The following is a 57671-nucleotide window of genomic DNA, read 5'->3' as shown; positions in this document are numbered from 1 at the left end:
ACGTCCTGGTCGTCGCCACGGGAGCGGAACCGATCCGGCTGCCCGGCGCCGAGGGCGTACCCGGCGTCCATCTGCTGCGCACCCTCGACGACGCCGAGCGGCTGCGCCCCGTGCTCGCCCGGCAGCACGACATCGTGGTGGTGGGCGCGGGCTGGATCGGCGCGGAGTTCGCCACGGCGGCGCGTGAGGCGGGGTGCGCGGTGACCGTCGTCGAGGCCGCCGACCGGCCGCTCGTCGGCGTGCTGCCGGCCGAGGTGGCCGCTCCCATGGCCGCCTGGTACGAGGACAGCGGGGCGTCGCTGCGCACCCACGCGCGCGTGGAACGCGTCGAGCCCGGCGCGGTGGTGCTGGACGACGGGTCGCGGCTGCCCGCGGACGCCGTCGTCGTCGGAATCGGGGCGCGGCCCGCCACGGCCTGGCTGGCCGGCTCGGGGATCGAACTGGGCGCCCACCGGGAGGTCGTCGCGGACGACCACCTGCGCACCTCCGTCCCCGACGTGTACGCGGTCGGCGACTGCGCGTCGTTCCCGTCGGGCCGCTACGGCGAGCGCCTGCTGGTCCACCACTGGGACAACGCGCTCCAGGGCCCGCGCACCGTCGCGGCGAACATCGTCGGCGAGACGCCCGCCCCGTACGACCCGGTGCCCTACTTCTGGTCCGAGCAGTTCGGCCGCTTCGTCCAGTACGCGGGGCATCACGGATCCGCGGACACCCTGACCTGGCGCGGCGATCCGACCACCCCCTCCTGGTCGGTGTGCTGGCTCCGGGACAGCCGCCTGGTCGCGGTCCTGGCGGTGGGCAGGCCCCGGGACCTGGCGCAGGGGCGACGGCTGATCGAGTCGGGCACCCGAATGGACCCGGCCCTGCTGGCGGACCCGGCACGGCCGCTGAAGGGGGCCGTGGCCTGACCACACCGCCCCGGTCGACCGGCCGGGGCACCGGGTGTGAGTCCGGGCCCGGGTACCGGGTGTCAGTCCGAGATGGCAGGCTTGTGTCCGTGACCGAGATTGACGCAAAGATCGATGCTCTCGTCCCCGCCTGGCTCACCCTCCCCGACATCGCCGAACAGTTCGGCGTCGAGGTGACGCGCGTCCGGCAGCTGGTCAGGGAAGGCCAGCTCATCGCCGTACGCCGTGGTGAGAACCGCGCGCTGCACGTCCCCGCCGCCTTTGTCGACGCGGACGAACAGAAGGTCGTCAAGGGCCTGACCGGCACCTTGACGCTCCTGCGGGACGACGGCTTCTCCGACGAAGAGATGCTCGAGTGGCTCTTCACCCCCGACGAGAGCCTGCCCGGTACCCCCGCGCAGGCTCTGAGTGAGAATCGCGGCACGGAGGTGAAGCGCCGCGCCCAGGCGCTCGCCGTCTGACCTGACCACGCCGCACGGCGTACGGGCCGCGTGCCCCGCAGGCCCGCGGCCCGTACGCCACCGACACGCCACGGGGGGCCCACGCATGCCCGTATCCACCGCACGCGCCCAGCTCGCCGACGCCAGGGTCTACCTCTGTACGGACGCTCGCAGGCGCCAGGGCGACCTCGCCGGCTTCCTGGACGCCGTCCTCGCGGGCGGCGTGGACATAGTGCAGCTGCGGGACAAGGGCATGGAGGCGGCCGAGGAACTGGAACACCTCGCCGTCCTCGCGGAGGCCTGCCGCCGGCACGGCAAACTGCTCGCCGTGAACGACCGGGCCGACGTCGCCCACGCCGTCGGGGCCGACGTCCTGCACCTCGGTCAGGGAGACCTGCCCGTCCCCGCCGCCCGGGCGATCCTCGGCGACGAGGTCCTGATCGGCCGCTCCACCCACGCCGGGCCCGAGGCCTCGGCCGCCGCCGCCCAGGACGGCGTGGACTACTTCTGCACGGGGCCCTGCTGGCCGACCCCCACCAAGCCGGGGCGCCACGCGCCGGGCCTCGACCTGGTCCGCCACACGGCCGCGCTGGCCACGGACCGTCCCTGGTTCGCCATCGGCGGCATCGACCTCGGCAACCTCGACGAGGTGCTCGAAGCGGGCGCGCGTCGCGTCGTCGTCGTACGGTCCATCACCGAGGCCGGTGATCCGGGAGCGGCCGCGGCGGAGTTCGCGAAGCGCCTGAGGGCGGTGTGAGCCGGAGGCCGCGGACGGCCCGAGTCGGAGGTCCGGCAGCGCTCCGGCAGTAAGCTGTCAGGGGTTCGGCAGCGGTCCGACAGAGGTTCGGTCGAGGCATGGTTGTCCGAGGAGTGGACAACAAGTCGACAAATCGGGCAATTTCTCCGCATCCGGTTGGGGGACCGTCTCCCCCTGGCTAACCTGCGGGTATGGCCCTCGGATCTGCTTCCACCAGGACTGACCACGCCCGCACCGTGCGGGACATGCTCGCGACGGGAAAGACGACGTTTTCGTTCGAGTTCTGGGCGCCGAAGACCGAAAAGGGCGAGCGGAACCTGTGGAACGCGCTGCGCAGGGTCGAGGCGGTCGCGCCCAGTTTCGTCTCCGTGACGTACGGGGCGGGCGGCACCACCCGCGCCGGGACGGTCAAGGCGACGGAACAGATCGTGTCCGACACGACACTCACCCCGGTCGCCCACCTCACCGCGGTCAACCACTCCATCGCGGAACTGCGCAACATCATCGGCCAGTACGCGGACGCCGGGATCCGGAACATGCTCGCCGTGCGCGGCGACCCGCCCGGTGACCCGATGGCCGACTGGGTGGCGCACCCCCAGGGCCTCACCTACGCGGCCGAACTCGTCCGGCTCATCAAGGAGTCGGGCGACTTCTGCGTGGGAGTCGCGGCCTTCCCGGAGATGCATCCGCGGTCCGCGGACTGGGACGCGGACGTCGCGAACTTCGTCGACAAGTGCCGGGCCGGCGCCGACTACGCGATCACGCAGATGTTCTTCCAGCCGGACGCGTACCTGCGGCTGCGTGACCGGGTCGACGCGGCGGGTTGCACTACGCCGATCATCCCCGAGGTCATGCCGGTGACCAGCGTGAAGATGCTGGAGAGATTGCCGAAACTGAGCAATGCGTCGTTCCCGGATGCCCTGAAAGAGCGGATCCTCACAGCCAAAGACGATCCGGCGGCTGTACGCTCCATTGGCATCGAGTTCGCCACGGAGTTCTGCGCGGGGCTGCTGGCCGAGGGAGTCCCCGGACTGCATTTCATTACGTTGAACAACTCCACTGCGACGCTGGAAATCTACGAGAACCTTGGCCTGCATCACCCACAGCGGGTCTAGACCGGTCGCATCGTCGTACGACACACTGCGTAGCGGCCACCTGTGAGAGGGGCGTACATGGGCTGGACGGTCCTCTATATCGCGTTCGGCATCGTCGCGCTGTGGCTGCTGGGCGAGGTACTGCTGCAGTACAAGGCGCGGCTGCGCTGGCGGCTGCTGGCCTTCGGCGGCTTCCTCGGGGTGGTCTTCGGTGTCCTGATCCCGAACGTGCTGGTCATCGGTCTGGGTGCGGCTGCCTTCGCCGTCGGGCAGACGTACGTCACGCTGTCGTTCCGCAGCGGCTTCGCGTCCGGCTGGGCCGTCTCCGGACGCCCGGGCCTCACCAAGCGCCGCCGGGGCGAGCCCGAGCGCAAGGACCCGACGCTGGAGGTCACGGACCTCCAGGCCGCGGAGACCGGAACGTATCCTCAACCGGACTTCGGCCGGAACGAGAGCTTCGGCGGGGACGACGCCTTCGGGCGTGACGACTCGGTCTTCGGGCAGCGCCCCGGGACTGCCGCCGAGTCCGCTTCCGCTTCCGGCTCCGTCTACGAGCCGCAGCCGCTGCCCGACGACACCGGCCAGTACGGCGTCTACAGCGAGGCGGCCTACGCCGCGGCCACGGACCCCGCGTACGCCGCCTCGGCCCAGGGGCAGGCGCAGGGACAAGAGCAGGGGCAGGCGCAGGGCCAGGCCCAGGACCAGTTCGCCCAGAACTACGGATACGACGGCTACTCGAACTACGACCAGCAGCAGCAGTACGGCTACGACACCGGGCAACAGCAGCAGTACCCCGCCTACGCCGACCCGTACGCCGGCTCGCAGTCCTACGACGCCGCCTCGTACGGCCAGTCCTACGACGCCTCGCAGCAGCAGTACGGGCAGCAAGGACAGCAGGGGCAGCAGGATTACGGACAGGACCAGTACGCTGCGGGCGGTTACGGCGGCGAGACCCCGGCCGGCGGTGTCTGGGTGCCGCAGCAGCGGACCACCGAGGACCCGTACGGGGGCGAACTCCCGCAGGAGCAGCCGTATCCCTACGAGGGCAACGGCCAGCAGGAACAGCCGGGCCAGCAGGGCCAGCAGGGCGGGTACGACGAGCAGCAGTACCGGTACTGAACCCGGCGCGATCTCGGCGCGGCGCCCGCCGCAGGGGCGCCACCGGGTGTCACTGCGAGCCCCGGAAGTCCGGTCCCTCCACGATCAGTCCGGCGACCAGAGCCCCCGACATGCCCGCGTGCGGAAGCCCGCCGCCGGGGTGCGCCCAGCCGCCGACCGCGAACAGGCCCGGAACGCCGGTGGCGTTGGCCGGCCGCAGCAGTGCGCCGTCCCCGCCGGCCAGCGCGGGAGCGGGCACACCGCCCCCCTCCGCTCCGGTCTCCCGCTCCGTGTGCAGCGGAGTCCGTACCTCGCGCCACAGCACGCGCTCGCGCAGGTCCGGCACCGCCCGCTCCGCGGCGGCGACCATGCGGTCGGCGAAGCTGTCGGCGGCACCGGCAGCGGCCCAGTCGTAGTGCGCGAGGGACGGCACTGTCGCCGTGAGGACCACGGACTCGTGGGCGTCGTCCGGGCGCAGCAGCGGATCGCCGGGACGGTCCACCCACACCGTGGGCCGCGGCGGCACCGTACCGGTTTTGAAAGTGTGGCCCAACTCCTCGGCCCGGTCCGTGGTGTGCACGACCGTGCGGTGCGCGGTGCCCGTCTCGCGCGGGCCGCGCAGGGCGAGGCAGACCACAGCCCTGCCGCAGGACCGGGACACGGGGTGCGGTGCGGGTGACTCGCCCCCGTACAGATCACCGCGGCCTGTCAGGCTCTCCAGCAGCTCAGGCGGGCCGCCCACCACGAAGTCCGCCTCGGCGACGGTCCCGTCCTTCAGCTCCACGCCGGCCGCCCGGCCGTCCTTCTCCGTGACCGAGACGACCTCGGCCCCGAAACGGAACTCCACCCGGCGGGCCAGACAGCGCTCGTACACGGCCCGGGCCAGCTCCCGGATCCCGCCGCGCACGTACCACGCGCCGAAGGCGTGCTCCATGTACGGCAGGACGGCCGCGCTCGCCGGGACCGCGCCCGGGTCGAGGCCGTACGCCAGCGCGTAACTCTCCAGGAGGGCGGCGAGGCGCGGGTCGCCCAGTTCCCCGGAGCCGACCTCCGAGAGACGGCGCGCCGTACGCGTACGCAGCAGGCGCCGTTGCCGCAGTGCCGGATAGGGCTCGCGCTCGCCGAGGACCTGCCAGTCGGACCACAACGGCTCCTCCAGGAGTGGCCGCCGCGTCCGGTCCCAGGCCTCGCGCGCCCGGACCAGGAAGTCGCCCCAGCGCTCACCCGCGCCCGCGCCCAGAGCCTCGTCCAGGGCCGAGACGACGCCCGCGCGCGAGGCGTTGGGCAGCGGGACCTCCGTGCCGTCGGCGAAGACGTGCCGAGCCGCCGGGTCGACCTGGACCAGGTCGACACATGCCTCCAGGGGCTCCTTGCCCGTCTTGACGAACAGGTCGCGGTACACCGCGGGGACCGGGAGCAGGCCGGGGCCGGTGTCGAAGGCGAAGCCGTCGCGCTCGAAGCGGCCCACCGCGCCGCCGTACGTCGCCGTGCGCTCGTACACCGTCACCCGGTGGCCCGCGACGGTCAGCCGCGCGGCGGCCGCCATTGCGCCCATCCCGGCGCCGATCACCACAATGCGTGCCATGACAGGGACTTTATCGGCCGCCACCGACAGCCGGTCGCGCCGGGGAAACCCCCAGGCCCCCGGCCGGAGGGAGTCCGGAGGGAGTACGGACACGGACGCGATCGTGACCAGTCGGCGTCGGCGCGTCCTGAGCATGAATGCGTAGGCCTGAGTACGTACCTAGGGGGTGAGTTGAGTACGCGCACGGATGGGCGCCGACCTGCGGGAACGAGAGAGTGGAGGCACGGAAAAGGGCGCGGCTCCCGTACCGCCGACACGGGGCGGCGGAACGGCGCAGTGCCCTCTACCGCTCCTTCCGCCGAGGACTCGGCGGGAGCGAGGCACGGGGCCCGAGGGGGACCGAACGGGGAACCGTCGGGGGAGCACGGGGGACGCACGGGGGAGCACAAGAGGGGCGCCGGTACGGCGTGGCCCGCGGGGGACGCGGCCACTACGGACCGGCGCTCACTTGCGTCCGAGGCGCTCCCCGCCGACTCTCCCCTGGAGCAGCAGCGACAGCGCCGCGTGGACGTCGTCCAGGGACCGCTGCGGCTGGAACGCCAGCCAGTCCAGGGCCGCCACCAGCACCATGCCGACCAGCGCCGCCGCCGTCAGCGGGGTGTCGATCTCGTCGCTCAGCTCGCCGTTCGCGATCCCGTCGCGCAGCACGTCCTCGACGACCGCGACGGCCTCCTGTCTGACCACCATCAGGGTGGACTGCCAGGCCCGGTTGGTGCGCCACAGCTCCGCCACGTAGAGCTGCGTGAAGGCCGGGTAGCGGCCGATGAAGCCGAGGCCCGCCCGGATCATCGCGTCCAGCGCGTCGACCCTGCTGCCCCCGTCCCTGTCGGTCTTCTCGACCGCCTCCCGCAGGGAGGCGGTGAGCAGCCCCACACCGTGCCGGAGCAACTCCTCGAAGAGGACGGACTTGCTCGCGAAGTTGTAGTAGACCGTGCCCTTCGCCACTCCCGCACGCTCGGCGATCTCGTCCACGGTGGTGGCCGAGAAGCCCTGCTCGGCGATGAGGGTCACCGCCGCCTCGTAGAGCTTCTGCCGGGTCGCCTGTCTCCGGCCGTCGCCGCTGCCCACCGTCCTGCTGCTTTCCATGGCCCTGATTGTCACAGGCTCAGCTCCGGGTGCAGACGGTCGAGGGTCCACACCTGCCGTCGCCGCGCGGACACCGCGGTGAGCGCGAGCGCGCCCAGGGTGAAGGCGGTGAGCACGGCGCACGCCTGCCAGACCGGTCCCAGACCGCCGCCCGTGATGAGCCTGCGCAGGGCGTCGACGACGTAACTCATCGGCATGAAGGGGTGGATCGCGTTGAAGAAGCCCGGACTGGTCTGCACGGGATACGTGCCGCCGGCCGACGTCAGCTGCAGCATCAGGAGAGCGAGGACGAGGATCCGGCCGGCCGCTCCGAAGCGGGCGTTCAGCCACTGCACGATCGCGGAGAAGCAGGCCGTCACCAGGAACAGGAAGACCACCGTCCCGGCCGCCCGCACCGCCTCCAGGCCGATCGCCCAGTGCAGTACGGACATCAGCGCGACCGTCTGCAGCACCCCCAGGGCGGCCACCGGCAGCCAGCCCGCCAGCGCGATGCGCCAGGCGGGGGCGCCCGCGGCGAGTGCGCGCCGGTTGAGCGGCGGGATCAGCATGTAGGCGACCATCGCGCCCACCCACAGGGACAGCGGAATGAAGTACGGGGCGAAACCGGTGCCGTAGTTGGGCGCCTTGTGCAGGTCCTTCGAAGCGAGCTGTACGGGGTCGGCCATGACCTCGGTGCGCCGGTCGCGGTCCTTCTTGTCGTAGTCCGGGATCTGTCCTGCGCCGTCGTGCAGCTTGCCGGCTAGCTTCCCCGAGCCGTCGGCGAGTTTGTACATGCCGCCTTCGAGGTCGTCCGCGCCCGTCCCGAGCTTGCCGATCCCGCTGTCGAGGTCGGTGGCACCCTTCTTGGCCGTGCCGAGCCCCGTGTGCAGCGTCCTGGCCCCCTTGGCGACCTTCCCGGCCCCCTTGTCGAGCTTGTTGATTCCGGCGACGGTCGTGGCGAGGTCCTCGGACAGGTGCGGCGAGCGGTCGGCCAGCGCCCTTGCCTGCTTCTCCAGGGTGGCCAGGTGCTTGTCGAGCGTCTTCAGGTCACCGTCCTGGCCGGCCACCAGCGTGTCGACGTCGTCGGCGACCTTCGCCACGTCCGCCGCCGCGTCCTTGGCCTTCTTCAGTTCCGGGCAGGCGGCGTCGGGCAGCGGCAGGTCCTGGTCCTGGCAGCGCGCCTTGTAGACGCCGTTCAACGTGTCGGAGGCGGTGTGCGCCTCCTTGGCGGCGGTCGGAGCCGTCTTTGCCAGCGTGCCGAGGTTGTGGCGGATGGCGGCGGCGGAGTCCGCGACGAGCCGGGCGGTGTCGCCGATCTCCTTCTCGTTGCCCTTCAGGAAGGGCCCCACCTTGTCCGCGACGCCGTTGACCTTGTCAGCGAGGGTCTGCGTGCCCTCCGAGACCTGCCGCGAGCCGTCCTCCAGATCGCCCGCGCCCGTGTCGAGCTTCTTCAGGCCGGCGGCGAGCTTGCCGCTGCCCTTCTCGGCGTCCTCAAGGCCGTCCGAGAGGTCCTTCGAGCCCTTCTTAGCCTTCCCGATCCCACCCTTGAGGTCGTCGGCCCCCGCGGCGGCCTTCTCGGTCTTTCCGTGGATGTCGGAGAACGACACGAAGATCCGGTCGAGGAACGACCGGGACGCCTTGGTCGAGGCGGCCGTGCGCACCTCGCTGAAGACCGTCCGCGAGATCTGCCCGACGATGTAGTTGTTCGCGTCGTTCGTACGCACCTGGAGGGCGCCCGTCTCCGGCGAGTCCCCCGAGCTGGAGGCGATCCTCCCGCTGAAGTCGGACGGCATGGTCAGCGACAGGTAGTAGGTGCCGTTCTCGACGCCCTCGCGGGCCTCGGCGGCACTCACCTCGTGCCACTCGAACGTCTCGCTCCCGCGCAGCCCCTCGGTGATCTCGTCGCCCACCGCGATCTTCTTGCCGGCGGCGGTGGCTCCCCTGTCGTCGTTCACCAGCGCCACGGGGATGCGGTCGAGACGGCCGTACGGGTCCCAGAACGACCACAGGTAGAGGGCGCCGTACAGCAGGGGCAGCAGCAGGAGCGCGGCCAGCGCGGCGCGCGGGAGCCTGCCCCTGCCGAAGCGCCTGAGCTCAAGCGCGGCCAGTTTCGGCGAGCGCATCCACAGTCTCCTTGTCCTGGTCGTCCTGGTCGTCCCGGTCGTGCCGGTCGCCCTGATCGTTCTGCTGGTCGTCGTGGTCGTGGTCGAGGCCGGTGGACACCACGACCGCGTCCTCGGGGGCCTCGCTGCACACCGCGACGACGGTGGTCCCGGCCTCGGTCAGGGAGCGCAACAGCGCCCAGACCTCGGCCCGCTCGGCCGCAGAGAGCTTCAGGTCCGTGTCGTCGATTCCGAGCAGCCTGGGGCGCCCGATCAGAGTGAGTGCCACAGAGAGGCGCAGGGCCTCCAGGCGTTCCAGGTCGCGGACGGCGGTCCTGGAGCCCTTGGGCAGCGCCTCCCGGTCCAGGCCGGCGGCGGCCAGCGCGCTGTCGACCCGCAGCCGTGCCTCCGTCAACCGCTCCTGGCGCGGCCGCAACAGCCCGCGTACGGAGCCGCCGAACCTCCGCTGGAGCAGTGCCCGCTCCCGAAGGTGTTCGGCGACGGACAGGGCCGGCTCCAGGTCGGTGACCCCGGGCACATGGGCGAGTGCGCTGAGGCGGCGGACCGCCGCCGACTGCCTGGGCAGCTCGGACCGCCCCACCCTCGCGCGTCCCTCGGTGGGCTTCATCCGGCCGGTGAGCGCGAGCAGCAGGCAGGTACGGCCCGAACCCGAGGGCCCCTCGATCGCGATCAGCGAGCCGGGCTCCGCGTCGACGTCCACCCCGCGGAACGCCCAGCCGCGAGGGCCCTTGAGCCCGAAGTCCTCGGCCGTGACGCCGAGTCCGTGCGGACCGTCCACAACTTCCCCCATCCACCGGGTCCTTGAAGCACAAAGTTTTTGCACTGACTGGTCAGTGCAAAAACTACTCCGAACCTGTGATCGAGGCAAAAGCGCAGGTCAGAACGGATTGTCAGTGGCATACCGCACGATAGGCGCATACGGCACCCCCCGTCGGGGAGTGCCGTCACACAGACGACAGGAGGTTCGTCATGGCCAGCTCCTCCGCAGCCGCCGCCCATCGGCGCCGCGCCTCCGGCCCTGCCCCCTCACTGACCGGTCCGGCGAGCGACGTGCACCCCGTGCTCCGCCGGGCCACGGCCCCGCCCGCCGCCCTCGACCTGCTCGCCCAGGCCCACTCCGGACTCGACGAGGCGGCCCTGGTGGAAACACCGAACGAGCGGTACGCGACGGCGCATCTGGCCGCGCTGCGCACCGCCGCGGCCGTGCTCGCCGCCCGGGGCCGCCCCGAGACCACCGTGAGGCGCCGGGCGAAGATCCGGAGCGCCTGGGAGGTGCTGCCCGAGATAGCGCCCGAACTCGCCGAGTGGAGCGTGCTGTTCGCATCCGGAGCCCGCCGCCGCGCCCGCGCGGAGGCCGGCATCCAGGGCGCGGCCACCGTCCGCGACGCCGACGACCTGCTGCGTGACGTGGCGATGTTCCTCCGCCTCGTCGAGCGCATGCTGGTGCTCCAGCCGGTCCTGCCCCAGCCGCGGCAGGAGAGCGACCAGGAGGCGCGGCACGCGCCGGACGCCCTGGACGCCCCGGCCGCGCCGGACCTGCCGGACGCGGGGTGACGGCGCCCGGACCCCGCCTCCGCCGTCCGTCCGGCGCGCGAGACGGGGAGCCGGGCAGCGGGCGCGAGGCAATAAGGTTGGAGACGCACTGCATCTCCCCGGCGCCGGACAGGGCGGGGAGGTACCCCCATCGCTCCGCCCAGCACGAGGCGGTGCCGCGCCGAGGAGTCAACTGCCGTGTCGGACCCGATGCGCCCGCCCGTCTCCCCCCGCCGCCCTCGACCGGCGTCGCTGCGCTCCGAGCCCTCTCGCCCCCGCGCTTCTCTCCGTACCGCCGTGGTCTGGGACGTTCTCAAGGACGCCCTCGACCGCAGGGTCAAGGCCACGGGCCGGGAGTCGCTGGACGTGCTCGACACGGGAGGCGGCAGTGGCAACTTCGCGGTGCCCGTCGCCCGCCTCGGTCACCGCGTCACCGTCGTGGACCCCAGCCCGAACGCGCTGTTCGCGCTGGAGCGCCGGGCCGCCGAAGCCGGGGTCGCCGACCGCGTCCAGGGTGTCCAGGGCGACGCACACGGCCTCTTCGACGTCGTCGAGCGCGGCGGCTACGACGCGGTGCTGTGCCACGGCGTGCTCGAGTACGTCGACGACCCCGCCGAGGGCCTTCGCAACGCCGTCGGCGCGCTGCGCCCCGAGGGCATCCTCAGCCTGCTCGCCGCCGGCCTGGGCGGCGCCGTGCTCGCACGGGCCCTCGCCGGGCACTTCACGGAAGCCCGCCACGCCCTGAGCGACCCGGACGGCCGCTGGGGAGAGGGTGATCACGTTCCCCGGCGCTTCACGGCCGATCAGCTCACCGCACTGGTCGAGGGCGCGGGTCTGAGAGTCGGTGCCGTGCACGGCGTCAGGGTCTTCGCGGACCTGGTCCCCGGGGTCCTCGTGGACACCGAGCCGGGCGCTCTGGACGCCCTGCTCAAGCTGGAGGCCGCAGCCGCCGAACTCGCCGCGTTCCACTCCGTTGCCACGCAGCTTCATGTGCTCGGTGAGCCGCGGGAGGCCGCCGAGAGGTGAGCCGCCTCCTGTGGCGCAGCGCTGATCAGGGACGCGACAGCAGATGGAGTACGCCACAGGCCCCCCGATCGGGCGCTCGGAGCCGTATGATCGGGGGAGACCACCCGGCATGACGGGCCGGTCGCTGGGGAATCTACGCCTCAGTGGACCGGAGCGCCATGGCGGGTTCCGGTTGGCGAATTGGCGCAGAGGGGCGGGTTTCACGGGGGCGATTCCCTGCCTATCCTGAAGGGACCCCCGGTCGCCCCGGCGACTGCACGATGAGGAGGACGCCGTGCCGCTCTCGGAGCACGAGCAGCGAATGCTCGAGCAGATGGAGCGAGCGCTGTACGCCGAAGATCCCAAGTTCGCGACAGCGCTTGAGGGAAGCGGGCTGCGTACGTACACCCGGCGACGGGTCTACCAGGCGGTCGCGGGCTTCCTCGTAGGTATCGCGCTCCTCATGGCCGGAATGGTCGCACAGCAGATCTGGGTCAGTGTGGTGGGTTTTCTCGTCATGCTGGGCTGTGCGGTGCTCGCCGTCACCGGTTGGCGCAAAGCCCCCAAGCCGGGTGAACAACCCGCGGCGGGTGCGCCGGGCGCTCCGCAGGCCCCACGTCAGGGCCGGCAGCGGCGCTCCATGATGGACCGCATCGAACAGCGCTGGCAGCGGCGCCGTGATGACCAGGGCGGCCAGTAGCTCACCGGGTCTCGTCCGACAGACGCACGCAGACAGGGGCGACCACCTTTGAGGTGGCCGCCCCTTCAGCGCGCCCGGCCATGCCCTTCCCGCTCCGGCCGACAAGCCCCCACCGGCCCGCAGCCAGTGCTGTGACCGGAAAGGTTCACCGGGCTCGCGACGCCCGGCCGACGGGCAAAAGGCGGGGGTGCCCACCCGACCCGGGCAGGCACCCCCTCAGACCTCAGCGGCCGGACCGACCGCAGGGCCGGTCCGACCTCAGCCGCTGCTCTGCCCCGACGGCCGGCGTACGACTGCCGTCCAGCGGGCCGCGGCCCGGTACTTAAGCGCGATCCAGCCCTCGGAGACCGCCCACGCCACCCGTACAGCCGAGCGTGGGGCGAGCAGCGCGCGCAGGCGCGCACCGCGGCCGGCCGTGGCCCGAAGACCCGCGGCCATCCGGCGTACGTCATCGCCCAGGCCCGCGGTCGGCCGGGGGCGTGGCGCGTACAGGACCTGCTCCACCGCGTCGGCGACCCGGTGGACGGAGGCCGCGGCCTCCGGATCGAGCTGCCCGATGCGGACGATCCGTGCCGCCGCCTTGCGCGGCGTCTGCGACTCGTCCGGCGCGATACCGAAGTCCCACGCCGTATCGCTGACTTCCTGCCAGGCCGCCAGCGTGGTGGCCGCGGCGTCCGCCTCGGTCCGGCCGTGCGAACCGAGCCGCGTAGATCGGGCCCGCATCCGCCACAGCATCGGCAGCAGCGGTACCGCGAGCGTGGCGAGCCCGGCCAGGGTGAGCCCGAGGATCAGGAACCACGGCGGGCCGTCGTTCGTCGCCCCGAACGCCGCCTGCGGAGACTCGCTGCCACAGGGCTGCTCCAGTTTCTTCTGAGCCGCCGTGCAGCTCTCGCTGCTCGACGGTTCGGCGGAGGGCGCCGTGGACGAGGACCGCGACGGCACGTCAGGGTCGGGGACCGTCGTACCGGGCGTGTCCGTGCGGGTGTACTCCGGAACGGAGCCGCGGTTCGGTGTCGGCTCGAAGCGGGTCCAGCCCACGCCCTCGAAGTACAGCTCGGGCCAGGCGTGCGCGTCCCGCAGCCCCACCGAGGTCGTGCCGTCCGACTTGGGCGAACCAGGGGTGAAGCCCACCGCGACCCGGGCCGGTATGCCCAGCGTGCGAGCCATGGAGGCCATCGCGAACGAGAAGTGGACGCAGAAGCCCTCCTTGTCCCTCAGGAAGCGCGCTATCGCCTGGGACCCACTGCCGACCTGCACCTCGGTGTCGTAGGTGAAGCCGCCCTCCAGGGCGAACCAGTCCTGCAGCTTCACCGCGCGCTCGTAGTTGTTGTCCGCGTCGGCCGTGATGTCCCGTGCCGTCCGGGCCACCACCGGCGGCAGCGAGCCGGGCACCTTGGTGAACTCGCGCTTCAGTACCTCCGGCGCCTCGGGCGCGCCCGCGAGCTGCTCCGCGGTCGGCTGCACGATCAGGCTCTTGACCGTGTACTCCTGGCCGCGCGTGGTCTGGCCGTGGTCGCCGACGAGCGTGCGGCCCACGGGCTCGTACCGCCACTTGCCGTTGATCCCCACCTGGCTGGCCGGGTAGGGCATCGGCAGCCAGTCCTGCGCGTACCAGTCGGCCGCCGAGATCCTTGTCTGGATCTCGGTGCGTTGGACGTCGTCACCGAGGCCGGGCGGCGTCGGGAACGACCCCGGCACGTCCTCGACATGGCGTTTGGCCGGCTTCCACGCCGTGCCGTCGAACTCGTCGAGCGCGACTATGCGCAGATAGAGGTCCTGCGTCTGCTCGGAGTTGGTGCGGTAGGACAGGACCTCGCGGTCCTCGTCGACGTTCAGGCTGTCGCGGAGCGAGACCAGCGGGTTCACCGCGGAGATCGTGCCGCCGCCTCCGGAGCCCGTGCCGACGCCGGTCCCCGCGGCGTCCAGCAGCCCGCCGTCGAGCGCGGGCAGGGCGAGCGGCACGACCAGGGAGATGCCGAGTGCGACGGCGCCGATGCGACGGCCCGTACGGACCGGCGCGAGCGCGTTCTCCGAGGGGTCAGAGCCCGGCGTGCGGGACCCGCCGCCGAACACCCGGCCCCACTGCGAGAGCCGGTCACGTCCCTCGGCCAGCAGCAGGATCAGATAGCCGGCGGCCGCCAGCAGGAACCAGACCCATCCGGCGGTGCCGCCGTCCGCGAGACCCGCGGCGACGGAGTACAGCGCGAGCAGCGGCAGTCCGGCGGGGGCCGCGCTGCGGAACGTCACCGCGAGCGCGTCCACCGCGAGTCCGATCACCACGACTCCGCCGACCATCATCAGACGGATGCCGTCGGAGAGCGGCGCCGGGATCGAGTACTGCCCGACGTCGTCCGTGCCGACCTGCAGCAGGTTGCCGAAGTGACGGAACACCTCGGGGCCGGGGAGCAGCCCGGCGATGGCCTGCTCCCGGGCGAACGACAGCGTCAGCAGCATCAGGGTGACCAGCGCCTGCACCGCGATCGTCAGCGGCCGGGCGAGCGGCACCCGCCGGGCCGCCGCGCCCACCCCGGTCTGTATCACGAGCAGGAACGCCGCCTGGAGGAACCAGGTCGCCGGGTCGACCAGCGGCAGCAGCGCGCAGGACGCCATCAGCGTCGCCGCCGTGGCGCACAGCGCGAGTCGCGCGCGTCCGCTCATGAGCCACCGCCTCCTGCCGTGCTGCCCGCCGACGCGACCCCGGTGCGTTGGCGGTCCGCCTCCCCCCACAGGTCGGCCAGGCCGACGCCCGTCGGGACGGCCAGGGCGGTCCAGCCCGCCTCACGCAGCATCCGAAGCCGCTCCTCGCTCTGTTCGTCGACGGCGCCCCGCACCCATGCGCCGCTGTCCAGCAGGAAGGCGACCGCCCCGCCGCTGCGCTGACGCATCTTGGCGAGCACGGTCGCCTGTTCCTCGTCCAGGTCGCCGAGGAAGGCCACCAGCAGACCTTCGTTGCCGCCGCGCAGCACCTCGTACGCCCGTGACAGGCCCGTACCGTCGGAGTGGTCGATCACCGCGAGGGTGTCCATCATCAGTCCCGCCGCGTCCGCCGACTCCTGGCCGGCTCCGGCGAACCCGTCCGCGCCCTCGCCCGGCACCGAGGTGCCGGTGTCGGTCAGCAGCCGCACGGAGAAGCCTCGTTCGAGCATGTGTACCAGCGTCGACGCGGTGCCCGACACGGCCCACTCGAAGGCCGAGTCCGGGCCCGCGCCGTCGAAGGCGATGCCTCTGGTGTCGAGGAGCACCGTGCAGCGGGACCGCTGCGGCTGCTCCTCGCGGCGCACCATCAGCTCGCCGTACCGGGCGGTCAGGCGCCAGTGCACCCGGCGCAGGTCGTCGCCGTAGCGGTACCCGCGCGGGATCACGTCGTCCTCGCCTGCCAGGGCGAGCGAGCGATGCCGCCCGTCGCCGTACCCCTTCGCCTCACCGGTCAGCCGCACCGACGGCAGGGGCTCCACGCGCGGGACGACGGTGAGGGTGTCGTACGTCGAGAAGGAGCGGGTCAGCTCGCACATCCCGAAGGGGTCGCTGAGCCGCAGTTGCAGCGGGCCCAGCGGATAGCGGCCGCGCAGGTCCGAGCGCACGCGGTACGACACCTCGCGCCGGCCGCCCGCCTCGACCCGGTCCAGCACGAACCGGGGCCGCGGTCCCAGCACGTACGGCACCCGGTCCTGGAGCATCAGCAGCCCCGTGGGCAGCCGCGAGACGTTGTCCATCCGCAGATGGACACGTGCCTCGGATCCCGCCGGTACGCGCCCGGGGGAGAGACGGCGGCTGCCGGCCACCCGGTAGCGCGTGCGGTACAGCACGGCCGCGCAGACCAGCGGCAGTACGGCTAGCAGCAGCCCGACCCGGAGCAGGTCGCCCTGCCCCAGGACGTACGCGCAGATGGCGGCCGCGATGCCGGCGGCCAGGAACGACCGCCCGCGCGTGGTGAGCCCGGCGAGAGCCGTGCGCAGCCCGCCCTTGTCCTCCTCGGCCGTCGCTGCGGGCATCCCGCCGGTGGTCATCACAGCCTCCGGGGCGGCTGCTCGCCGAAGGCGGACGTGGCCCGGCCCATGGCCAGACCGCCCGGCGACTGGGGTGCCGCGGGCACGGCCGTGCGCTGGAGGATCTCCAGGACGACCTGCTCGGCCGTACGACGGTTCAACTGGGCCTGGGCGGTGGGCAGCAGCCGGTGTGCCAGCACCGCCACGGCGAGAGCCTGGATGTCGTCCGGCAGCGCGTAGTCCCGGCCGCTGAGGGCGGCGGAGGCCTTCGCGGCGCGCAGCAGGTGCAGCGTGGCGCGCGGCGAGGCGCCGAGTCTCAGGTCCGGGTGGTTGCGCGTGGCGCCGACCAGGTCCACCGCGTACCGGCGCACCGGGTCGGCGACGTGGACCGTGCGGACCGCGTCGATGAGCTTCAGGATCTCGTGTGCGTGCGCCACCGGCTGGAGGTCGTCCAGCGGGGAGGCACCACCGTGGATGTCGAGCATCTGCAGCTCGGCCTCCGGGCTGGGGTAGCCGATGGAGACCCGGGCCATGAAACGGTCGCGCTGAGCTTCCGGCAGCGGGTAGGTGCCCTCCATCTCGACCGGGTTCTGCGTGGCCACCACCATGAAGGGGCCGGGCAGCTCGTAGGTGTGCCCGTCGATGGTGACCTGGCGCTCCTCCATGGACTCCAGGAGCGCCGACTGCGTCTTGGGCGACGCGCGGTTGATCTCGTCCCCGATCACGATCTGCGCGAAGATCGCGCCCGGCTTGAACTCGAATTCCCTGTTCTGCTGGTCCCAGATGGACACCCCTGTGATGTCCGAGGGCAGCAGGTCGGGCGTGAACTGAATACGCCGCACCGAGCAGTCGATGGACCGCGCCAGTGCCTTGGCCAGCATGGTCTTGCCGACGCCGGGGACATCCTCGATCAGAAGATGCCCCTCGGCGAGCAGTACGGTCAGCGAAAGCCGTACGACCTCAGGCTTGCCCTCGATCACTTCCTCCACCGAACTGCGGACTCTCTCCACAGTGGCGGTCAGATCTGTAAGGCTCGCTCGATCGTCATAGGTCGTCACCCGGCCCTCCTCGGCCCGTTCTTTCTCCGGGCCGACGCACTGTGATGCGGACCGGCCCACCCCGAACACGGACGCCACGCGTGAAAAGTTCCGCGTGACGTCACACACGCATTCTTGTTGCCGTTACCGGTTCGTGTCACTCGCCTGTGGACAACTGCCCGCGATATGTCAGGTCTTGGGTTCTTTGGACGGGCCGAACCGACGTCAGGTGGGGTCTATCTCACGCAGCAGGCCCGTCTTCACGTCGAATACGAAACCACGTACGTCGTCCGTGTGCAGAAGGAACGGAGAGGTCCGTACGCGCTGCATGGACTGCCGCACGTCCTGTTCGACGTCCCGGAAGGCCTCGACCGCCCACGCGGGGCGCTGGCCGACCTCCATCTCCAGGTCGTGGCGGAAGTCCTCGGTGAGGGACTCCAGGCCGCAGCCGGTGTGGTGTATGAGCACGATGCTGCGGGTGCCGAGAGCGCGCTGGCTGATGGTGAGGGAGCGGATCACGTCGTCGGTGACGACGCCGCCGGCGTTGCGGACGGTGTGGCAGTCGCCTAGTTCCAGGCCCAGCGCGTCGTGCAGGTCGAGACGGGCGTCCATGCAGGCCACGACCGCGACGCGCAGCACGGGTCGGGCGTCCATGCCGGGATCGGCGAACGCGTCGGCGTACCGTGCGTTGGCCTCGACCAGCCGGTCCGTGACGGTGCCGGGTCGGGATATGGCGTCTTCGGGTTCTGTGGGAACGGATCGGGAAGTCGTCATACCTATGACGGTAAGGGGCACACGCTCCTCGGGCCCGCTGTGAGAGGGGACAAAGAACATCAACAAGCGTTGTTGTGAGGTAACCCACGAGAGTGGATCGGGTGCGCCCGTACGGGGGTAATTTCCCGGTTTGCCGCTTGATCGCGAGGGAGAGTCGCGACGCGCAGGCCGGTTCATTGACCGCGAGAGACCGTGGACTAAAGTGACGCGGAGCGGGAGGCGAGACGTCCTCCCTGCTGGACAGCTATCCCCGGAGCCCCGGCGACCGTGCCGGGATCTCCTCGCGTGCGCGGCGCGTACGTACGGCTCGGCCTCCTCCCGCTCCCGGTCGGCTGACGCTTCCGGCGCCGGCAGGCCCTCCCCTTCACCCGGGGGACTTCCCGTGTCGGCTGCGGGAGGGCGGGAACCCGGCGGTGCGTACCGGCCGCGCCGGATCTGAGAGGGCCCCTTGAGCAACAGTCGACATGTCCCGGTGATGCTCCAGAGGTGCCTGGACATGCTGGCCCCCGCACTGGAGCGGCCGGGAGCCGTGGTCGTCGACTGCACCCTCGGCCTCGGCGGCCACAGCGAGGCCCTGCTCAGCCGGTTCCCCGAGGCGCGCCTGGTCGCCCTGGACCGCGACAAGGAGGCGCTGCGCCTCTCCGGAGAGCGGCTCGCGCCCTTCGGCGACCGGGCCGAGCTCGTGCACGCGGTCTACGACGAACTCCCCGACGTGCTCGACCGGCTGGGCCTCCCGAGCGTCCAGGGCGTCCTCTTCGACCTGGGCGTCTCCTCCATGCAGCTCGACGAGGCGGACCGCGGCTTCGCCTACGCCCAGGACGCGCCGCTCGACATGCGCATGGACCAGACGACCGGCATCAGCGCGGCCGAGGTGCTCAACACCTACCCGCCGGGCGACCTGGTCCGGATCCTGCGGGCGTACGGCGAGGAGAAGCAGGCCAAGCGGATCGTGTCCGCGGTCGTGCGTGAGCGGGACAAGGACCCCTTCACCAACAGCGCGCGGCTCGTCGAGCTGATCCGCGACTCCCTGCCGCAGGCGGCCAAGCGCACCGGCGGCAACCCCGCCAAGCGGACGTTCCAGGCGCTGCGCATCGAGGTCAACGGCGAACTCACCGTCCTGGAGCGGGCGATTCCCGCCGCCGTGAAGACGCTCGCCGTCGAGGGCCGGATCGCCGTGCTGTCGTACCACTCCCTGGAGGACCGGCTGGTGAAGCAGGTGCTCGCGGCGGGCGCCGCCACCACCGCGCCGGCCGGCCTGCCGGTCGTCCCCGAGCGCTACCAGCCCCGGCTCAAGCTGCTCACGCGCGGTGCCGAACTTCCCACCGAGGAAGAGGTCGCGGAGAACCGGCGGGCCGCTCCGGCGCGGCTGCGCGGGGCACAGCGCATCCGGGAGGACGCCGAGTGACGGAAGGGCGCGTGGGTCGGGCATGAGTTGGACCACCGAACTCACCTGGAGGGTGAGTGAATAGGAAACCCGAACTGAGGGGGAGGGCGGCCCGGCTCGCGCGGCTCTTCCCGACCGGCTCAGGACAGGCCGCCCGTGCGCCCTTCGTCCTCCTTGTCGTGCTGCTGCTCGGAGGCGGTCTCATCGGTCTCCTGGTACTGAACTCCGCCCTCAGCGAAGGGTCGTTCCAACTCGACGATCTGCAGAAGGACGCCAAGAGCCTCACCGACGAGGAGCAGGCGCTCCAGCGGGACGTGGACGCCTACTCCGCCCCCGATGCCCTCCAGCGCCGTGCCCGCGAGCTGGGCATGGTGCCCGGCGGCGACCCGGCCTTCCTCAACCCCGACGGCACGGTCCTCGGTGTCCCCGGTGCGGCCGCCGAGCAGTCGTCCGCGTCCATGTCCGTGCCGGCGCCCGCGGTCCGGCCGCCCGAGGTGCTCGACCCCGAAGCGGCCCCGGCGCCCACCGAGCCGCAGACGCCCACCGGGCCCCCGACACCCGGCGTGGCCCCGGCACCGGCCACGGAGCCCGCCGCGCAGCCCACGGCGCCCTCCACGCAGCCCACGCCGACCGCTACGACTCCCGGCAGGTGACGGAAGTGTCCGACAGGGAACCCCCGCGCCGCAGAGTGCCCGCGCCCGCCCGGTCCGTGAAGCCCGGCGGGCAGCGCCGCCCCGGGCCCGGCGCCCGGCCCGCGCGCCGCCCGGCCCCGCCCCGCGCCAGGAACGCGCGGGTCATCCGGCTCGGCAGTCCCCGTCCGCGGCTGCGCCTGGTCAGCCTCGCCCTGGCCCTCGTACTGATCGCCTTCGTCGTGCGGCTTCTCCAGGTGCAGGCGGTCGACGCCAGCGAGTACGCGGCCAAGGCCGAGAAGAACCGGTACCTCAGCCGCACCCTGGCCGCCGAACGCGGCGGGATCACCGACCGCAACGGCGTCGACCTGGCGATCAGCGTGGACGCGAACGACATCACCGCCGACCCCACGCTGTTCACGCGGAAGGCGACGAAGACCGACGACGCTCCGGAACAGGCCGCCGCCCTGCTCGGCCCGATCCTCGACAAGGACCCCGGCGACGTCGCCGACAAGCTCCGGACCAAGAACACCCGGTACGTCGTGCTCGCCCGCCGTCAGACCCCCCAGGTGTGGACGCAGATCAAGGACCTCAAGAGCACGCTCGCCGACAGGGCGGGCGCGGGCGGGGCGGTGAACGTCCTGGCGGGCGTCCTCCAGGAGCCCAGCAGCAAACGGGTCTACCCGAACGGCGAGCTGGGGGCCGGGGTACTGGGCTGGGTCAACGCCGACGGCAAGGGCGGCGGCGGCATCGAGCAGCAGCTCGACGGGGAACTCGCCGGCAAGGACGGCGAGATCCGCTACGCCCAGTCCGGCGGACGGCAGGTGCCGACCGCGGGCTCCACCGAGAAGCCCGCGGTGGCCGGTTCCGAGGCCGAGCTGACCATCGACCGCGACATCCAATGGGCCGCGCAGAACGCCATCGCCGAGCAGGTCGAGAAGTCCGGGGCGGACCGCGGGTACGTCATAGTGCAGGACAACAAGACCGGCGAGATCCTCGCGATGGCCAACTCGCCCGGCTTCGACCCGAACGACCTGTCCCGGGCCGACGGGGGAGCCCTGCACAACTGGGGCCTGGAAGATGCCTACGAGCCCGGCTCCACCGCCAAGGTCATGTCGATGGCCGCCGTCCTGGAGGAGGGCGCCGCCACCCCCGCGACGCGCGTGACCGTGCCCAACCGGCTGCACCGCGGCGACCGGCTCTTCAAGGACGACATCGACCACCCGACCTGGTACCTGACGCTCAACGGGGTCCTCGCCAAGTCCAGCAACATCGGCACCATCCTGGCGACCGGCCAGCTCGGCAGGACGCAGCAGGAGGCCAACCAGGTCCTCCACTCGTACCTGCGCAAGTTCGGCATCGGCAGCTACACGGGCCTCGGCTTCCCCGGCGAGACGAAGGGCATCCTCGCGCCCGCCGACCAGTGGTCGACCTCCCAGCAGTACACGATTCCTTTCGGCCAGGGCGTGTCCATGAACGCGATGCAGGCGGCCTCCGTCTACTCGACAATCGCCAACGGCGGCGTACGCGTGGAACCGACACTCGTCCGCGGCACGAAGGGGGCCGACGGGCAGTTCACGCCTGCCGCCAAGGCCAAGAAGACAAGGGTCGTCAGCGAGAAGACCGCAAAAACGCTGGCGCACATGCTGGAGTCCGTCGTGGACGACGAGGAGGGCACCGGCGGCAAGGCCCGTATCCCCGGCTACCGCGTCGCGGGCAAGACCGGCACGGCCAACCGTGTGGATCCGGCCACCGGCCGCTACCGCGGCTACACCTCGTCGTTCGCGGGCTTCGCGCCCGCGGACAATCCCCGTGTCACCGTGTACTGCGCCATCCAGAACGCCACCAAGGGCAGCTACTTCGGCGGTCAGATCTGCGGGCCCGTCTACAAGGAGGTCCTGGAGTTCGCACTGAAGACCCTCCAGGTGCCGCCCACCGGACAGACGGCCGCCAGGCTCCCCGTCACCTTCACGCCCTGACCGGCACCGACCAGGCCTTATGGGCACCGACCAGGCCTCATGCGCACCGACCACGGCCCATCGGCACCGGTCACATCCTCGTCAGCACTGATCACGTCCTTATCCGCACCGACCGGAACACCCCGTGCCACGCCCGGACCACCGACCAGGAACAAGCTCGTGACAACGATCACTCCCGACGCCGGCAACGACGGCTCGCCGCCCACCCCGCCACGCCCCTCGCTTCGCTCCGGCGGGGGTGTGCCCGGTACGCTCACCGCCGTGCCACACGCCGATCAGTCCCCAACCACCCAGAAGGGCGTCCCTGTGACATATCCGGGGCCGCCGCGACCGGTTCGGACCTCCGCCACACCCCTCGCGGAACTCGCCGATCAGTTGGGTGCCGACCGCCCGGAAAGCGCCGCCGAGGTCACGGGCATCACCCATGACTCGCGGGCCGTACGGCCGGGCGACATCTACGCCGCGCTGCCCGGCGCCCGTATGCACGGCGCCGACTTCGTGACGCAGGCGGCCGGCCTCGGCGCCGTAGCCGTGCTGACCGACCCGACGGGAGCCGCCCGCGCCGAGGCCACCGGTCTGCCGGTCCTCGTCGTCGACGACCCGCGCGGGACCATGGGCGAGCTGGCCGCCTCGATCTACGGCCACCCGGGCCCCGACCTGCTCCAGATCGGCATCACCGGCACCTCCGGCAAGACCACCACGGCGTATCTCGTCGAAGGCGGTCTGAAGGGGGTCCGCAGCACCGGGCTCATCGGCACCGTCGAGATGCGCATCGGCGACGAGCGCATCAAGTCGGAGCGCACCACCCCCGAGGCCACCGACCTCCAGGCGCTGTTCGCGGTCATGCGCGAGCGCGGCGTCGAGGCGGTCGTCATGGAGGTCTCCAGCCACGCCCTGGTCCTCGGCCGGGTCGACGGCTGCATCTTCGACATCGCGGTCTTCACCAACCTCAGCCCGGAGCACATGGAGTTCCACTCCGGCATGGAGGACTACTTCCAGGCCAAGGCGCAGCTGTTCACGCCTGAGCGCAGCAGGCTCGGCGTGGTCAACCTCGACGACGAATACGGACGCAGGCTCGTCAAGGAGGCCGGCGTCCCCGTGGTGACCTTCTCCGCGGAGGGGCATCCCGACGCCGACTGGCACGCCGAGGACGTCCAGGTCGGCCCGATGGACTCCGTCTTCGTCGCCGTCGGTCCCAAGGGCGAGCGGATCACCGCCAAGTCGCCGCTCGCGGGCCCCTTCAACGTCGCCAACACGCTCGCCGCGATCGTCTCCCTGGCCGCCGCCGGGATCGACCCGCAGACCGCCGCGGACGGTATCGCCGCGGTACCGGGCGTGCCGGGCCGGCTGGAGCGCGTGGACGCCGGACAGCCGTACCTCGCGGTCGTCGACTACGCCCACAAGACGGACGCCGTGGAATCCGTCCTGCGGGCCCTGCGCAAGGTCACCGAGGGCAAGCTGCACATCGTCCTCGGCTGCGGCGGGGACCGGGACAGGAGCAAGCGGAAGCTGATGGGCGCCGCCGCGGCCCGGCTCTCCGACACCGCCGTGCTCACCTCGGACAACCCCCGCGGCGAGGACCCCCTCGCCATCCTCGCCACGATGCTCGCGGGCGCCGCCGAGGTGCCGGCGCACGAGCGCGCGGAGGTCCAGGTCTTCGAGGACCGGGCCGCCGCGATCGCCGCGACCGTCGCCCGCGCACAGCCGGGCGACACCGTGCTGATCGCGGGCAAGGGCCATGAACAGGGCCAGGACATCGCCGGGGTGATCCGTCCCTTCGACGACCGCCAGGTGCTCCGCGCAGCTATCCAGAAGACCCAGGGATGAACTTGTGATCGCCCTCTCTCTCGCCGAGATCGCCTCTGTCGTCGGCGGGCAGACACACGACATACCGGATCCGTCGGTCAAGGTCACCGGACAGGTCGTCAGAGACTCCCGGGAGGTGGGGCCGGGCAGTCTCTTCGTCGCTTTCGCGGGTGAGCGCGTGGACGGCCACGACTTCGCCGCGGACGTCGTCGAGGCGGGCGCCGTGGCCGTCCTGGCCTCCCGGCCCGTCGGGGTGCCCGCCATCGTCGTGGACGACGTCCAGAAGGCCCTCGGCGCCCTCGCGCGCCACGTCGTGGAACGGCTCGGTGCGACCCTCGTGGCCCTCACCGGCTCCGCGGGCAAGACCAGCACCAAGGACCTCATCGCCCAGGTGCTCCGCAGCAAGGCGCCGACGGTCTTCACGCCCGGCTCGCTCAACAACGAGATCGGGCTGCCGCTCACCGCGCTCAGCGCCACCGAGGAAACCCGGTTCCTCGTCCTGGAGATGGGCGCCCGCGGGATCGGCCACATCCGCTACCTCGCGAACCTGACGCCCCCGAAGATCGGCCTCGTCCTCAACGTCGGCACCGCCCACATCGGCGAGTTCGGCGGCCGTGAGCAGATCGCCCAGGCCAAGGGCGAGTTGGTGGAGGGTCTGCCCCCGGCCGAAGAAGGCGGCGCCGCCGTCCTGAACGCCGACGATCCCCTCGTACGGGCCATGGCCGCACGTACGAAGGCACGCGTGATCCTCTTCGGAGAGTCCGACGAAGCGGACGTACGGGCCGAGAACGTACGGCTCACCGAGAGCGGACAGCCCGCGTTCAGGCTCCACACACCCTCCGGGTGCAGCGAAGTGACCATGCGCCTGTACGGTGAGCACCACGTGTCGAACGCGCTCGCCGCCGCCGCCGTCGCCCATGAGCTGGGCATGTCCGCAGACGAGATCGCCACCGCGCTCTCCGAGGCGGGCTCCCTCTCCCGTTGGCGGATGGAGGTCACCGAGCGCCCGGACGGTGTGACGGTCGTCAACGACGCCTACAACGCGAACCCCGAGTCCATGCGAGCCGCCCTGCGCGCGCTCGCGGCCATGGGCAAGGGGCGGCGGACCTGGGCGGTGCTCGGTCAGATGGCCGAGCTCGGGGACGAGGCGCTCGCCGAGCACGACGCGGTCGGGCGGCTCGCCGTCCGGCTCAACGTCAGCAAGCTCGTCGCGGTCGGGGGCAGGGAAGCGTCCTGGCTGCAACTGGGCGCATATAACGAGGGTTCGTGGGGTGAGGAGTCGGTGCACGTGTCCGACGCACAGTCGGCGGTCGACCTGTTGCGCAGTCAGCTGCGCCCGGGAGACGTCGTACTCGTGAAGGCGTCCCGGTCGGTCGGCCTGGAACGGGTCGCGCAGGCGCTGGTCGAGGGCGCCGAGGGTGAGGTCGCCGTCCGATGATGAATCAGATCCTGTTCGCGGGAGTCATCGGCCTCTTCCTGACTCTCGTGGGCACTCCTCTGCTGATCAAGCTGCTGGCCCGCAAGGGCTACGGCCAGTACATCCGTGACGACGGCCCGCGCGAGCACCACGCCAAGCGCGGTACGCCGACCATGGGTGGTATCGCCTTCATCCTGGCCACGATCGTCGCGTACTTCCTCAGCAAGGTGATCAGCGGCGAGCCGCCGAGGCTCTCCGGTGTGCTGGTGCTAGGCCTGATGGCGGGCATGGGCGTGGTCGGTTTCCTCGACGACTACATCAAGATCGTCAAGCGGCGTTCGCTCGGTCTGCGGGCCAAGGCGAAGATGGCCGGCCAGCTGATCGTCGGCATCTCCTTCGCGGTGCTCTCGCTGCAGTTCGCGGACAACCGCAACAACACCCCGGCCTCCACCAAGCTCTCCTTCGTGCAGGACTTCGGCTGGTCCATCGGCCCGGTGCTGTTCGTGGTCTGGGCGCTGTTCATGATCCTCGCGATGTCGAACGGCGTGAACCTGACGGACGGTCTGGACGGCCTGGCCACCGGCGCCGCGACGATGGTGTTCGGCGCCTACACGTTCATCGGCGTCTGGCAGTTCCAGGAGTCCTGCGCCAACGCGCAGGCCCTCACCAACCCGGCCGCGTGCTACGAGGTACGAGACCCACTGGACCTCGCGGTCGTCGCCGCCGCCCTCATGGGCTCCTGCTTCGGTTTCCTGTGGTGGAACACCTCACCCGCCAAGATCTTCATGGGGGACACCGGTTCCCTGGCGCTCGGCGGCGCGCTGGCCGGTCTGGCGATCTGCTCGCGCACCGAGCTGCTGGTCGCCCTGCTCGGCGGCCTCTTCGTCCTCATCACCATGTCGGTCGTCATCCAGGTCGGCTCGTTCAAGCTGACCGGCAAGCGCGTCTTCAAAATGGCACCGCTGCAGCACCACTTCGAACTCAAGGGGTGGTCCGAAGTCCTTGTGGTGGTCCGCTTCTGGATCATCCAGGGCATGTGCGTCATCGTCGGACTCGGCCTCTTCTACGCGGGATGGGCAGCCAAGAAGTGACGACCGCTTCCGCCTGGCAGGGCATGAACATCACCGTCGCCGGTCTCGGCGTGAGCGGCATCAGTGCCGCCCGAGCCCTGGCCGGCCTCGGCGCGTCGGTCACGGTCGTCGACGGCGGCGACTCCCCGGCACACCGGGAGCGGGCCGCCCCCCTCGAACAGCAGGGGATCCCGGTACGCCTCGCGGACGCCGAGACGCTGCCCGAGGGCACCGACCTGGTGGTCACCTCGCCGGGCTGGAAGCCGGGCAGCCCCCTCTTCCTGGCCGCCGAGGAGGCGGGTGTGGACGTCGTGGGCGATGTCGAGATCGCCTGGCGCCTGCGCGGCCAGGACGGCAGGAAGGCCGCACCCTGGCTGGCCGTCACGGGCACCAACGGCAAGACCACCACGACGCGGATGCTCGCCTCGATGCTGGCCGCCGCGGGCCTTCGTACGGCCGCGGTGGGCAACATCGGCACGCCGATCATCGACGTCGTGCTGGGCGACGACGACGCGTACGCCGACCTCGACGTGCTCGCCGTGGAGCTGTCCAGCTACCAGCTGCACTGGGCGCCCTCCCTGCGCGCGCACTCCGCGGCGGTCCTGAACCTCGCCCCGGACCACCTCGACTGGCACGGCACCATGGAGGCGTACGCCGCCGACAAGGGCCGTGTCTACGAGGGCAATCAGGTCGCCTGTGTCTACAACGCGGCCGACAGGGCCACCGAGGACCTGGTGCGCGGGGCGGACGTCGAGGAGGGCTGCCGGGCCGTCGGCTTCACGCTCGGCACTCCGGGGCCGTCGCAACTCGGCGTCGTGGACGGCATCCTGGTCGACCGCGCCTTCGTCGAGGACCGGCACAAGCAGGCACAGGAACTCGCCGAGATCGCGGACGTCCAGCCGCCGGCCCCGCACAACATCGCCAACGCCCTCGCGGCGGCGGCCCTGGCCCGCGCCTTCGGAGTACCCCCCACGGCCGTACGGGACGGGCTGCGGGCCTTCCGGCCCGACGCCCACCGCATCGAGCACGTGGCCGATGTGGACGGCGTCGCCTACGTCGACGACTCCAAGGCCACCAACACCCACGCGGCCGAAGCCTCCTTGGCGGCGTACGAGTCGATCGTGTGGATCGCGGGCGGCCTCGCCAAGGGCGCGACCTTCGACGAACTCGTCACCAGGTCGGCGAAGCGACTGCGGGGCGTCGTACTGTTCGGCGCGGACCGTGCCCTCATCCGCGAAGCCCTCGCGCGACACGCGCCCGAAGTGCCGGTGGTCGACCTCGACCGGACCGACACTGGGGCGATGCCCGCGGCGGTTCAGGAGGCGACACGGCTCGCCCGTCCCGGCGACACGGTACTCATGGCGCCGGCCTGTGCCTCCATGGACATGTTCGCCAACTACAACCAGCGCGGTGACATGTTCGCGGAAGCGGTTCGCGAACTCGGCGCCGCGGGCGCCTGACGGCAGGCCCCGGGCCGGTCCGGGCGCCCGGGATCCTTGGGAGCGACGCGTGACGCCAACGTGGTCGGTGTATCGACGGCGGCCTTGTGCCGGTGGCGCGGCGCTGTGCCGCCCCGCCCCCAGCCAGGTACCCGTAAGGCCGGCATCCCTGAGGCCGGTATGCGTAACGCCCGGGGGACCCCCGGCGGGGCGGCCTCCCACGACGAGGGGTGCCGGTCGTGCCCAGTAGCCGTACAAGGCGCCCTCCCGTCCAGCGCGCCCCCCGGCGGCCCCCCGGGCCCCGCCCCCCGCGCGACAACCCCGTAGGCCGTCTCTACGGCCGCGCACGCCGTGCCTGGGACCGGCCCCTGACCGCGTACTACCTGATCCTCGGCGGCAGCCTGCTGATCACCGTGCTCGGTCTGGTGATGGTGTACTCGGCGTCGCAGATCACCGCGCTCCAGCTGTCGCTGCCGGGAAGCTACTTCTTCCGCAAGCAGTTCCTCGCGGCCGTACTCGGCGGCCTGTTGCTGCTGGCCGCCTCACGGATGCCGTCCAAGCTGCACCGGGCGCTGGCGTATCCGATTCTCCTGGGCTCGGTCTTCCTGATGATCCTCGTCCAGGTGCCGGGGATAGGAGTCGCGGTCAACGGCAACCAGAACTGGATCTCGGTCGGCGGCCCCTTCCAGCTCCAGCCCAGCGAGTTCGGCAAGCTCGCCCTCGTGCTGTGGGGGGCCGACCTGCTCGCCCGCAAACAGGAGAAGCGGCTGCTGACCCAGTGGAAGCACATGCTGGTGCCGCTCGTGCCGGTGGCCTTCATGCTGCTCGGGCTGATCATGCTCGGCGGCGACATGGGCACGGCGATCATCCTCACCGCGATTCTGTTCGGCCTGCTGTGGCTCGCGGGGGCGCCGACCCGGCTCTTCGGCGGCGTGCTCGCCATCGCGGTGACCCTCGGTGCGATCCTCATCAGGACCAGCCCCAACCGCATGGCCCGCCTCGCCTGCCTCGGCGCCACCGAACCCGGCCCCGGCGACTCCTGCTGGCAGGCCGTGCACGGCATCTACGCCCTCGCCTCCGGCGGGCTCTTCGGGTCCGGCCTCGGCGCGAGCGTGGAGAAATGGGGGCAACTGCCCGAAGCGCACACCGACTTCATTTTTGCCATCACGGGTGAGGAACTGGGCTTGGCGGGCACTCTGTCGGTGCTCGCGCTCTTCGCGGCTCTAGGCTATGCGGGTATCCGCGTGGCCGGACGCACGGAGGACCCCTTCGTGAGGTACGCCGCGGGTGGCGTGACCACCTGGATCACGGCCCAGGCCGTGATCAACATCGGTGCGGTGCTCGGCTTGCTGCCGATCGCCGGTGTCCCGCTCCCGCTGTTCTCCTACGGGGGTTCCGCCCTGCTGCCGACCATGTTCGCCATCGGGCTCCTGATCGCCTTCGCGCGTGAGGATCCCGCTGCGCGGGCGGCGCTCGCGATGCGGCAGCCCCGCTTTGGCAGAAAGCGGGCTGCGGTGAGAGGCTCCGCTGGTCGGGAGCCTCGGAAGTGGAACACAATGCGACGGCGTGCCTCGGCGCGTTCGTCCGGAGAGCGGTGAAATTCGGTGCATGTCGTACTCGCCGGTGGGGGGACCGCCGGTCATATCGAGCCCGCGCTCGCCCTCGCGGACGCCCTGCGCAGGCAGGACCCGGCCGTGGGAATCACGGCTCTGGGCACGGAGCGCGGACTCGAGACCCGACTCGTGCCAGAACGGGGTTATGACCTCGCGCTGATCCCCGCGGTACCGCTGCCGCGCAAGCCCACACCCGAGCTGATCACCGTCCCCGGACGGCTGCGCGGCACGATCAAGGCGGCCGAGCAGATCCTGGAGCGCACCAAGGCGGACGCGGTCGTCGGCTTCGGCGGCTATGTCGCCCTGCCCGGCTACCTCGCGGCCAAGCGCCTCGGCGTCCCGATCATCATCCACGAGGCCAACGCCCGGCCTGGACTCGCCAACAAGATCGGTTCGCGGTACGCGGCGCAGGTCGCCGTCTCCACCCCGGACAGCAAGCTGCGCGGTGCCCGCTACATCGGCATCCCGTTGCGCCGCTCCATCGCCACGCTCGACAGGGCCGCCGTCCGCCCCGAGGCCCGTGCCGCCTTCGGGCTCGACCCCTCTCTGCCGACGCTGCTGGTCTCCGGCGGCTCGCAGGGTGCCCGCCGCCTCAACGAGGTGATCCAGCAGACCGCCCCGTACCTTCAGCGGGCCGGTATCCAGATCCTGCACGCGGTCGGCCCGAAGAACGAACTGCCGCAGGTTCACCAGATGCCGGGGATGCCCCCGTACATCCCGGTACCGTACGTGGACCGGATGGACCTCGCGTACGCCGCGGCCGACATGATGCTCTGCCGTGCGGGCGCGATGACCGTCGCCGAACTCTCCGCCGTCGGGCTCCCCGCCGTCTACGTCCCGCTGCCCATCGGCAACGGCGAACAGCGGCTGAACGCCCAGCCGGTGGTCAAGGCCGGCGGCGGACTGCTGGTCGACGACGCGGAACTGACGCCGCAGTGGATCCAGGGCAATGTCCTGCCCGTGCTCGCCGATCCGCACCGGCTGTTCGAGATGTCCCGGGCCGCCTCCGAGTTCGGCCGCCGGGACGCCGACGATCTGCTCGTCGGGATGGTGTACGAGGCGATCGCGTCACGCCGCTAGCGCGTGGCAGAAGGCAGGGGAGCGTGGCCGGACCGACCACCGCCGAACGCGGCGAACGGCAAGACCGGCAGGGCGCTGCTTCCGGCCCGCCCCGGCCGCCCCTCCTCAGGCGGCTGCCGGGGCCCCGTACGCTCATCATTCTGATGGTCTGTCTGGCCCTGCTCTGCGCCGGCGTCAGCTGGGTGCTCTACGGCTCCCGGTGGACGCGGGTGGAGAGCGTATCGGCCTCCGGCACCCGGGTTCTGACGCCCGCACAGGTCGTCGAGGCGGCCGATGTCCCGGTCGGGTCGCCGCTGATTTCCGTCGACACCGATGTGATTGAGGCAGGACTGCTCCGGAAATTGCCCCGAATCGACTTGGTCGACGTCGACCGTTCCTGGCCCCATGGAATCCGGCTGAAAGTCACCGAGCGTATCCCGGTCCTCGTCACCGAAAATACCGGAAAGGGGGGCAAGTATGTTGAAGTGGACGCCAAGGGTGTGCGATATGCCACGGTTTCACGCGCCCCGCAGGGCGTGCCGACGCTGGAATTGAACGTGTCCCGGTCTGCGGGTCTGCGCCGTTTCGGCGCCGATCGGCTGGTGCGCGAGGCGGTGCGGGTGGCTCGTTCCCTACCGGCCGCGGTGACGCGTGCCACCCAGGTCGTCAAGGTCCGTTCGTACGACTCCATCTCGTTGGAGTTGAGCGGCGACCGCGAGGTGGACTGGGGAAGTGGCGAGCAGGGCGGCTCCAAGGCGCATACGCTCACTGCTCTCATGAAAGCCGCTCCCGAGGCGCGGCACTTCGACGTCAGTGTTCCCACCGCCCCGGCGTCATCGGGGAGTTGACGCACATCGACGCAGGCCAGGACCCTGGTTGGGCAGCGCTATGGCTGATCACATAGGGTGAAAAGAAAAATGGGAGGTTCGGCGTGTTCGTTGAACGTGCGCCACTTGTCGACTTAGTGTCCTGTTCGGAAGAGTCCAAGGAACAGACACACTGGTAACCCTAAACTTCAGCGTTAGGGTTCGGGTCGGCGTTCGGACCGTCCCATTCGGCATCAGTCGTCGGATCGCGACCGTGCGAGGCGACGACACGTAACTCGAGGCGAGAGGCCTTCGACGTGGCAGCACCGCAGAACTACCTCGCAGTCATCAAAGTCATCGGTGTCGGCGGCGGTGGTGTCAATGCCATCAACCGGATGATCGAGGTCGGTCTCAAGGGTGTCGAGTTCATCGCCATCAACACGGACGCCCAGGCGCTGTTGATGAGCGACGCCGACGTCAAACTCGACGTCGGCCGCGAACTCACCCGCGGACTCGGCGCCGGAGCCAACCCGGCCGTCGGCCGCAAGGCGGCAGAGGACCACCGCGAGGAGATCGAGGAGGTCCTCAAGGGGGCCGACATGGTCTTCGTGACCGCCGGTGAGGGCGGTGGCACCGGCACCGGCGGCGCGCCGGTGGTGGCCAACATCGCCCGCTCGCTCGGCGCACTCACCATCGGCGTGGTCACCCGCCCGTTCACCTTCGAGGGCCGGCGCCGCGCCAACCAGGCCGAGGACGGCATCGCGGAACTCCGCGAAGAGGTCGACACCCTCATCGTCATCCCGAACGACCGGCTGCTGTCCATCTCGGACCGCCAGGTCTCCGTCCTCGACGCGTTCAAGTCGGCGGACCAGGTCCTGCTCTCCGGTGTTCAGGGCATCACCGATCTCATCACCACACCCGGTCTGATCAACCTCGACTTCGCCGACGTCAAGTCCGTGATGTCCGAGGCCGGTTCGGCCCTCATGGGGATCGGCTCGGCCCGCGGCGACGACCGCGCGGTGGCGGCTGCCGAGATGGCGATCTCCTCGCCACTCCTGGAGGCCTCCATCGATGGTGCCCGGGGCGTACTGCTCTCGATCTCCGGCGGTTCGGACCTCGGCCTGTTCGAGATCAACGAGGCCGCCCAGCTGGTGAGCGAGGCCGCGCACCCCGAGGCCAACATCATCTTCGGCGCGGTCATCGACGACGCGCTCGGCGACGAGGTACGGGTCACCGTCATCGCGGCCGGCTTCGACGGCGGCCAGCCTCCGTCCAAGCGGGACAACGTGCTCGGCTCGTCCTCCGCCAAGCGCGACGAACCCACCCCGGCGCGGGCCGCCGAAAGCCGCCCGTCCTTCGGCTCGCTCGGCAGCGTCACGCCGAAGGAGTCGCCGGAGCCCGCCCCGGAGCCGGTGAGCAGCGAACTGCCGTCCGCCACCCCGCCGGTTCCGCCGTCACGGAGCTACTCCGACAGCGCGGCGGAGGAACTGGACGTGCCGGACTTCCTCAAGTGATAGGACAGCGCTCGGCAGCGGGCACTGTGAGCGGCGCGCACTTCGCCTTCACCGACCGGTGGGGCGGGGTGAGCGCCGTTCCGTACGAGGAGCTCAATCTCGGCGGAGCGGTCGGCGACGACCCCGGGGCCGTACGGACCAATCGCGAACTGGCGGCCAAGTCGCTCGGGCTCGACCCGGCGCGGGTCGTCTGGATGAACCAGGTCCACGGGCCCGACGTGGCCGTGGTCGACGAGCCGTGGGGCGACCGCCCGGCGGCTGAGGTCGACGCGGTCGTCACGGCCCGCCGGGGCCTCGCCCTCGCGGTGCTCACCGCGGACTGCTCACCCGTACTGCTCGCGGACCCCGTCGCCGGGGTCGTGGCCGCCGTCCACGCGGGACGGCCGGGCATGGTCGCCGGGGTCGTGCCCGCCGCCGTCGGGGCCATGGTGGAGCTCGGCGCCGAACCGGCCCGGATCGTCGCCCGCACCGGCCCCGCGGTCTGCGGCCGGTGCTACGAAGTGCCGGACGCGATGCGGGCCGAGGTCGCGGCCGTCGAGCCCGGCACGTACGCCGAGACGGCCTGGGGCACGCCCGCGGTCGATGTGACCGCCGGCGTGCACGCGCAACTGGAGAGGCTCGGGGTGCGTGACCGGGAGCAGTCGCCGGTCTGCACCATCGAGTCGGACGACCATTTCTCGTACCGGCGTGACGGCATTACGGGCCGGCTCGCGGGCTATGTGTGGCTGGACTGATCGGGCATGACGGACCGTAGGGCCGAACTCGCCGGGAACCTGGCGAAAGTGGAGGAGCGCATCGCCGCCGCGTGTGCGGCGGCCGGGCGCAAGCGCGAAGAGGTGACCCTGATCGTGGTCACCAAGACCTACCCCGCCGAGGATGTGCGGCTCCTGTCGGAACTCGGTGTGCGGCACGTCGCCGAGAATCGTGACCAGGATGCGGCGCCCAAGGCGGCGGCGTGCTCCGATCTGCCCCTCTCGTGGCATTTCGTCGGCCAGGTGCAGACCAACAAGGTACGTTCCGTGGTCAGTTACGCGGATGTCGTGCAGTCTGTCGACCGGGCCCGGCTCGTCACCGCCCTGTCGAAGGAAGCGGTGCGGACCGGACGCGAGGTGGGTTGCCTCCTCCAGATTGCGCTCGACGCGGAGCAGTCCGCGGCTGGAAAGGGTGGACTGGGGGAGCGTGGTGGTGTAGGGGTCGATGGTGTCGAGGAGTTGAGCCAACTCGTCGCGCGGGCTCCGGGGTTGAGGCTCGACGGGCTGATGACCGTCGCTCCCCTCACCGGTCCGTACGCGGGGCGTGAACCGGCGGCGTTCGAGCGCCTGATGGATTTGTCGACTGACCTGCGCCGCAGTCATCCGACTGCGAACATGGTCTCGGCAGGGATGAGTGCGGACCTCGAGCAAGCAGTGGCGGCCGGTGCGACACATGTACGCGTCGGCACTGCGGTACTCGGTGTCCGCCCCAGGCTCGGGTAACGTCGCCAAGAAGTCGGACCACAGCAGAAAATATGGTCATTACCGCCCCAGGCGGGCATACGACCTCGTGGATCGCGGGCGCTTGGCAACAGTCAGCCGATCCACCACAGAGCGGAGGACTCAGAGCATGGCCGGCGCGATGCGCAAGATGGCGGTCTACCTCGGCCTCGTGGAGGACGATGGGTACGACGGCAGGGGCTTCGACCCCGACGACGACTTCGAGCCCGAGCTGGATCCGGAACCCGAGCGGGACCGCCGACGGCATGAGCCGTCGCATCAGTCGCACCAGCCACATCAGTCCCAACGGGACGAATCGGTACGAGTGGTGCAGGCGCCGGTGCAGCGCGAGCCTGTGTCCCATTCCGCCCCGTCGGCCGCGGAATCCGGGCGTCCTGCCCGAATTGCCCCCGTGGCGTCCATCACACAAGAACGTCAGAGCCTGGAGAAGAACGCACCGGTGATCATGCCCAAGGTCGTGTCGGAACGAGAGCCGTACAGGATCACCACACTGCACCCCCGGACCTACAACGAGGCCCGTACCATCGGGGAACACTTCCGTGAGGGCACTCCAGTGATCATGAATCTGACCGAGATGGATGACACGGACGCGAAGCGACTTGTCGACTTTGCTGCCGGTTTGGTCTTCGGCCTTCACGGGAGCATCGAGCGGGTGACGCAGAAGGTGTTCCTGTTGTCGCCTGCTAACGTCGATGTCACGGCGGAGGACAAGGCTCGCATCGCAGAGGGCGGGTTCTTCAACCAGAGCTGAGACGCAGGACCGGACAAGCATGAAAAGCAGGGGAGAGGGACGCACGGATCATGAGCGTGGTTGGGCAGGTTCTCTACGTCGCGCTGATGTGTTTCCTCATCGTGCTGATCTTCCGGTTGGTCATGGACTACGTCTTCCAGTTCGCCCGCTCATGGCAACCCGGCAAGGCAATGGTGGTCGTTCTTGAGGCCACCTACACTGTCACTGATCCACCGCTCAAGCTTCTGCGGCGGTTCATTCCGCCGCTACGTCTCGGGGGCGTGGCGCTCGACCTGTCCTTCTTCGTACTGATGATCATCGTTTACATCCTGATCAACCTCGTGAGCCAGATGTGAACGATACGGTCTTGCCGAACGCCGACGATGCCGACGACTACGTTGAGGTGAAGAGATGCCGTTGACCCCCGAGGACGTGCGGAACAAGCAGTTCACGACCGTCCGCCTCCGAGAAGGCTATGACGAGGACGAGGTCGATGCCTTCCTCGATGAGGTCGAAGCCGAACTGACCCGCCTGCTCCGCGAGAACGAGGACCTGCGCGCCAAGCTGGCAGCCGCCACACGCGCCGCCGCGCAGAACCAGCAACAGGGCATGCGCAAGCCGCCCGAACAGCAGGATCCGCAGCAACAGCAGGGCCCGCCACAGGGCATGCGTGGCGGTCCGGGCGCTCCTGTGCCCGCCGGCATATCGGGCCCGCCGCAGCAGCAGATGGGTGGCCCCATGGGTGGCCCGCCCCAGCTGCCGAGCGGCGCCCCGCAGCTGCCCGCGGGCCCCAGTGCCCAGGGCGGCCAGCAGGGTCAGGGCCCGATGGGTCAGGGCCCCATGGGCCAGGGTCCGATGGGTCAGGGTCCCGGCCCCATGCAGGGACAGATGGGTCAGGGTCCCGGCCCCATGCAGGGACAGATGCAGCAACAGCAGCAGATGTCCCAGCAGATGGGTGGCCCGATGGGCGGTCCCATGGGCGGCCCGATGGGCGGGCACGGCCCGCAGATGGGGCAGCCCGGCCAGGGCCCCGGTGGCGACAGCGCCGCCCGGGTGCTCTCGCTGGCTCAGCAGACCGCCGACCAGGCGATCGCCGAGGCCCGCTCCGAGGCCAACAAGATCGTCGGTGAGGCCCGTAGCCGAGCCGAGGGTCTGGAGCGCGACGCCCGTGCCAAGGCCGACGCCCTGGAGCGGGACGCGCAGGAGAAGCACCGCGTCGCGATGGGCTCCCTGGAGTCCGCCCGCGCCACGCTGGAGCGCAAGGTCGAGGATCTGCGAGGCTTCGAGCGCGAGTACCGCACGCGTCTGAAGTCCTACCTGGAGTCGCAGCTGCGTCAGCTGGAGACCCAGGCCGACGACTCGCTGGCTCCGCCGCGTACGCCGGCGACCGCGTCGCTTCCGTCGTCGCCGAGCCCGTCCATGGCTCCGGCCGGGGCGAGCGCGCCGTCCTACGGTGGCAACCAGATGGGTGGCCCCGGTCCCGCGGGTCCGTCCTACGGCGGCCAGCAGCAGATGTCGCCGGCCATGACCCAGCCGATGGCGCCGGTCCGGCCGCAGGGCCCCTCGCCCATGCAGCAGGCGCCCTCGCCGATGCGTGGCTTCCTGATCGACGAGGACGACAACTGACGGCCGCCGGTACGCCGTAGGCGTCGGCAGCGTTCAGGGCGGAGCCCCCGGATATCCGGGGGCTCCGCCCTTTTTGGTCGCTGTACGTGTTCATGGTTGCTGTACGTGTTCGGGCAGGGGTGCACCTGTACGCGGGCACGCAACGCCGAAGGCCCGGGACCACCGAGAATTTCGGCGGGCCCGGGCCTTCGGCCGTGCTGCTACGCCTTGCGCAGCCGGAACGTCAGAGACAGGGGCTCGTCCGTGAACGGGGCGCCGTAGGTGTCGTCCGCCTCACCCTGCGAGAAGTCCGTGGCGAGGACCTCGTCGGAGATCAGGCCGGAGTGCTCGGTGAGAGCCGCGATGACCTTCGGGTCCGGGGACGTCCAGCGCAGGGCGATCCGGTCGGCCACGTCCAGGCCGCTGTTCTTGCGGGCCTCCTGGATCAGACGGATGGCGTCGCGGGCCAGACCGGCCTGGCGCAGCTCCTCGGTGAGCTCCAGGTCGAGGGCGACCGTCGCACCGGAGTCCGACGCGACGGACCAGCCCTCGCGCGGGGTCTCTGTGATGATCACCTCGTCCGGGGCGAGCGTGACGGTCTCGCCGTCGACCTCCACCGACGCCGTGCCCTCGCGCAGCGCCAGGGACAGCGCGGCCGCGTCGGCCTCGGCGACGGCCTTCGCCACCGCCTGGACGCCCTTGCCGAAGCGCTTGCCCAGGGCGCGGAAGTTGGCCTTGGCCGTGGTGTCCACCAGTGAACCGCCCACTTCGGAGAGGGACGCGAGCGAGCTCACGTTCAGCTCCTCCGTGATCTGCGCGTGCAGTTCACGGTCGAGCGAGCCGAATCCGGTCGCGGCGACCAGCGCGCGGGACAGCGGCTGGCGGGTCTTCACCCCCGACTCCGCGCGCGTGGCCCGGCCCAGCTCCACGAGACGGCGTACCAGCACCATCTGCTTCGACAGCTCCGGGTCGATGACGGACAGGTCCGCCTCCGGCCAGGTCGACAGGTGCACGGACTCCGGGGCACCGGGGGACACCGGCACCACGAGGTCCTGCCAGACCCGCTCGGTGATGAACGGGGTCAGCGGGGCCATCAGCCGCGTCACCGTCTCGACGACCTCGTGCAGGGTGCGCAGGGCTGCCTTGTCGCCCTGCCAGAAGCGGCGACGCGAGCGGCGTACGTACCAGTTCGACAGGTCGTCGACGAAGGCCGAGAGCAGCTTGCCGGCGCGCTGGGTGTCGTACGACTCCAGAGCCTGCGTCCCCTGGTCGGTGAGCGCGTGCAGTTCGGACAGGAGCCAGCGGTCGAGGACCGGGCGGTCCGCCGGGGCCGGATCGGCCTCGCTGGGGGCCCAGCCCGCCGTGCGCGCGTACAGGGCCTGGAAGGCGACCGTGTTCCAGTACGTGAGGAGCGTCTTGCGGACGACCTCCTGGATGGTGCCGTGGCCGACCCGGCGGGCCGCCCAGGGGGAGCCGCCGGCCGCCATGAACCAGCGGACCGCGTCGGCGCCGTGCTGGTCCATCAGCGGGATCGGCTCCAGGGTGTTGCCCAGGTGCTTGGACATCTTGCGGCCGTCCTCGGCGAGGATGTGGCCGAGGCACACCACGTTCTCGTAACTGGACTTGTCGAAGACCAGCGTGCCGACCGCCATCAGCGTGTAGAACCAGCCGCGGGTCTGGTCGATGGCCTCGCAGATGAACTGCGCCGGGTAGCGGGCCTCGAACAGCTCCTTGTTCTTGTGCGGGTAGCCCCACTGCGCGAACGGCATCGAACCCGAGTCGTACCAGGCGTCGATGACCTCCGGCACGCGCGTGGCCGTCTTCTCGCACTGAGGGCAGGCGAAGGTGACGGCGTCGATGAACGGGCGGTGCGGGTCGAGCTCCGACTGGTCGCTGCCGGTCAGCGAGGTGAGCTCCGCGCGGGAGCCGACGACGGTGAGGTGATCGTCCTCGCAGCGCCAGATCGGCAGCGGCGTACCCCAGTAGCGATTGCGGGACAGGGCCCAGTCGACGTTGTTGTCCAGCCAGTCTCCGTAGCGGCCGCTCTTGACCGAGTCCGGGAACCAGTTGGTGTTCTCGTTCTCCTGGAGGAGGCGGTCCTTGATGGCCGTGGTGCGGATGTACCAGGACGGCTGCGCGTAATACAGGAGCGCGGTGTGGCAGCGCCAGCAGTGCGGGTAGCTGTGCTCGTACGGGATGTGCTTGAAGAGCAGGCCGCGGTTCTGGAGGTCTTCCGTCAGCTGTTCGTCGGCCTTCTTGAAGAAGACACCGCCCACGAGGGGGAGGTCCTCCTCGAAGGTGCCGTCCGGGCGCACCGGGTTCACGACCGGCAGCCCGTACTCGCGGCAGACCTTGAGGTCGTCCTCACCGAAGGCGGGGGACTGGTGGACCAGACCCGTACCGTCCTCGGTCGTCACGTACTCCGCGTTCACCACGTAGTGGGCGGGCTCGTCCTTCGGGAACTCGACGAGCTCGAACGGACGTTGGTACGTCCAGCGCTCCATCTCGGCGCCCGTGAAAGCCTGCCCGGTGGTCTCCCAGCCCTCGCCGAGGGCCTTCTCGACGAGCGGCTCGGCGACGACCAGCTTCTCCCGGCCGTCCGTCGCGACCACGTACGTCACGTCCGGGTGCGCGGCGACGGCCGTGTTCGACACCAGGGTCCACGGGGTCGTCGTCCACACCAGGAGCGCGGCCTCGCCCGCGAGCGGACCGGAGGTGAGCGGGAAACGGACGAACACCGAGGGGTCGACGACCGTCTCGTAGCCCTGCGCCAGCTCGTGGTCGGACAGGCCCGTGCCGCAGCGCGGGCACCAGGGGGCGACGCGGTGGTCCTGGGTCAGCAGACCCTTGTCGAAGATCTCCTTGAGCGACCACCAGACGGACTCGATGTACTCCGGGTCCATGGTCCGGTAGGGGTCGTTCAGGTCGGCCCAGTAACCCATGCGGGTCGTGAGCTCCTCGAACGCGTCGGTGTGACGGGTCACGGACTCACGGCACCTGGCGTTGAACTCGGCGATGCCGTACGCCTCGATGTCCTTCTTGCCGCTGAAGCCCAGCTCCTTCTCGACGGCCAGCTCCACCGGGAGGCCGTGGCAGTCCCAGCCGGCCTTGCGGCCCACGTGGTAACCGCGCATGGTGCGAAAGCGCGGGAAGACGTCCTTGAAGACGCGTGCCTCGATGTGGTGGGCGCCCGGCATGCCGTTGGCCGTGGGCGGGCCTTCGTAGAACACCCACTCCGGGCGGCCCTCGGACTGCTCCAGGGTCTTGGCGAAGATCTTCTGCTCGCTCCAGAAGTCGAGCACGGCGTGCTCGAGGGCGGGCAGGTCGACCTGGGCCGGCACCTGGCGGTACTGCGGCTGTGTACTCGGCTGCGTATCCAACGAACTTCCTCCGGCGGACTTCTGCCTTCCGTCCGGAGGGACGAGAGCTGTGCTGTCACCTACGCCGTGTGCGGCGTGCTCCCGCGGTACCACCCTCCTTGGCCCTCCGCCGCTTTCCGCGCGCCGGTGAGCCCCCTCATTGGGGTCGCGATACCGGGTCTACCGGCCGCTGCTGCCTCGCTGCGGCTTTCTTCCGGCGGCTCCGGGGTGATCTTCACGTCGCGCTCGCCCCCGGGCTCCCACCGTCCCCGGGTCGCTCTTGGCCGCGTACGCCGCTACTCGTCCCCATCCACGCTTCTCGCTGCGGCCAGTGTACGGCGCCGGGCCGACAGCGGCCGACCGGTTTTGCGGGGTCCGGGGGAGCGGGGCGGCGACGCCCGGGGGAGACGGGGACGGGCACTGACCCGAATGCCGAGGCGCCGGTGCCGGTGTCCTGGGACGCCGGTTCGGCGGATTACCGGGCGGGGAGCTGGGCACAACGCTTGCAGACTCGCTGTGCGGCAGGCGCGGGGCGGGCGGATCGGACGGCGTGCCCCGTTGCCGAGGGACTGAAGTCGATTTATCGTCCCAGCACGATTCGCGTGCAAGGTCACAAAATGTGAAGGGGCCGCGGCCATGGTGGCGAAGAAGACCGCCGTACAGCAGTCGGCGTCCGGCAGATCCACGGAGGCGGCCGATTCGAAGCCCGTCTCCTCCAAGGCAGCCGGTACCGGGGCCGTCGCTGCCGACAAGACCGCCGCGCCGGTGAAGCGGGCGCCGCGGAAGTCGGCCGCGGTCAAGAAGTCGGCAGCGGCCAAGAAGGCAGCGGCCAAGAAGTCGGTCGGGGCCAAGAAGGCGGCCGCTTCCGCGGCCGAGGGAGCGGCACAGGCCGCCAAGACGACGGGAGCCACGACGGTGGTTGCGAAGAAGACCCCTGGCACGACCGCGGCCGCGGCTGCGGACAAGCCCACCGCGGTTCCCAAGGCGCGGGTGGCCGCGGCGGAACCCGGTGAGCTCGCGGTACGCCCCGGCGAGGACCCGTGGACCACGGAGGAGGTCGAGGAGGCGCGCACGGAACTGCTCTCCGAGGCCCTGCGGCTGCGGGCCGAGATCACCCACTCCGAGGAGTCCCTGGTGGGGCTGATGCGCGACTCCGGGGACGGCGCGGGCGACGATCAGGCGGACACCGGCACCAAGAACATCACGCGCGAGAGCGAGATGGCGCTCGCGGCCAACGCCCGGGAGATGCTGGAGCAGACCGAACGCGCCCTGGAGCGCCTGGACGCGGGCACGTACGGGCTCTGTGAGAACTGCGGCAACCCCATCGGCAAGGCCCGCATGCAGGCCTTCCCGCGGGCCACCCTGTGTGTCGAGTGCAAGCAGAAGCAGGAGCGGCGCTACTGACCCGCCGCCGGCCTCCCGTCGATCGAACACCGATCCGCCCGCTGTGGCTCCTGGGCACCTGGCCGCGGCGGGCTGTGCCGTACCCTCTTGCTCAGTCAGGCACCTAGGTTGAGGGACTCACGTGGCAGAGGCGGAGCGCATCATCGGTACGCCGGATACCCCGGGCGAGGCGGGGGCCGAGCCGGAGCAGCCCGACCGGAGCGCGACCCCGGGCGAGGCCGGAGAGCCCAAGGGCAGGCGCCGGATCGCCGTACTCTTCACGGTCGCCACCCTGGCCTACGCGCTGGACCTGGTCAGCAAGCTGATCGTGGTCGCGAAGCTGGAACACCACGAGCCGATCGAGATCATCGGGGACTGGCTGCGCTTCGAGGCCATCCGCAACGCGGGCGCGGCCTTCGGCTTCGGCGAGGCCTTCACGATCATCTTCACGGTGATCGCCTCGGCCGTGATCGTGGTGATCGCCCGGCTCGCCCGCAAGCTCTACAGCCTGCCCTGGGCCATCGCGCTCGGCCTGCTGCTCGGCGGTGCGCTCGGCAACCTCACCGACCGGATCTTCCGTGCGCCGGGCGTCTTCGAGGGCGCGGTCGTCGACTTCATCGCACCCAAGCACTTCGCGGTCTTCAACCTCGCCGACTCCGCGATCGTCTGCGGCGGCATCCTGATCGTGCTGCTGTCCTTCCGGGGCCTGGACCCGGACGGCACCGTCCACAAGGACTGAGAGCTCTCTGCGCGCGGGCTGCCGTACGGCGGTGTCCGACCCGTCCGGCATACTCGACGGGTGAGCACCGTTCCCGATATCCGTACCCTGCCCGTGCCCGACGGCCTGGAGGGCGAGCGTGTCGACGCCGCCATCTCCCGCATGTTCGGCTTCTCCCGTACGAAGGCCGCCGAGCTCGCCGTGGCGGGAAAGGTCACGGTCGACGGCTCGGTGGTCGGGAAGTCCGAGCGGGTGCACGGCGGCGCCTGGATGGAAGTGGAGATGCCGCAGGCACCCGCGCCCGTGCAGGTCGTCGCGGAGCCCGTCGAGGGCATGGAGATCATCCACGACGACGATGACGTGGTCGTGATCGTCAAGCCGGTCGGTGTCGCCGCGCATCCCAGCCCCGGCTGGTCCGGGCCGACCGTGATCGGCGGCCTCGCCGCCGCCGGATACCGGATCTCGACCTCGGGCGCCGCCGAGCGCCAGGGCATCGTGCACCGCCTCGACGTGGGCACGTCGGGCCTGATGGTGGTGGCCAAGTCGGAGTACGCGTACACGTCGCTGAAGCGCCAGTTCAAGGAGCGCACGGTCGACAAGCGTTACCACGCGCTCGTCCAGGGCCACCCCGACCCGACCAGCGGCACCATCGACGCGCCCATCGGCCGGCACCCGAACCACGACTACAAGTGGGCGGTCACCGCCGAGGGCAAGCCCTCCGTGACCCACTACGACCTGATCGAGGCGTTCCGCTCGGCCTCGTTGCTCGACATCAAGCTGGAGACCGGCCGCACGCACCAGATCCGCGTCCACATGTCGGCCCACCGGCACCCTTGCGTCGGCGACCTGACATACGGCGCCGACCCGACGCTCGCCAAGCGGCTCGGGCTGACGCGCCAGTGGCTGCAGGCGGTGCGGCTCGGGTTCGAGCACCCCGGTGACGGGCAGTGGGTCGAGTTCGAGTCCGGCTATGCCGAGGACCTGCAGCAGGCGCTGGACCGTGTGCGGGAGGAAAGCGACGCATGAGCGTGCTGCTGGGGGCGTCGTCCTACGTGGTGCGGGTCGCGGAGGACCCCGCCGACCGTGAGGCCTGCTTCGCGGTGCGCAAGGAGGTCTTCGTCGTCGAACAGCAGGTCCCCGAAGACCTTGAGTACGACCTGTACGACGCCGACGCCGTGCATGTGCTCGCCATGCGCGAGGACGGGCTGCCGCTCGGCGCCGGGCGGCTGCTGTACGGCGACGCGGCGGTCGCCAAGACCGGTGGAGAGTCCGGCGTCGGGTCCCTGGGGCGGCTGGCCGTCGTCCGGGCCGCGCGTGGGCTCGGTGTCGGGGTCGCGCTCGTGCGGGGCATCGAGGACGCGGCACGCGCGCGTGGGCTGACGGCGGTCGATCTGCACGCGCAGACGCACGCCCTGGGGTTCTACGAGCGACTGGGGTACGTGGCCTACGGGCCGGAGTACCCGGAGGCCGGGATCGCGCACCGGGCGATGCGGATCGCTCTCCAGGACCTGTCCGGAACCTAGGCACCGGATAGGCACCGGAGAAGCCTCCAAGGTCCCGGGCCCGTCCTCGGCTGGTCCTGAAGGCGGGCCCGGTGGGCCGCCCGGATCGAGGCGGTCACCCGCCCGCAGGGTCGCGGGTGGCACGCTGGTGGTCCGACCGCCTGATCGTCCAGACCACGTTGGAGCGCTGACCGTGGACCAGTTGGCCCTGTTGTTCGTGCTGTTGCTCGGGGCCGTCGTCAGCGTCCCGCTGGGGGACCGGTTCGGGCTTCCGGCGCCGGTGTTGATGACCCTGTTCGGGATCGTGCTGGCCCTGCTCCACTTCGTACCGAACGTGGACATCCCGCCCGAGCTGATCCTGCCCGCGCTGCTTCCACCGCTGCTCTACGCCGCTGTACGGCGTACCTCCTGGCGGCAGTTCGCCGCCAACAAACGGCCGATCTTCCTGCTCGCCGTGGCTCTGGTGTTCGTCACCACCGCCGTGGTCGCCGCGGTGGCCCACGCGATCGTGCCCGGGCTGCCGATCGCCGCCGCCGTGGCGCTCGGCGCGCTGGTGGCGCCGCCCGATCCGGTCGCGGCCACCGCCGTCGCCGGACAGCTCGGGCTGCCGCGCCGCCTGGTGTCGATCCTGGAGGGCGAGGGGCTGTTCAACGACGTGACGGCGATCGTGCTCTACCACGTTGCCATCGCCGCCGCCATCAGCGGCTCCTTCTCGGTGCCGGGTGCCCTGCTCGACTTCCTGCTGTCCGCCGTCGTCGCGGTCGCCGTGGGGATCGGGCTCGGGTGGGGCGCGAACCGGCTGATGGACTACCTCGGCGATCCGACGCTGCAGATCGGGCTGACCCTGCTCGTGCCGTACGCCTCGTACGTGCTGGCCGAGGAGCTGCACGGGTCCGGTGTGCTGGCGGTGCTCACCACGGCGATGTTCCTGGCGGAGTACGCGAACGACGCGGACGACGTCATGACGAGGCTCGCCGGGCACACGTTCTGGAACATCGTCGACACGCTGGTCACCGGGGTGGCGTTCGGGCTCATCGGACTGGAGCTGCACAACGCGATCAGGACGGCGTCGGGGCGGTGGCAGGAGATGCTCGGCTGGGCCGCCGCCATCGTGGGGGTCGTCGTGCTCGTACGCCTGGCCTACCTGCTGCCCGCCACCTGGCTGACCAAGCGGCTGCACGCGAAGCGGGACCGCGACGAGGACATTCCGACGACGTGGCGGGAGACCGTCGTCATGTGGTGGGCCGGGATGCGAGGGGTGGCCTCCGTGGCGCTCGCGCTGGCCATTCCGCTGGAGATGGAGAACGGGGCGCCGTTCCCCAACCGGGACGAGATGATCTTCATCGCGTTCGGGGTGATCATGGCGACGCTCGTGGTGCAGGGGCTGAGCCTGCCCTGGCTGGTCCGGAAGCTGGGGGTGCGGGCCGACACCGACGAGGAGAAGGCGTTCGAGAAGACACTCGCCCTGCGGGCGGCCAAGGCGGCCAAGCAGCGCCTCAGGGAGATCGGGGAGACGGAGGATCTGCCCGACGAACTCACCGAGCAGTTGCTGCGGCGGGCGTTCGACATCGGGTACCGGATCAGCCCCGACCTGGGGGAGGACGAGCGGCAGGAGGCCCACGAGCAGCGTGCCAGGCGGATCAAGCGGGTGCGGCGGATCCAGGGGGAGATGCTGTCCGCGGCCCGGCACGAGGTGCTGGCGGCGCGGAGTGAGGCGGGGGCGAATCCGGAGGTCGTGGACCGGGTGCTGCGGCACCTGGATGTGCGCAGCTTGCGGTGACCCTCGCCGGGTGGGGGGCGTCGGGGTGAGGGGGCCTGTGGGCGGGGCCGTGGGTGGGTGCCGGCCGGTGGGGGCTTGTCGCGCAGTTCCCCGCGCCCCTGAAGGGCGCCCCTGACCGGCGCCCCTGAAGGGCGCCCGGTGAAGGCGCCCCCAGGTCAGCCGCGGCCTGTGCGTGGGGGTTCCACCATGCGGCCGCGTGTGGATGTGCGGGATCGGTGGGTTTCGGCGCCGTTCGCCTGGGCGGTGCTCGGCGGGAGGATCGCGTCGGCCGTGTTGACGCGGGGCAGGGCGTACGGGTGGTGGGTGGTCAGCCAGCGGAACATCTGTTCGCGGACGGTGACGCGGACCGTCCAGACGTCGTCCGCGTCCTTCGCGGTGACCAGCGCGCGTACCTCCATCGTGTTGGGCGTGGAGTCGGTGACGGCGAGGCCGTAGTCGCGCCCGTCCCATGCGGGGCACTCGCGGAGGATGTCGCGGAGCTTGGTGCGCATCTCCTCGACGGGCGCGGTGTGGTCCAGGTGGAAGAAGACCGTGCCGGTCATCTGCACACCGCCGCGGGACCAGTTCTCGAACGGCTGCGACGTGAAGTACGAGACCGGCATGGTGAACCGGCGCTCGTCCCAGGTGCGTACCGTCAGGAAGGTGAGCGTGATCTCGTCGACCGTGCCCCACTCACCGTTCACCACCACCGTGTCGCCGAGGCGCACCATGTCGCCGAAGGCGATCTGCAGCCCGGCGAACATGTTGGCGAGGGTCGACTGCGCGGCGACACCGGCGACGATGCCGAGGATGCCGGCCGAGGCGAGCAGCGAGGCGCCGGCCGCGCGCATCGCGGGGAAGGTCAGCAGCATGGCGGCGACCGCCACCGTACCGACGATCGCTGAGACGACCCGCTGGATCAGCGTCACCTGCGTACGGACCCGGCGCACCCTGGCCGGATCGCGGTGAGCGTTGGCGTAGCGGGAGTACGAGGACTCGACGATCGCCGTCGCGATCCGCATCATGAGCCAGGCCGCGGAACCGATGAGGACCAGGGTCAGGATCTGGCCGATCCCTTCGGAGTGGTCGTCGGCGATCTCGGCCCGGTCGTACGACCCTCGCAGCAGTGCCACGCACATCACGAACTGCAGGGGAAGACGGCAGCGGCGCAGCAGGCCCCACAGCGGGATCCCTTGGTGGCGTTGATCGGCACGTCGCAGCAGCAGGTCGACGATCCAGCCGACGAGCAGCGTCAGTACGAGCGAGCCGCCGATCACGATCAGCGGGCGAAGCACGTTCTCCATGCCTTCGACCGTAACCGGCCGACGGGGATCGTTAACCTGTGGTCCCGGTCATATCCGCTGCGTCACCTCTGCCGACCGGCTGTCAGTGGTGGCTGGCACCATGGCCTCATGAACATCATGCTCTTCCATTCGACCTACGGGCTGCGGCCCGCGGTGCGGGACGCGGCGGACCGGCTGCGCGCGGCGGGACACGAGGTGTGGACGCCCGACCTCTTCGAGGGGCGGACCTTCGAGACCGTGGAGGAGGGCATGGCCTTCAAGGACGAGCTGGGCAGGGACGAGCTGCTCAAGCGGGCCGTCCTGGCCGCGGCACCGTACTCGGAGCGAGGGCTCGTGTACGCGGGGTTCTCACTGGGCGCGGCGACCGCGCAGACCCTGGCCCTCGGCGACGGCAAGGCCCGCGGGCTGCTGCTCCTGCACGGCACGTCCGACATCGCGGAGACCGCCTCGGTGGACGAGCTGCCGGTCCAGCTGCATGTCGCCGAGCCGGACGCCTTCGAGCCCGATGACTGGCTGACCGCCTGGTATCTGCAGATGGGCAAGGCGGGGGCCGACGTGGAGGTCTACCGGTACGCGGGCGCCGGACACCTCTACACCGACCCCGGGCTGCCGGACTACGACGAGGAGGCCGCCGAGGCCACCTGGCGGGTGGCACTCGGCTTCCTCGAAACCCTGTAGCCGAGAACTCTGTAGCCGAAGACTCCGTAGCCGAGACGCTGTGACCGAGACTCCGCGGCTGCTGGCGGGGCGGGATCAGACCGGGTCGTACGTCCGCTCGACCTTCTGCGTACCGCTGCGCGTGCGGTACGAACGTGCCCAGGACGCCGTCGCGTTCGTGGACGTGCGGTCGGACAGGACGTAGTAGTCCATCTGCGCCCGCTCGGCGGTGAGGTCCAGGACGCCGTAGCCGTGGCGGTCGGTGTCGACCCAGTGGACATGCCGGTTGGCGGCCCGGATCACCGGTGACGCCAGGGCCGAGACGGTGCCCTCGGGGACCTTGACGAGGTCGTCGAGGTTGTCGGAGGTCACCGACGTGACGACGAACTCGGTGGCGGCGGAGGCCGACAGCGGATACGTACCGGCGTTGTGGGGCACGTCGTTCGCCCAGGCCATGTGGATGTCGCCGGTGAGGAAGACCGTGTTGCGGATCGCGTTGTCCCGCAGGTGCGCGAGCAGTTCGCGGCGGTCGTCGGTGTAGCCGTCCCACTGGTCGGTGTTGAGGGCGAGGCCCTCCTTGGGCAGGCCGAGCAGCTCCGCGAGCGGCTTCAGGAGTTCGGCGGAGAGCGAGCCGATGGCGAACGGGGCGATCATCACCGAGTTGCCGACCAGCCGCCAGCTGGTGTCCGAGGCCCGCAGGCCCGCCTTCAGCCAGTCGAGCTGGGCCCGGCCGGTGAGGGTACGGGCCGGGTCGTCCACCGAGCCGTTGCCCACCGACACCTGCTGCGAGCGGTACGAGCGCAGGTCGAGCAGTGAGAGGTCGGCGAGCTTGCCGAAGCGCAGCCGCCGGTAGGTGGTCCCCTCGATGGCGGGCCGGACCGGCATCCACTCGAAGTAGGCCTGCTTGGCGGCCGACTGACGGGCGGACCAGGCGCCCTCGGCGCCCTCGGTGTGGTTTTCGGCGCCGCCCGACCAGGTGTCGTTGGCGAACTCGTGGTCGTCCCAGATCGCGATGACCGGAGCCGCCGTGTGCAGGGCCTGGAGATCGGGGTCCGTCTTGTAACGGCCGTGCCGGGTGCGGTAGTCGGCGAGGGTGACGATCTCGTGCGTTGGGGCGTGCGGGCGTACGACGGTGTCCCGGGTCCCGTACTCGCCGCTCCCGTACTCGTAGATGTAGTCGCCCAGGTGCAGCCAGGCGTCCAGGTCGCCGCGCGCCGCGAGGTGGCGGTACGCGGCGAAGTAGCCGGCCTCCCAGTTGGCGCAGGACACCACGCCGAAGCGCATGCCGGCCACGGCCGCGTCGTGGGCGGGGGCCGTGCGGGTGCGGGCGGCAGCTGAGTCGGTGCCGCCGCTGGAGAAGCGGAACCAGTAGTCCGTGGCGGGCTTCAGGCCGCGGATGTCCGCCTTGACGGTGTGGTCGGAGGTGGCGGCCGCGGTGGTCGAGCCCTTCGCGACGATGTTCGTGAACGCCTTGTCCGTGGCCACCGCCCAGCCGACTTCGAGGTCCGGGCCGAGCCCGGAGCCGGGGGTCGCCTCGGCGGTGGGTGTCACCCGGGTCCACAGCAGGATGCCGTCGGGCAGCGGGTCGCCGGAGGCGACGCCGTGCAGGAACGCGGGGGCCTGGACGGCGCGGGCCGGCAGTGCGGCGGCGAGCGGGGCCCCGAGGGCGGCGGTGGCCGCGGCCGCCTTGACCACCGTACGGCGGCTCGGGGCGGGAAGGTCGGGGAGGCCGTGGCTGGAGAGGGATCTGATGCGACTGGTCACGGTCGGTCAGATTACTGATGAGTAGGGCTTTCTGTAAGGCGTTAAGGACATGAAGGGCGGGCGAACTCGGAGGAGTTCACCCGCCCTGTTGCCCTTTGCCCTGTGCCGCCCTGTTGCCCCGCGCCGCCGTGGGCTACTTCGTGACGCCCGCGTCCTTGAGGGCCTTCTGCCAGTCGGCGACCGTGCTGGGGTTCTTGATCACCTTGTCGTTGATCTTGATGGTCGGCGTCGAGTCGACACCCTTGGAGTCGTCGAACGTCTTGCTCATCCTCATCGCCCAGGCGTCGTACGTGCCCTTCTCGACGGCGTCCTGGAACTTCTTGTTGCCCTTCAGGGCGTCCACCGTGTTCGCCACCTTGATCAGGTAGCTGTCCTTGGCGAGGTCGTCCTTCGTCTCTTCCGGGTGGTACTTCGTCGAGTACAGCGCGGTCTTGAACTCCAGGAACGCGTCGGGGCTGACGTTCAGCGCGGCGCCGAGCGCGCTCACCCCGTTCTTCGAGCCCTCGCCGCTGAGGTTTCCGTCGAGGAACGTGCCGAGGGTGAAGGAGAGCTTGTAGTCGCCGTCCTCCATGCCCTTGTTGACGGTCTCGCCGACGGTCTGCTCGAAGGAGGCGCAGGCCGGGCAGCGCGGGTCCTCGTAGAGGTGGACCGTGTTGTCGGTCTTGGAGTCGCCGATGACGACGGTCGAGCCGTTCTTGCCGCTGGTGTTGGCGGGGGCGACGACCTTCGCGTCGGCGGCCTCTTCCCACTTCGAGGGCTCGTTGTTCTGTACGACGGCGTAACCGATGCCGCCGGCTATCGCGAGGACCGCGACGATCGATCCGGCGACGATGATCTGCCGCTTGGCCTTGTCGCGCTTGGCCTGACGCTCGCGCTCGATGCGCAGCCGCTCACGGGCCGCCGACTTCGAGGCCTGACTGTTCCTCTTGCTCATGATCGTTTCTCCGTGGTGAAGGCGGGTGTACGAGGACTGGTGTGCTCAGGCGGAAACGGCCGAGCACGGCGGTCCACGCCGCCCCACGGAGTGCACGAAGAGCCGCGTACGCGCGGCGGCGACCCGGCGCGGGGACCGCGGCATCCGGCGCACCGGAGTGAGATGTACGGTCACCGCGGCGACCGCGACCATCAGTGGACGGAAGGTGGTGGCGGCCACCGCGCCCAGGAACTGGGTCAGGGCCCGCTCGCCGCGGCGGAGCCAGGCGGCAGCCAGGAGACCGACGCCGATGTGCGCGAGGAGCAGCAGCCAGGCGGCACCCGGGTCGGCGTGCGCGAGCAGGGCCGCGGCGGGCGGGGCCTCGCCGCCCGCCACCCGGGCCAGCGGGGTGCCGACCTCACCGCCACCGCAGAGCATGTCGAGGCCGACCGAGCGCAGCGGGCCGGTGACCGGGCCGCCCGCCCTGCCGTAACAGGCGTGCTGGCCCGCGGTGAACAGCGTGTCGGCGGCCAGCTCCAGCGGGATCAGCAGGGCGGCGATCTGCCCGAAGCCGCGCTCCCGGCCCGCCAGCGCGTACGCGACGACGAAGACGGCGCCGGTGATCGCGGCCACGGTGGTCAGCGGCAGGGGGACCCGGGACAGCAGCACGTGCGACGCGGTGCTGAGCGTCACGACCAGTGCCGTGAACAGCGCCGCGCGCACGGCTCTGAGCTGGGTCCCGGATATGTCCATAGCAGTGAAGAGTCTGTCACGTACTCCTGTAGGAGACCCCTAAAGGGTTCCTGTGGGTGGTCGGACGGCTACAGACCCGGAATCCGTCCGTTACGGAACAGGTCCACGAAGATCTGGTGGTCGGCGCGCGCCCGTGCGCCGTACTCGTGTGCGAAGTCCACGAGGAGGTCGCCGAAGCTGTCCTCGTCGCCCGCGATCGCCGCGTCGATGGCGCGCTCCGTGGAGAACGGCACCAGCTCCGAGTGGCCGCTCTCGTCGTCCGCGGCGGCGTGCATGGTGGCGGTGGCCCGGCCGAGGTCCGCGACGACCGCCGCGATCTCCTCCGGGTCGTCGATGTCGCCCCAGTCCAGGTCGACCGCGTACGGCGAGACCTCCGCGACCAGCTGGCCCGCGCCGTCCAGCTCGGTCCAGCCCAGCCACGGGTCGGCGTGCGCCTGGAGGGCGCGCTGGGAGATCACCGTGCGGTGGCCCTCGTGCTGGAAGTAGTCACGGATCGAGGAGTCCGTGATGTGCCGGGAGACGGCCGGTGTCTGGGCCTGCTTGATGTAGATCACCACATCGTTCTCCAGGGCGTCGGTGGCGCCCTCCAGGAGGATGTTGTACGAGGGCAGGCCGGCCGAGCCGATACCGATGCCGCGACGGCCCACGACGTCCTTCACCCGGTACGAGTCCGGGCGGTCCAGGGACGACTCGGGCAGCGTCTCCAGATAGCCGTCGAAGGCGGCGAGGACCTTGTAGCGGGTGGCCGCGTCCAGCTCGATGGAGCCGCCGCCCGGCGCGAAGCGGCGTTCGAAGTCGCGGATCTCGGTCATCGAGTCGAGCAGCCCGAAACGGGTCAGCGAGCGCGCGTCCCGCAGGGCGTCCATGAGCGGGCCCTGCGCGGTGTCCAGCGTGAAGGGCGGCACCTCGTCGCTCTTGGCGCCCGTCGCGAGGGCGTGGATGCGCTCGCGGTAGGCGGCCGCGTACGTCCGGACGAGGGCGGTGATCTGCTCGTCGCTCAGCGCCTTCGCGTAGCCGATCAGGGCCACGGAGGCCGCGAGACGCTTGAGGTCCCAGGTGAAGGGGCCGACGTACGCCTCGTCGAAGTCGTTCACATTGAAGATCAGGCGGCCCTGGGCGTCCATGTACGTGCCGAAGTTCTCCGCGTGCAGGTCGCCGTGGATCCACACCCGGGAGGTGCGCTCGTCCAGGTACGGCCCGCCGCGCTTCTCCTGCTCCAGGTCGTGGTAGAAGAGGTTCGCCGTCCCGCGGTAGAACGCGAACGCGGAGGCGGCCATCTTCCGGAACTTCACACGGAAGGCGGCCGGATCGGCGGCCAGCAGATCGCCGAAGGCGGTATTGAAGACGGCGAGGATCTGTTCGCCGCGCTGCTCGGCGCTGAGCTGCGGAACCGACATCGCTGGGTGCCTCCTGGTGCAGGTGGTGCATGACGAGTGGGACGGAATGCGCCGTTCGCCGGAACGGATGTCTCCGTCATTGGAACGGATGTCTCCGTCATTCTCCAACGGACGGGGGTTCGCGGGAGTGCCCGTTTCCCCCGCATGAAGGTACGGGGGGAAGCGCTCGGAGTGTCAGTGCTCAGGCATAGACTTCGTGGCTGTCCCCCAGACTGTCCGCAGCTCGTAGGGACCCTGTCGACGCCCGTTCTTCCTGGAGGCCGAAGCCGTGTCAAAGACGCCGTTCACGCACCTGCACGTCCACACCCAGTACTCGCTGCTGGACGGTGCCGCGCGGCTGAAGGACATGTTCGACGCGTGCAACGAGATGGGCATGACGCACATCGCGATGTCCGACCACGGCAACCTCCACGGGGCGTACGACTTCTTCCACACGGCCAAGAAGGCCGGCGTCACGCCGATCATCGGGATCGAGGCGTACGTGGCCCCCGAGTCGCGGCGCAACAAGCGGAAGGTCAAGTGGGGCCAGCCGCACCAGAAGCGGGACGACGTGTCCGGTTCGGGTGGTTACACCCACAAGACGATCTGGGCGGCGAACCGGACGGGGCTGCACAACCTGTTCAAGCTCTCCTCGGACGCGTACTCGGAGGGCTGGCTGCAGAAGTGGCCCCGGATGGACAAGGAGACGATCTCCCAGTGGTCGGAGGGACTGATCGCCTCCACGGGGTGCCCCTCCGGTGAGCTGCAGACCCGGTTGCGCCTGGGCCAGTTCGACGAGGCGGTGAAGGCGGCCTCGGAGTACCAGGACATCTTCGGCAAGGACCGGTACTTCCTGGAGCTGATGGACCACGGCATCGACATCGAGCGCAAGGTCCGTGAGGATCTGCTGCGGGTGGGCAAGAAGCTGGGCATTCCGCCGCTGGTGACGAACGACTCGCACTACACGTACGCGCACGAGGCGACCGCGCACGACGCGCTGCTGTGCATCCAGACCGGCAAGAACCTCTCCGACCCGGACCGCTTCCGCTTCGACGGCGGCGGCTACTACCTGAAGTCGACGGACGAGATGTACGCCGTCGACTCCTCGGAAGCCTGGCAGCAGGGGTGCGCGAACACGCTCCTGGTGGCCGAGCAGATCGACACCGCAGGCATGTTCGAGGCGAAGAACCTCATGCCGAAGTTCGACATCCCGGACGGCTTCACCGAGGTCACCTGGTTCCAGGAGGAGGTCCGCCGCGGCATGGAGCGGCGCTTCCCCGGCGGTGTCCCCGACGACCGCCAGAAGCAGGCCGAGTACGAGATGGACGTCATCATCCAGATGGGGTTCCCGGGATACTTCCTCGTGGTCGCCGACTTCATCATGTGGGCCAAGAAGCAGGGCATCGCGGTCGGCCCCGGCCGCGGTTCGGCGGCCGGTTCGATCGTGTCGTACGCCATGGGCATCACCGACCTCGACCCCATCCCGCACGGTCTGATCTTCGAGCGGTTCCTCAACCCCGAGCGCGTCTCCATGCCCGACGTCGACATCGACTTCGACGAGCGCCGGCGCGTCGAGGTGATCAGGTACGTGACCGAGAAGTACGGCGCCGACAAGGTCGCCATGATCGGCACGTACGGCAAGATCAAGGCGAAGAACGCCATCAAGGACTCCGCGCGCGTGCTGGGCTACCCGTACGCGATGGGCGACCGGCTCACCAAGGCGATGCCCGCCGACGTCCTGGGCAAGGGCATCGACCTGAACGGCATCACCGACCCCACGCACTCACGCTACGGCGAGGCCGGCGAGATCCGGGGGATGTACGAGAACGAGCCGGACGTGAAGAAGGTCATCGACACCGCGAAGGGCGTCGAGGGCCTGGTCCGGCAGATGGGTGTGCACGCGGCCGGCGTGATCATGTCCAGCGAGCCCATCGTCGACCACGCCCCGCTCTGGACGCGCCACACCGACGGCGTCACGATCACACAGTGGGACTACCCGCAGTGCGAGTCGCTCGGCCTGCTCAAGATGGACTTCCTGGGCCTGCGCAACCTCACGATCATGGACGACGCCATCAAGATGGTGAAGGCCAACAAGGGCATCGACCTGGAGATGCTCTCCCTCCCGCTGGACGACCCCAAGACCTTCGAACTGCTCTGCCGCGGTGACACCCTCGGCGTCTTCCAGTTCGACGGCGGCCCGATGCGCTCGCTGCTCCGCCAGATGCAGCCCGACAACTTCGAGGACATCTCCGCCGTCTCGGCCCTCTACCGGCCGGGCCCGATGGGCATGAACTCGCACATCAACTACGCGGAGCGCAAGAACGGCCGCCAGGAGATCACCCCGATCCACAAGGAGCTGGAGGAGCCGCTCCAGGAGGTGCTGTCCGTCACCTACGGCCTGATCGTCTACCAGGAGCAGGTCCAGAAGGCCGCCCAGATCATCGCCGGCTACTCGCTCGGCGAGGCCGACATCCTGCGCCGCGTGATGGGCAAGAAGAAGCCCGAGGAACTGGCGAAGAACTTCGTCCTCTACCAGGCGGGCGCCCGGAAGAACGGCTACAGCGACGAGGCGATCCAGGCCCTGTGGGACGTACTGGTCCCCTTCGCCGGATACGCGTTCAACAAGGCCCACTCGGCCGCGTACGGACTCGTCTCGTACTGGACCGGCTATCTGAAGGCGAACTACCCGGCCGAGTACATGGCCGCGCTGCTCACCTCCGTCAAGGACGACAAGGACAAGTCGGCGGTCTACCTCAACGAGTGCCGGCGCATGAAGATCAAGGTCCTGCCGCCGAACGTCAACGAGTCCGAGCAGAACTTCGCCGCCCAGGGCGACGACGTGATCCTCTTCGGCCTCTCCGCCGTCCGCAACGTCGGTACGAACGTCGTCGAGTCGATCATCCGCAGCCGCAAGGCCAAGGGGAAGTACGGCTCGTTCCCCGACTACCTCGACAAGGTCGAGGCGGTCGCCTGCAACAAGCGCACCACGGAATCACTGATCAAGGCCGGCGCGTTCGACACGATGGGGCACACCCGCAAGGGCCTCACCGCGCACTTCGAGCCGATGATCGACAACGTGGTCGCGGTCAAGCGCAAGGAGGCCGAGGGCCAGTTCGACCTCTTCGGCGGCATGGGCGAGGAGGACAACACCGAGCCCGGCTTCGGCCTGGACGTGGAGTTCACCGACGACGAGTGGGACAAGGTCTACCTGCTCGCCCAGGAGCGGGAGATGCTCGGCCTGTACGTCTCCGACCACCCGCTCTTCGGCCTGGAACACGTGCTGTCCGACAAGGCCGACGCCGGCATCAGCCAGCTCACCGGCGGTGAGCACGGGGACGGCGCGATCGTCACCATCGGCGGCATCATCTCCGGCCTCCAGCGCAAGATGACCAAGCAGGGCAACGCCTGGGCCATCGCCACCGTCGAGGACCTCGCCGGCTCCATCGAGTGCATGTTCTTCCCGGCCACCTATCAACTGGTGTCGACGCAACTCGTCGAGGACGCCGTGGTGTTCGTCAAGGGACGCCTCGACAAGCGCGAGGACGTCCCCCGCCTCGTCGCGATGGAACTGCAGGTCCCGGACCTGTCGAACGCGGGCACCAACGCGCCCGTGATCCTCACCATCCCGGCCCTGAAGATCACACCGCCCATGATCAGCAGGCTCGGTGAGATCCTCAGCCATCACAGGGGCGAGAGCGAGGTGCGCATCAGGCTCCAGGGCCCGAGCAGGACCACGGTCCTGCGCCTCGACCGGCACCGGGTGAAGCCGGACCCCGCGCTCTTCGGCGACCTGAAGGTACTGCTGGGCCCGGCCTGCCTGGCCACCGGCTGATCGTTTCCCGGGATTCCGGACCGGCGCGAGGGGCGCACCCGCTGACGGGTGCGCCCCTCGGCATGTGCCAGAGCCTCAACGGCCCTTGCGTCTGATTCAGTTGTGGTGGCCCGATTGTGGAGACTCGGTTGTGGCGACTCAGTTGTGGCCGAAACGCTTCTGGTGCTTACGCGCGACATCGGCTGGGTTGCCCTGGATCTGCGACATCGGCGATCGCTGCGCCTCCGTCGAGGACCGGTCGGCCTGCTCCTGCGTACGCTCGGTCTGCGAGGAGCGGTCCCGCTCGCCACCCTGCTTGCGGTTCTTGTTCTTGGCCATGGTGTTGCCTCCTACGGGGGATTCAGGGGCCAGGGCCGGGACCAGACTCACATAGGCTGAGGAGTCGCGCATTTCGGAGAATTACCGTGCGTAATAAGGCCCGTCGGCGAGCGATCCTCCCGATCCGCCACGCCGAAGATCGAGTTCCGGCCGTTAACCTCCGCGCGGTCGGGCAGACTCGAAGCAAGCCCGAAGCAAACCTCCCGGAAAGAGGGTGGATCGCGTGGACCGCTGCATTGTCCTGGTGGACGCCGGTTACCTGCTTGGGGCCGCTGCCAGTCTCCTCGCCGGGGAACCCTCGCGATCCCGGATCACCGTCGACCACGCCGCCCTCATCCAGGGGCTGCGCGAGCGCGCCGAGTCCGAGACGGACCGGCCCCTGCTGCGCATCTACTGGTTCGACGGGGCCCCCGACCGCGTACCGCAGCCGGAGCACCGCAGGCTGCGCGTGATGCCCCGGGTCACGGTCCGTCTGGGCGCGTTGACCCGCAGCGACGGGCGGTGGGCGCAGAAGGGCGTGGACGCCGCGATGCACGCCGAGCTCACGGAGCTGGCGCGCAACCGTGCCTGCTCCGACGTCGTGCTCGTCACCGGGGACGGGGATCTGCTGCCCGGCATGATGGCGGCCAAGGAACACGGGGTCGCCGTGCATCTGTGGGCCGTACAGGCCGCGGACGGCGACTACAACCAGTCCGAGGACCTGGTCGCGGAGGCCGACGAGCGGCGCGTACTCGACCGGATGTGGATCACCAAGGCCGTCCGGGCCAAGGAACTCGGCGGTGTCTGCGCGCCGCCGCCCGTGCCGCGGCCCGAGATCGCCGCGATCCTCTCCGCGCCGCTGCCCGAGTCCGCGCTCGGCTCCGGGCTCGGCTCGGCGGGCGAGCGGACCGTGGGGGAGACCGAGCACGCGCAGGCCGCCCCGAGCGAGAACGGCACGGAGGCGCGGGTACCGGCCGCCCCGAAGGGTGTCCCCACGCCGAAGGATCTGGCCGCGCTGCGGGCGCCCGGGGCTCTTGCCGGCGCCGGTGCGCAGCCGACGGCGCAGCATCCCGCGAACGCGACGCTCCGCTGGTCGTCCGACAAGGGATGGGTGGACCGCGACCGGCCCGGGAGCGCCGCCGAGACCGCGGAGGCGGCGCTGCTGCCGACGCTCGCGCAGCTCACCTCGGCCGAGCAGCGGTGGGCCGACCGTGAGGAGGACATCACCACGGTGGGCGGTGATCCGTTCGAGGTCGGGCAGGTGTTCGCGCGGCGCTGGATGGAACGGCTGTCCGACCAGGCGCAGCTGCCCAAACTGTCCACGATGTATCCGCGGGTGCCGCACCGGATCGACGGCGAGTTGTTGCGGTACGCGGCCCGGTTCGGGTTGCTCGCGCACAAGGAC

47 protein-coding genes (2 of these 47 running past the window's edge) are annotated in these 57671 nt (G+C 70.5%); 32 read left to right on the top strand and 15 right to left on the bottom strand.

Going from position 1 to position 57671, the window contains the following annotated elements; all coding sequences use genetic code 11:
* The 5 genes from AB0D14_RS03075 to AB0D14_RS03055 form a co-directional block, all read left to right on the top strand.
* On the top strand, positions 1 to 908 hold the 3' portion of the coding sequence (locus tag AB0D14_RS03075; RefSeq protein WP_362773934.1) for an FAD-dependent oxidoreductase. The gene continues 256 nt to the left of window position 1, outside the view; 908 of the gene's 1164 nt are visible here — the last part of the coding sequence; the start codon falls outside the window, past its left edge; the stop codon is at positions 906 to 908.
* Between the two features lie 89 nt (positions 909 to 997).
* A complete protein-coding gene (locus tag AB0D14_RS03070; RefSeq protein ID WP_362773815.1) occupies positions 998 to 1369 on the top strand; it encodes an Rv2175c family DNA-binding protein in 372 nt (123 codons plus the stop codon).
* 85 nt (positions 1370 to 1454) lie between these two features.
* Positions 1455 to 2105 (top strand): thiamine phosphate synthase, encoded by a 651-nt coding sequence (gene thiE, locus AB0D14_RS03065; RefSeq protein ID WP_362773812.1) that lies wholly within the window; start codon positions 1455 to 1457, stop codon positions 2103 to 2105.
* A gap of 191 nt (positions 2106 to 2296) precedes the next feature.
* A complete protein-coding gene (gene metF, locus AB0D14_RS03060; protein ID WP_362773809.1) occupies positions 2297 to 3220 on the top strand; it encodes a methylenetetrahydrofolate reductase [NAD(P)H] in 924 nt (307 codons plus the stop codon).
* Positions 3221 to 3277: 57 nt separating this feature from the next.
* Positions 3278 to 4318 (top strand): hypothetical protein, encoded by a 1041-nt coding sequence (locus AB0D14_RS03055; protein ID WP_362773807.1) that lies wholly within the window; start codon positions 3278 to 3280, stop codon positions 4316 to 4318.
* A gap of 49 nt (positions 4319 to 4367) precedes the next feature.
* On the opposite strand, the gene AB0D14_RS03050 is transcribed toward AB0D14_RS03055, so the two are convergent.
* The 4 genes from AB0D14_RS03050 to AB0D14_RS03035 form a co-directional block, all read right to left on the bottom strand.
* Positions 4368 to 5882, bottom strand: coding sequence for an NAD(P)/FAD-dependent oxidoreductase (locus AB0D14_RS03050; protein WP_362773805.1), 1515 nt, complete (start codon positions 5880 to 5882; stop codon positions 4368 to 4370).
* Positions 5883 to 6326: 444 nt separating this feature from the next.
* Positions 6327 to 6968, bottom strand: a complete 642-nt coding sequence (locus tag AB0D14_RS03045; protein WP_362773802.1) for a TetR/AcrR family transcriptional regulator — start codon at positions 6966 to 6968, stop codon at positions 6327 to 6329.
* An 11-nt stretch (positions 6969 to 6979) separates the two neighbouring features.
* Complete coding sequence (locus tag AB0D14_RS03040) at positions 6980 to 9070, bottom strand: YhgE/Pip domain-containing protein (protein WP_362773799.1); 2091 nt, start codon at positions 9068 to 9070, stop codon at positions 6980 to 6982.
* On the bottom strand, positions 9042 to 9860 hold the full coding sequence (locus AB0D14_RS03035; protein WP_362773797.1) for an ATP-binding cassette domain-containing protein: 819 nt from the start codon (positions 9858 to 9860) through the stop codon (positions 9042 to 9044). Before AB0D14_RS03035 ends, AB0D14_RS03040 begins: the two co-directional genes overlap by 29 nt.
* A 179-nt stretch (positions 9861 to 10039) precedes the next feature.
* Between AB0D14_RS03035 and AB0D14_RS03030 the strand changes: the two genes are divergently transcribed.
* The 3 genes from AB0D14_RS03030 (at position 10040) to AB0D14_RS03020 (ending at position 12308) form a co-directional block, all read left to right on the top strand.
* Positions 10040 to 10624 carry an SAV_6107 family HEPN domain-containing protein gene (locus tag AB0D14_RS03030; protein ID WP_362773794.1) on the top strand — a complete coding sequence of 195 codons (585 nt, stop codon included), beginning with the start codon at positions 10040 to 10042 and terminating at the stop codon, positions 10622 to 10624.
* A gap of 177 nt (positions 10625 to 10801) precedes the next feature.
* Entirely contained in the window at positions 10802 to 11629 is an 828-nt protein-coding gene (locus tag AB0D14_RS03025) for a methyltransferase (RefSeq protein WP_362773791.1), read from the top strand.
* Positions 11630 to 11903: 274 nt separating this feature from the next.
* Complete coding sequence (locus tag AB0D14_RS03020) at positions 11904 to 12308, top strand: DUF3040 domain-containing protein (protein WP_362773788.1); 405 nt, start codon at positions 11904 to 11906, stop codon at positions 12306 to 12308.
* 258 nt (positions 12309 to 12566) lie between these two features.
* Here the strand turns inward: AB0D14_RS03020 and AB0D14_RS03015 are convergent, their stop codons facing one another.
* From AB0D14_RS03015 to AB0D14_RS03000, 4 genes are all read right to left on the bottom strand, one after another.
* The gene (locus AB0D14_RS03015; protein WP_362773786.1) at positions 12567 to 14966 is read right to left on the bottom strand and encodes a DUF3488 and transglutaminase-like domain-containing protein; all 2400 of its coding nucleotides are present in this window, start codon (positions 14964 to 14966) and stop codon (positions 12567 to 12569) included.
* Positions 14963 to 16315, bottom strand: a complete 1353-nt coding sequence (locus AB0D14_RS03010) for a DUF58 domain-containing protein (RefSeq protein ID WP_362773783.1) — start codon at positions 16313 to 16315, stop codon at positions 14963 to 14965. Before AB0D14_RS03010 ends, AB0D14_RS03015 begins: the two co-directional genes overlap by 4 nt.
* Positions 16315 to 17352: a MoxR family ATPase gene (locus AB0D14_RS03005; protein WP_362773781.1), complete on the bottom strand. Its 1038-nt coding sequence runs from the start codon at positions 17350 to 17352 to the stop codon at positions 16315 to 16317. Before AB0D14_RS03005 ends, AB0D14_RS03010 begins: the two co-directional genes overlap by 1 nt.
* Before the next feature lie 204 nt (positions 17353 to 17556).
* On the bottom strand, positions 17557 to 18105 hold the full coding sequence (locus AB0D14_RS03000) for a carbonic anhydrase (RefSeq protein ID WP_362773778.1): 549 nt from the start codon (positions 18103 to 18105) through the stop codon (positions 17557 to 17559).
* Between the two features lie 448 nt (positions 18106 to 18553).
* Here AB0D14_RS03000 and rsmH point away from each other — a divergent pair, with 448 nt between their 5' ends.
* From rsmH to AB0D14_RS02920, 16 genes are all read left to right on the top strand, one after another.
* Positions 18554 to 19510, top strand: coding sequence for a 16S rRNA (cytosine(1402)-N(4))-methyltransferase RsmH (gene rsmH, locus AB0D14_RS02995; RefSeq protein WP_362773775.1), 957 nt, complete (start codon positions 18554 to 18556; stop codon positions 19508 to 19510).
* Between the two features lie 56 nt (positions 19511 to 19566).
* Positions 19567 to 20142, top strand: coding sequence for a septum formation initiator family protein (locus AB0D14_RS02990; protein WP_362773773.1), 576 nt, complete (start codon positions 19567 to 19569; stop codon positions 20140 to 20142).
* A 5-nt stretch (positions 20143 to 20147) separates the two neighbouring features.
* A complete protein-coding gene (locus AB0D14_RS02985; RefSeq protein ID WP_362773770.1) occupies positions 20148 to 22097 on the top strand; it encodes a penicillin-binding protein 2 in 1950 nt (649 codons plus the stop codon).
* A 159-nt stretch (positions 22098 to 22256) separates the two neighbouring features.
* Complete coding sequence (locus AB0D14_RS02980; protein ID WP_362773767.1) at positions 22257 to 23924, top strand: UDP-N-acetylmuramoyl-L-alanyl-D-glutamate--2,6-diaminopimelate ligase; 1668 nt, start codon at positions 22257 to 22259, stop codon at positions 23922 to 23924.
* A 4-nt stretch (positions 23925 to 23928) separates the two neighbouring features.
* Positions 23929 to 25341 (top strand): UDP-N-acetylmuramoyl-tripeptide--D-alanyl-D-alanine ligase, encoded by a 1413-nt coding sequence (murF, locus tag AB0D14_RS02975; RefSeq protein WP_362773764.1) that lies wholly within the window; start codon positions 23929 to 23931, stop codon positions 25339 to 25341.
* The gene (gene mraY / locus AB0D14_RS02970) at positions 25338 to 26411 is read left to right on the top strand and encodes a phospho-N-acetylmuramoyl-pentapeptide-transferase (protein WP_362773761.1); all 1074 of its coding nucleotides are present in this window, start codon (positions 25338 to 25340) and stop codon (positions 26409 to 26411) included. The genes murF and mraY overlap by 4 nt, the downstream gene beginning before the upstream one ends.
* Entirely contained in the window at positions 26393 to 27850 is a 1458-nt protein-coding gene (gene murD, locus AB0D14_RS02965) for a UDP-N-acetylmuramoyl-L-alanine--D-glutamate ligase (protein ID WP_362773758.1), read from the top strand. Before mraY ends, murD begins: the two co-directional genes overlap by 19 nt.
* A gap of 218 nt (positions 27851 to 28068) precedes the next feature.
* Positions 28069 to 29427 carry a putative lipid II flippase FtsW gene (gene ftsW / locus AB0D14_RS02960; RefSeq protein WP_362773755.1) on the top strand — a complete coding sequence of 453 codons (1359 nt, stop codon included), beginning with the start codon at positions 28069 to 28071 and terminating at the stop codon, positions 29425 to 29427.
* 6 nt (positions 29428 to 29433) lie between these two features.
* On the top strand, positions 29434 to 30522 hold the full coding sequence (gene murG, locus AB0D14_RS02955) for an undecaprenyldiphospho-muramoylpentapeptide beta-N-acetylglucosaminyltransferase (RefSeq protein WP_362773752.1): 1089 nt from the start codon (positions 29434 to 29436) through the stop codon (positions 30520 to 30522).
* Positions 30523 to 30545: 23 nt separating this feature from the next.
* Positions 30546 to 31349, top strand: a complete 804-nt coding sequence (locus tag AB0D14_RS02950; RefSeq protein ID WP_362773750.1) for an FtsQ-type POTRA domain-containing protein — start codon at positions 30546 to 30548, stop codon at positions 31347 to 31349.
* Positions 31350 to 31624: 275 nt separating this feature from the next.
* Complete coding sequence (ftsZ, locus tag AB0D14_RS02945; protein ID WP_362773747.1) at positions 31625 to 32821, top strand: cell division protein FtsZ; 1197 nt, start codon at positions 31625 to 31627, stop codon at positions 32819 to 32821.
* Entirely contained in the window at positions 32818 to 33555 is a 738-nt protein-coding gene (gene pgeF / locus AB0D14_RS02940) for a peptidoglycan editing factor PgeF (protein WP_362773744.1), read from the top strand. The genes ftsZ and pgeF overlap by 4 nt, the downstream gene beginning before the upstream one ends.
* A gap of 6 nt (positions 33556 to 33561) precedes the next feature.
* Positions 33562 to 34296, top strand: coding sequence for a YggS family pyridoxal phosphate-dependent enzyme (locus AB0D14_RS02935; protein WP_362773741.1), 735 nt, complete (start codon positions 33562 to 33564; stop codon positions 34294 to 34296).
* A gap of 127 nt (positions 34297 to 34423) precedes the next feature.
* Positions 34424 to 35065 carry a cell division protein SepF gene (gene sepF, locus AB0D14_RS02930; protein WP_362773738.1) on the top strand — a complete coding sequence of 214 codons (642 nt, stop codon included), beginning with the start codon at positions 34424 to 34426 and terminating at the stop codon, positions 35063 to 35065.
* A 50-nt stretch (positions 35066 to 35115) separates the two neighbouring features.
* On the top strand, positions 35116 to 35400 hold the full coding sequence (locus AB0D14_RS02925; RefSeq protein ID WP_362773735.1) for a YggT family protein: 285 nt from the start codon (positions 35116 to 35118) through the stop codon (positions 35398 to 35400).
* Positions 35401 to 35455: 55 nt separating this feature from the next.
* Complete coding sequence (locus tag AB0D14_RS02920; RefSeq protein WP_362773732.1) at positions 35456 to 36670, top strand: DivIVA domain-containing protein; 1215 nt, start codon at positions 35456 to 35458, stop codon at positions 36668 to 36670.
* A gap of 200 nt (positions 36671 to 36870) precedes the next feature.
* Here AB0D14_RS02920 and ileS read toward each other — a convergent pair whose 3' ends face one another.
* Positions 36871 to 40029, bottom strand: a complete 3159-nt coding sequence (gene ileS / locus AB0D14_RS02915; RefSeq protein ID WP_362773729.1) for an isoleucine--tRNA ligase — start codon at positions 40027 to 40029, stop codon at positions 36871 to 36873.
* Positions 40030 to 40644: 615 nt separating this feature from the next.
* Here ileS and AB0D14_RS02910 point away from each other — a divergent pair.
* From AB0D14_RS02910 to AB0D14_RS02890, 5 genes are all read left to right on the top strand, one after another.
* Positions 40645 to 41412: a TraR/DksA family transcriptional regulator gene (locus AB0D14_RS02910; protein ID WP_362773727.1), complete on the top strand. Its 768-nt coding sequence runs from the start codon at positions 40645 to 40647 to the stop codon at positions 41410 to 41412.
* A gap of 121 nt (positions 41413 to 41533) precedes the next feature.
* Positions 41534 to 42130 (top strand): signal peptidase II, encoded by a 597-nt coding sequence (lspA, locus tag AB0D14_RS02905; protein ID WP_362773724.1) that lies wholly within the window; start codon positions 41534 to 41536, stop codon positions 42128 to 42130.
* A gap of 60 nt (positions 42131 to 42190) precedes the next feature.
* Entirely contained in the window at positions 42191 to 43135 is a 945-nt protein-coding gene (locus AB0D14_RS02900) for an RluA family pseudouridine synthase (protein ID WP_362773721.1), read from the top strand.
* Positions 43132 to 43632: a GNAT family N-acetyltransferase gene (locus AB0D14_RS02895; protein WP_362773718.1), complete on the top strand. Its 501-nt coding sequence runs from the start codon at positions 43132 to 43134 to the stop codon at positions 43630 to 43632. Before AB0D14_RS02900 ends, AB0D14_RS02895 begins: the two co-directional genes overlap by 4 nt.
* Before the next feature lie 172 nt (positions 43633 to 43804).
* Positions 43805 to 45391 carry a Na+/H+ antiporter gene (locus AB0D14_RS02890; protein WP_362773716.1) on the top strand — a complete coding sequence of 529 codons (1587 nt, stop codon included), beginning with the start codon at positions 43805 to 43807 and terminating at the stop codon, positions 45389 to 45391.
* A gap of 155 nt (positions 45392 to 45546) precedes the next feature.
* Here the strand turns inward: AB0D14_RS02890 and AB0D14_RS02885 are convergent, their stop codons facing one another.
* Positions 45547 to 46674, bottom strand: a complete 1128-nt coding sequence (locus AB0D14_RS02885; RefSeq protein ID WP_362773713.1) for a mechanosensitive ion channel domain-containing protein — start codon at positions 46672 to 46674, stop codon at positions 45547 to 45549.
* A 108-nt stretch (positions 46675 to 46782) separates the two neighbouring features.
* Between AB0D14_RS02885 and AB0D14_RS02880 the strand changes: the two genes are divergently transcribed.
* Positions 46783 to 47352: a dienelactone hydrolase family protein gene (locus AB0D14_RS02880; protein ID WP_362773711.1), complete on the top strand. Its 570-nt coding sequence runs from the start codon at positions 46783 to 46785 to the stop codon at positions 47350 to 47352.
* Between the two features lie 75 nt (positions 47353 to 47427).
* Here the strand turns inward: AB0D14_RS02880 and AB0D14_RS02875 are convergent, their stop codons facing one another.
* The 4 genes from AB0D14_RS02875 to AB0D14_RS02860 form a co-directional block, all read right to left on the bottom strand.
* Entirely contained in the window at positions 47428 to 49095 is a 1668-nt protein-coding gene (locus tag AB0D14_RS02875) for an alkaline phosphatase D family protein (RefSeq protein ID WP_362773708.1), read from the bottom strand.
* A gap of 133 nt (positions 49096 to 49228) precedes the next feature.
* On the bottom strand, positions 49229 to 50029 hold the full coding sequence (locus AB0D14_RS02870) for a DsbA family protein (protein WP_362773705.1): 801 nt from the start codon (positions 50027 to 50029) through the stop codon (positions 49229 to 49231).
* A gap of 45 nt (positions 50030 to 50074) precedes the next feature.
* Positions 50075 to 50761 (bottom strand): hypothetical protein, encoded by a 687-nt coding sequence (locus tag AB0D14_RS02865; RefSeq protein WP_362773703.1) that lies wholly within the window; start codon positions 50759 to 50761, stop codon positions 50075 to 50077.
* 68 nt (positions 50762 to 50829) lie between these two features.
* Positions 50830 to 52158 (bottom strand): DUF2252 domain-containing protein, encoded by a 1329-nt coding sequence (locus tag AB0D14_RS02860; RefSeq protein ID WP_362773700.1) that lies wholly within the window; start codon positions 52156 to 52158, stop codon positions 50830 to 50832.
* A 268-nt stretch (positions 52159 to 52426) separates the two neighbouring features.
* On the opposite strand from AB0D14_RS02860, the gene dnaE reads away from it, so the two are divergent.
* Positions 52427 to 55969: a DNA polymerase III subunit alpha gene (dnaE, locus tag AB0D14_RS02855; protein WP_362773698.1), complete on the top strand. Its 3543-nt coding sequence runs from the start codon at positions 52427 to 52429 to the stop codon at positions 55967 to 55969.
* A gap of 138 nt (positions 55970 to 56107) precedes the next feature.
* Here the strand turns inward: dnaE and AB0D14_RS02850 are convergent, their stop codons facing one another.
* The gene (locus tag AB0D14_RS02850; RefSeq protein ID WP_362773695.1) at positions 56108 to 56287 is read right to left on the bottom strand and encodes a hypothetical protein; all 180 of its coding nucleotides are present in this window, start codon (positions 56285 to 56287) and stop codon (positions 56108 to 56110) included.
* Positions 56288 to 56510: 223 nt separating this feature from the next.
* Between AB0D14_RS02850 and AB0D14_RS02845 the strand changes: the two genes are divergently transcribed.
* A protein-coding gene (locus tag AB0D14_RS02845) for an NYN domain-containing protein (protein ID WP_362773692.1) crosses the window boundary here: on the top strand, positions 56511 to 57671 show its 5' portion. The gene runs 99 nt beyond the window's last position; 1161 of the gene's 1260 nt are visible here — the first part of the coding sequence; its start codon is at positions 56511 to 56513; its stop codon lies beyond the right edge, outside the window.

The sequence above is a fragment of the Streptomyces sp. NPDC048484 genome, from assembly GCF_040651415.1.
Taxonomy (GTDB): domain Bacteria; phylum Actinomycetota; class Actinomycetes; order Streptomycetales; family Streptomycetaceae; genus Streptomyces.
This window is presented reverse-complemented; position numbering and strand designations above follow the sequence as displayed.

Bases quoted from the DNA above. Each gene is read 5' to 3' on its own strand.
- thiE (WP_362773812.1), top strand. From the start codon at position 1,455: ATGCCCGTATCCACCGCACGCGCCCAGCTCGCCGACGCCAGGGTCTAC.
- metF (WP_362773809.1), top strand. From the start codon at position 2,297: ATGGCCCTCGGATCTGCTTCCACCAGGACTGACCACGCCCGCACCGTG.
- AB0D14_RS03055 (WP_362773807.1), top strand. From the start codon at position 3,278: ATGGGCTGGACGGTCCTCTATATCGCGTTCGGCATCGTCGCGCTGTGG.
- AB0D14_RS03050 (WP_362773805.1), bottom strand. From the start codon at position 5,882: ATGGCACGCATTGTGGTGATCGGCGCCGGGATGGGCGCAATGGCGGCC.
- AB0D14_RS03045 (WP_362773802.1), bottom strand. From the start codon at position 6,968: ATGGAAAGCAGCAGGACGGTGGGCAGCGGCGACGGCCGGAGACAGGCG.
- AB0D14_RS03040 (WP_362773799.1), bottom strand. From the start codon at position 9,070: ATGCGCTCGCCGAAACTGGCCGCGCTTGAGCTCAGGCGCTTCGGCAGG.
- AB0D14_RS03035 (WP_362773797.1), bottom strand. From the start codon at position 9,860: ATGGGGGAAGTTGTGGACGGTCCGCACGGACTCGGCGTCACGGCCGAG.
- AB0D14_RS03030 (WP_362773794.1), top strand. From the start codon at position 10,040: ATGGCCAGCTCCTCCGCAGCCGCCGCCCATCGGCGCCGCGCCTCCGGC.
- AB0D14_RS03015 (WP_362773786.1), bottom strand. From the start codon at position 14,966: ATGAGCGGACGCGCGCGACTCGCGCTGTGCGCCACGGCGGCGACGCTG.
- AB0D14_RS03010 (WP_362773783.1), bottom strand. From the start codon at position 16,315: ATGACCACCGGCGGGATGCCCGCAGCGACGGCCGAGGAGGACAAGGGC.
- AB0D14_RS03000 (WP_362773778.1), bottom strand. From the start codon at position 18,105: ATGACGACTTCCCGATCCGTTCCCACAGAACCCGAAGACGCCATATCC.
- mraY (WP_362773761.1), top strand. From the start codon at position 25,338: ATGATGAATCAGATCCTGTTCGCGGGAGTCATCGGCCTCTTCCTGACT.
- murD (WP_362773758.1), top strand. From the start codon at position 26,393: ATGGGCAGCCAAGAAGTGACGACCGCTTCCGCCTGGCAGGGCATGAAC.
- AB0D14_RS02935 (WP_362773741.1), top strand. From the start codon at position 33,562: ATGACGGACCGTAGGGCCGAACTCGCCGGGAACCTGGCGAAAGTGGAG.
- sepF (WP_362773738.1), top strand. From the start codon at position 34,424: ATGGCCGGCGCGATGCGCAAGATGGCGGTCTACCTCGGCCTCGTGGAG.
- AB0D14_RS02925 (WP_362773735.1), top strand. From the start codon at position 35,116: ATGAGCGTGGTTGGGCAGGTTCTCTACGTCGCGCTGATGTGTTTCCTC.
- AB0D14_RS02920 (WP_362773732.1), top strand. From the start codon at position 35,456: ATGCCGTTGACCCCCGAGGACGTGCGGAACAAGCAGTTCACGACCGTC.
- AB0D14_RS02910 (WP_362773727.1), top strand. From the start codon at position 40,645: ATGGTGGCGAAGAAGACCGCCGTACAGCAGTCGGCGTCCGGCAGATCC.
- AB0D14_RS02895 (WP_362773718.1), top strand. From the start codon at position 43,132: ATGAGCGTGCTGCTGGGGGCGTCGTCCTACGTGGTGCGGGTCGCGGAG.
- AB0D14_RS02885 (WP_362773713.1), bottom strand. From the start codon at position 46,674: ATGGAGAACGTGCTTCGCCCGCTGATCGTGATCGGCGGCTCGCTCGTA.
- AB0D14_RS02880 (WP_362773711.1), top strand. From the start codon at position 46,783: ATGAACATCATGCTCTTCCATTCGACCTACGGGCTGCGGCCCGCGGTG.
- AB0D14_RS02870 (WP_362773705.1), bottom strand. From the start codon at position 50,029: ATGAGCAAGAGGAACAGTCAGGCCTCGAAGTCGGCGGCCCGTGAGCGG.
- AB0D14_RS02865 (WP_362773703.1), bottom strand. From the start codon at position 50,761: ATGGACATATCCGGGACCCAGCTCAGAGCCGTGCGCGCGGCGCTGTTC.
- AB0D14_RS02860 (WP_362773700.1), bottom strand. From the start codon at position 52,158: ATGTCGGTTCCGCAGCTCAGCGCCGAGCAGCGCGGCGAACAGATCCTC.
- AB0D14_RS02850 (WP_362773695.1), bottom strand. From the start codon at position 56,287: ATGGCCAAGAACAAGAACCGCAAGCAGGGTGGCGAGCGGGACCGCTCC.